General features: G+C 52.7%; 63 protein-coding genes and 1 pseudogene (2 of these 64 cut by a window edge). 24 read left to right on the forward strand and 40 right to left on the reverse strand.

Annotated features, from left to right (window positions below; translation table 11 throughout):
- The 9 genes from clpX to nifV form a co-directional block, all read right to left on the reverse strand.
- Positions 1-786: the 5' portion of an ATP-dependent Clp protease ATP-binding subunit ClpX gene (clpX, locus tag JWZ98_RS18680; protein ID WP_101054171.1), read on the reverse strand. Its footprint begins 516 nt before the window's first position; the window shows 786 of its 1,302 coding nt (coding positions 1-786); the start codon lies at positions 784-786; its stop codon lies off the left edge, out of view.
- Position 787: 1 nt separating this feature from the next.
- On the reverse strand, positions 788-1,642 hold the full coding sequence (nifM, locus tag JWZ98_RS18685; RefSeq protein WP_033159091.1) for a nitrogen fixation protein NifM: 855 nt from the start codon (positions 1,640-1,642) through the stop codon (positions 788-790).
- Positions 1,642-2,118 carry a nitrogen fixation protein NifZ gene (locus JWZ98_RS18690; RefSeq protein ID WP_033159092.1) on the reverse strand — a complete coding sequence of 159 codons (477 nt, stop codon included), beginning with the start codon at positions 2,116-2,118 and terminating at the stop codon, positions 1,642-1,644. The genes nifM and JWZ98_RS18690 overlap by 1 nt, the downstream gene beginning before the upstream one ends.
- Positions 2,115-2,429: a nitrogenase-stabilizing/protective protein NifW gene (locus JWZ98_RS18695; RefSeq protein WP_033159105.1), complete on the reverse strand. Its 315-nt coding sequence runs from the start codon at positions 2,427-2,429 to the stop codon at positions 2,115-2,117. The genes JWZ98_RS18690 and JWZ98_RS18695 overlap by 4 nt, the downstream gene beginning before the upstream one ends.
- Before the next feature lie 5 nt (positions 2,430-2,434).
- Entirely contained in the window at positions 2,435-2,557 is a 123-nt protein-coding gene (locus JWZ98_RS23460; RefSeq protein ID WP_256438917.1) for a hypothetical protein, read from the reverse strand.
- Positions 2,558-2,631: 74 nt separating this feature from the next.
- Positions 2,632-3,171 (reverse strand): hypothetical protein, encoded by a 540-nt coding sequence (locus tag JWZ98_RS18700; protein WP_084153507.1) that lies wholly within the window; start codon positions 3,169-3,171, stop codon positions 2,632-2,634.
- Complete coding sequence (cysE, locus tag JWZ98_RS18705) at positions 3,171-3,947, reverse strand: serine O-acetyltransferase (RefSeq protein WP_205451329.1); 777 nt, start codon at positions 3,945-3,947, stop codon at positions 3,171-3,173. The genes JWZ98_RS18700 and cysE overlap by 1 nt, the downstream gene beginning before the upstream one ends.
- Positions 3,944-4,111: a hypothetical protein gene (locus JWZ98_RS18710; RefSeq protein WP_205451330.1), complete on the reverse strand. Its 168-nt coding sequence runs from the start codon at positions 4,109-4,111 to the stop codon at positions 3,944-3,946. Before JWZ98_RS18710 ends, cysE begins: the two co-directional genes overlap by 4 nt.
- Positions 4,112-4,122: 11 nt before the next feature.
- On the reverse strand, positions 4,123-5,247 hold the full coding sequence (gene nifV, locus JWZ98_RS18715) for a homocitrate synthase (protein ID WP_205451331.1): 1,125 nt from the start codon (positions 5,245-5,247) through the stop codon (positions 4,123-4,125).
- Between the two features lie 410 nt (positions 5,248-5,657).
- On the opposite strand from nifV, the gene JWZ98_RS18720 reads away from it, so the two are divergent.
- Both JWZ98_RS18720 and JWZ98_RS18725 read left to right on the forward strand, forming a co-directional pair.
- Positions 5,658-6,521 (forward strand): hypothetical protein, encoded by an 864-nt coding sequence (locus JWZ98_RS18720; RefSeq protein WP_205451332.1) that lies wholly within the window; start codon positions 5,658-5,660, stop codon positions 6,519-6,521.
- Between the two features lie 149 nt (positions 6,522-6,670).
- A complete protein-coding gene (locus JWZ98_RS18725) occupies positions 6,671-7,297 on the forward strand; it encodes a hypothetical protein (RefSeq protein ID WP_205451333.1) in 627 nt (208 codons plus the stop codon).
- Positions 7,298-7,480: 183 nt separating this feature from the next.
- On the opposite strand, the gene JWZ98_RS18730 is transcribed toward JWZ98_RS18725, so the two are convergent.
- The 4 genes from JWZ98_RS18730 to JWZ98_RS18745 all read right to left on the reverse strand — a co-directional run bounded on the left by JWZ98_RS18730 (position 7,481) and on the right by JWZ98_RS18745 (position 10,369).
- Positions 7,481-7,741: a hypothetical protein gene (locus JWZ98_RS18730; protein ID WP_033159171.1), complete on the reverse strand. Its 261-nt coding sequence runs from the start codon at positions 7,739-7,741 to the stop codon at positions 7,481-7,483.
- Positions 7,742-7,875: 134 nt separating this feature from the next.
- Positions 7,876-9,090: a cysteine desulfurase NifS gene (nifS, locus tag JWZ98_RS18735; RefSeq protein ID WP_033159170.1), complete on the reverse strand. Its 1,215-nt coding sequence runs from the start codon at positions 9,088-9,090 to the stop codon at positions 7,876-7,878.
- Positions 9,083-9,994 (reverse strand): Fe-S cluster assembly protein NifU, encoded by a 912-nt coding sequence (gene nifU, locus JWZ98_RS18740; protein WP_020483356.1) that lies wholly within the window; start codon positions 9,992-9,994, stop codon positions 9,083-9,085. The genes nifS and nifU overlap by 8 nt, the downstream gene beginning before the upstream one ends.
- Positions 9,995-10,012: 18 nt before the next feature.
- Positions 10,013-10,369 (reverse strand): iron-sulfur cluster assembly accessory protein, encoded by a 357-nt coding sequence (locus JWZ98_RS18745; RefSeq protein ID WP_033159169.1) that lies wholly within the window; start codon positions 10,367-10,369, stop codon positions 10,013-10,015.
- A 195-nt stretch (positions 10,370-10,564) separates the two neighbouring features.
- Here JWZ98_RS18745 and JWZ98_RS18750 point away from each other — a divergent pair, with 195 nt between their 5' ends.
- Positions 10,565-10,834, forward strand: a complete 270-nt coding sequence (locus JWZ98_RS18750) for a nitrogen fixation protein NifZ (protein WP_033159168.1) — start codon at positions 10,565-10,567, stop codon at positions 10,832-10,834.
- 53 nt (positions 10,835-10,887) lie between these two features.
- Here the strand turns inward: JWZ98_RS18750 and JWZ98_RS18755 are convergent, their stop codons facing one another.
- Positions 10,888-12,969, reverse strand: coding sequence for a TonB-dependent receptor (locus tag JWZ98_RS18755; protein WP_205451334.1), 2,082 nt, complete (start codon positions 12,967-12,969; stop codon positions 10,888-10,890).
- Positions 12,970-13,084: 115 nt separating this feature from the next.
- On the reverse strand, positions 13,085-13,525 hold the full coding sequence (locus tag JWZ98_RS18760; RefSeq protein ID WP_205451335.1) for a PepSY-associated TM helix domain-containing protein: 441 nt from the start codon (positions 13,523-13,525) through the stop codon (positions 13,085-13,087).
- Between the two features lie 130 nt (positions 13,526-13,655).
- Here JWZ98_RS18760 and JWZ98_RS18765 point away from each other — a divergent pair, with 130 nt between their 5' ends.
- A complete protein-coding gene (locus JWZ98_RS18765) occupies positions 13,656-14,753 on the forward strand; it encodes an IS5 family transposase (protein WP_205451336.1) in 1,098 nt (365 codons plus the stop codon).
- Here JWZ98_RS18765 and JWZ98_RS18770 read toward each other — a convergent pair.
- Positions 14,719-15,681 carry a PepSY-associated TM helix domain-containing protein gene (locus JWZ98_RS18770; protein WP_205451337.1) on the reverse strand — a complete coding sequence of 321 codons (963 nt, stop codon included), beginning with the start codon at positions 15,679-15,681 and terminating at the stop codon, positions 14,719-14,721. The two genes, JWZ98_RS18765 and JWZ98_RS18770, sit on opposite strands and share 35 nt — an antisense overlap.
- 426 nt (positions 15,682-16,107) lie before the next feature.
- Here JWZ98_RS18770 and JWZ98_RS18775 point away from each other — a divergent pair, with 426 nt between their 5' ends.
- Entirely contained in the window at positions 16,108-17,715 is a 1,608-nt protein-coding gene (locus JWZ98_RS18775) for a SagB/ThcOx family dehydrogenase (RefSeq protein WP_205451338.1), read from the forward strand.
- A 110-nt stretch (positions 17,716-17,825) separates the two neighbouring features.
- A complete protein-coding gene (locus tag JWZ98_RS18780) occupies positions 17,826-18,221 on the forward strand; it encodes a hypothetical protein (RefSeq protein ID WP_033159164.1) in 396 nt (131 codons plus the stop codon).
- Between the two features lie 108 nt (positions 18,222-18,329).
- On the opposite strand, the gene JWZ98_RS23465 is transcribed toward JWZ98_RS18780, so the two are convergent.
- From JWZ98_RS23465 to rpmH, 14 genes and pseudogenes are all read right to left on the reverse strand, one after another.
- Complete coding sequence (locus tag JWZ98_RS23465; RefSeq protein WP_275899139.1) at positions 18,330-18,452, reverse strand: hypothetical protein; 123 nt, start codon at positions 18,450-18,452, stop codon at positions 18,330-18,332.
- Positions 18,453-18,457: 5 nt separating this feature from the next.
- Positions 18,458-19,768, reverse strand: coding sequence for a type I restriction endonuclease subunit R (locus tag JWZ98_RS23295; protein WP_240348107.1), 1,311 nt, complete (start codon positions 19,766-19,768; stop codon positions 18,458-18,460).
- A 12-nt stretch (positions 19,769-19,780) separates the two neighbouring features.
- Positions 19,781-20,812 (reverse strand): DEAD/DEAH box helicase family protein, encoded by a 1,032-nt coding sequence (locus JWZ98_RS23300; RefSeq protein WP_240348108.1) that lies wholly within the window; start codon positions 20,810-20,812, stop codon positions 19,781-19,783.
- Positions 20,813-20,981: 169 nt separating this feature from the next.
- Positions 20,982-21,305, reverse strand: coding sequence for a type II toxin-antitoxin system PemK/MazF family toxin (locus tag JWZ98_RS18790; protein ID WP_205451339.1), 324 nt, complete (start codon positions 21,303-21,305; stop codon positions 20,982-20,984).
- Positions 21,302-21,514 carry an antitoxin MazE family protein gene (locus JWZ98_RS18795; RefSeq protein ID WP_205451340.1) on the reverse strand — a complete coding sequence of 71 codons (213 nt, stop codon included), beginning with the start codon at positions 21,512-21,514 and terminating at the stop codon, positions 21,302-21,304. Before JWZ98_RS18795 ends, JWZ98_RS18790 begins: the two co-directional genes overlap by 4 nt.
- Before the next feature lie 74 nt (positions 21,515-21,588).
- Positions 21,589-22,152: a restriction endonuclease subunit S gene (locus tag JWZ98_RS18800; RefSeq protein ID WP_205454495.1), complete on the reverse strand. Its 564-nt coding sequence runs from the start codon at positions 22,150-22,152 to the stop codon at positions 21,589-21,591.
- Positions 22,050-22,787, reverse strand: a complete 738-nt coding sequence (locus JWZ98_RS18805) for a restriction endonuclease subunit S (protein ID WP_205451341.1) — start codon at positions 22,785-22,787, stop codon at positions 22,050-22,052. The genes JWZ98_RS18800 and JWZ98_RS18805 overlap by 103 nt, the downstream gene beginning before the upstream one ends.
- Before the next feature lie 171 nt (positions 22,788-22,958).
- Positions 22,959-23,357 carry a GIY-YIG nuclease family protein gene (locus tag JWZ98_RS18810; protein ID WP_205451342.1) on the reverse strand — a complete coding sequence of 133 codons (399 nt, stop codon included), beginning with the start codon at positions 23,355-23,357 and terminating at the stop codon, positions 22,959-22,961.
- Positions 23,354-24,808 (reverse strand): annotated as a pseudogene (locus JWZ98_RS18815) (N-6 DNA methylase). Before JWZ98_RS18815 ends, JWZ98_RS18810 begins: the two are co-directional and overlap by 4 nt.
- Positions 24,809-24,863: 55 nt before the next feature.
- Positions 24,864-26,204 carry a tRNA uridine-5-carboxymethylaminomethyl(34) synthesis GTPase MnmE gene (gene mnmE, locus JWZ98_RS18820; RefSeq protein WP_205451343.1) on the reverse strand — a complete coding sequence of 447 codons (1,341 nt, stop codon included), beginning with the start codon at positions 26,202-26,204 and terminating at the stop codon, positions 24,864-24,866.
- The gene (gene yidC, locus JWZ98_RS18825) at positions 26,204-27,934 is read right to left on the reverse strand and encodes a membrane protein insertase YidC (protein WP_205451344.1); all 1,731 of its coding nucleotides are present in this window, start codon (positions 27,932-27,934) and stop codon (positions 26,204-26,206) included. The genes mnmE and yidC overlap by 1 nt, the downstream gene beginning before the upstream one ends.
- Before the next feature lie 2 nt (positions 27,935-27,936).
- A complete protein-coding gene (gene yidD / locus JWZ98_RS18830) occupies positions 27,937-28,161 on the reverse strand; it encodes a membrane protein insertion efficiency factor YidD (RefSeq protein WP_081733834.1) in 225 nt (74 codons plus the stop codon).
- Positions 28,143-28,511, reverse strand: a complete 369-nt coding sequence (rnpA, locus tag JWZ98_RS18835; RefSeq protein ID WP_205451345.1) for a ribonuclease P protein component — start codon at positions 28,509-28,511, stop codon at positions 28,143-28,145. Before rnpA ends, yidD begins: the two co-directional genes overlap by 19 nt.
- Entirely contained in the window at positions 28,512-28,646 is a 135-nt protein-coding gene (rpmH, locus tag JWZ98_RS18840) for a 50S ribosomal protein L34 (RefSeq protein WP_020483365.1), read from the reverse strand.
- Between the two features lie 161 nt (positions 28,647-28,807).
- Between rpmH and JWZ98_RS18845 the strand changes: the two genes are divergently transcribed.
- The 11 genes from JWZ98_RS18845 to JWZ98_RS18895 all read left to right on the forward strand — a co-directional run bounded on the left by JWZ98_RS18845 (position 28,808) and on the right by JWZ98_RS18895 (position 38,188).
- Entirely contained in the window at positions 28,808-29,200 is a 393-nt protein-coding gene (locus JWZ98_RS18845; RefSeq protein WP_171697561.1) for a glycine zipper family protein, read from the forward strand.
- A gap of 22 nt (positions 29,201-29,222) precedes the next feature.
- The gene (locus JWZ98_RS18850) at positions 29,223-30,266 is read left to right on the forward strand and encodes an inorganic phosphate transporter (RefSeq protein ID WP_240348109.1); all 1,044 of its coding nucleotides are present in this window, start codon (positions 29,223-29,225) and stop codon (positions 30,264-30,266) included.
- 5 nt (positions 30,267-30,271) lie between these two features.
- Positions 30,272-30,913, forward strand: coding sequence for a DUF47 family protein (locus JWZ98_RS18855; RefSeq protein WP_171697559.1), 642 nt, complete (start codon positions 30,272-30,274; stop codon positions 30,911-30,913).
- 174 nt (positions 30,914-31,087) lie between these two features.
- The gene (locus tag JWZ98_RS18860) at positions 31,088-31,696 is read left to right on the forward strand and encodes a glutathione S-transferase N-terminal domain-containing protein (RefSeq protein ID WP_211555157.1); all 609 of its coding nucleotides are present in this window, start codon (positions 31,088-31,090) and stop codon (positions 31,694-31,696) included.
- On the forward strand, positions 31,693-32,076 hold the full coding sequence (locus JWZ98_RS18865; RefSeq protein ID WP_205451346.1) for a ClpXP protease specificity-enhancing factor: 384 nt from the start codon (positions 31,693-31,695) through the stop codon (positions 32,074-32,076). The genes JWZ98_RS18860 and JWZ98_RS18865 overlap by 4 nt, the downstream gene beginning before the upstream one ends.
- A gap of 191 nt (positions 32,077-32,267) precedes the next feature.
- Positions 32,268-32,645 (forward strand): 4a-hydroxytetrahydrobiopterin dehydratase, encoded by a 378-nt coding sequence (locus tag JWZ98_RS18870; RefSeq protein WP_205451347.1) that lies wholly within the window; start codon positions 32,268-32,270, stop codon positions 32,643-32,645.
- 9 nt (positions 32,646-32,654) lie between these two features.
- Positions 32,655-33,914 (forward strand): formylmethanofuran dehydrogenase subunit B, encoded by a 1,260-nt coding sequence (locus JWZ98_RS18875; RefSeq protein WP_205451348.1) that lies wholly within the window; start codon positions 32,655-32,657, stop codon positions 33,912-33,914.
- Between the two features lie 10 nt (positions 33,915-33,924).
- Positions 33,925-35,589, forward strand: coding sequence for a formylmethanofuran dehydrogenase subunit A (locus tag JWZ98_RS18880; protein ID WP_205451349.1), 1,665 nt, complete (start codon positions 33,925-33,927; stop codon positions 35,587-35,589).
- Complete coding sequence (fhcD, locus tag JWZ98_RS18885; RefSeq protein ID WP_192393120.1) at positions 35,586-36,482, forward strand: formylmethanofuran--tetrahydromethanopterin N-formyltransferase; 897 nt, start codon at positions 35,586-35,588, stop codon at positions 36,480-36,482. Before JWZ98_RS18880 ends, fhcD begins: the two co-directional genes overlap by 4 nt.
- Entirely contained in the window at positions 36,479-37,291 is an 813-nt protein-coding gene (locus JWZ98_RS18890; RefSeq protein WP_205451350.1) for a formylmethanofuran dehydrogenase subunit C, read from the forward strand. Before fhcD ends, JWZ98_RS18890 begins: the two co-directional genes overlap by 4 nt.
- Before the next feature lie 45 nt (positions 37,292-37,336).
- Positions 37,337-38,188, forward strand: coding sequence for a radical SAM protein (locus JWZ98_RS18895; RefSeq protein WP_205451351.1), 852 nt, complete (start codon positions 37,337-37,339; stop codon positions 38,186-38,188).
- Here JWZ98_RS18895 and JWZ98_RS18900 read toward each other — a convergent pair.
- The 3 genes from JWZ98_RS18900 to JWZ98_RS18910 all read right to left on the reverse strand — a co-directional run bounded on the left by JWZ98_RS18900 (position 38,185) and on the right by JWZ98_RS18910 (position 39,815).
- Positions 38,185-38,439 (reverse strand): hypothetical protein, encoded by a 255-nt coding sequence (locus JWZ98_RS18900; protein ID WP_171697552.1) that lies wholly within the window; start codon positions 38,437-38,439, stop codon positions 38,185-38,187. The two genes, JWZ98_RS18895 and JWZ98_RS18900, sit on opposite strands and share 4 nt — an antisense overlap.
- A gap of 112 nt (positions 38,440-38,551) precedes the next feature.
- On the reverse strand, positions 38,552-39,475 hold the full coding sequence (locus JWZ98_RS18905; protein ID WP_205451352.1) for a hypothetical protein: 924 nt from the start codon (positions 39,473-39,475) through the stop codon (positions 38,552-38,554).
- Positions 39,476-39,611: 136 nt separating this feature from the next.
- Entirely contained in the window at positions 39,612-39,815 is a 204-nt protein-coding gene (locus JWZ98_RS18910) for a cold-shock protein (protein ID WP_020483379.1), read from the reverse strand.
- Between the two features lie 292 nt (positions 39,816-40,107).
- Between JWZ98_RS18910 and clpB the strand changes: the two genes are divergently transcribed.
- Both clpB and JWZ98_RS18920 read left to right on the forward strand, forming a co-directional pair.
- Positions 40,108-42,681: an ATP-dependent chaperone ClpB gene (clpB, locus tag JWZ98_RS18915; RefSeq protein WP_205451353.1), complete on the forward strand. Its 2,574-nt coding sequence runs from the start codon at positions 40,108-40,110 to the stop codon at positions 42,679-42,681.
- Between the two features lie 355 nt (positions 42,682-43,036).
- Complete coding sequence (locus JWZ98_RS18920) at positions 43,037-43,954, forward strand: choice-of-anchor A family protein (RefSeq protein ID WP_165385991.1); 918 nt, start codon at positions 43,037-43,039, stop codon at positions 43,952-43,954.
- An 86-nt stretch (positions 43,955-44,040) separates the two neighbouring features.
- Here JWZ98_RS18920 and JWZ98_RS18925 read toward each other — a convergent pair whose 3' ends face one another.
- From JWZ98_RS18925 to rpsT, 3 genes are all read right to left on the reverse strand, one after another.
- Positions 44,041-44,448, reverse strand: a complete 408-nt coding sequence (locus JWZ98_RS18925) for an ankyrin repeat domain-containing protein (RefSeq protein ID WP_033159147.1) — start codon at positions 44,446-44,448, stop codon at positions 44,041-44,043.
- Between the two features lie 114 nt (positions 44,449-44,562).
- On the reverse strand, positions 44,563-45,579 hold the full coding sequence (locus tag JWZ98_RS18930) for a Gfo/Idh/MocA family oxidoreductase (protein ID WP_033159146.1): 1,017 nt from the start codon (positions 45,577-45,579) through the stop codon (positions 44,563-44,565).
- A gap of 229 nt (positions 45,580-45,808) precedes the next feature.
- Complete coding sequence (gene rpsT / locus JWZ98_RS18935; protein WP_020483383.1) at positions 45,809-46,072, reverse strand: 30S ribosomal protein S20; 264 nt, start codon at positions 46,070-46,072, stop codon at positions 45,809-45,811.
- Positions 46,073-46,174: 102 nt separating this feature from the next.
- Here rpsT and murJ point away from each other — a divergent pair, with 102 nt between their 5' ends.
- The 4 genes from murJ (at position 46,175) to JWZ98_RS18955 (ending at position 50,234) form a co-directional block, all read left to right on the forward strand.
- The gene (murJ, locus tag JWZ98_RS18940) at positions 46,175-47,722 is read left to right on the forward strand and encodes a murein biosynthesis integral membrane protein MurJ (RefSeq protein WP_033159145.1); all 1,548 of its coding nucleotides are present in this window, start codon (positions 46,175-46,177) and stop codon (positions 47,720-47,722) included.
- Between the two features lie 85 nt (positions 47,723-47,807).
- Positions 47,808-48,635, forward strand: coding sequence for a pyrroline-5-carboxylate reductase (gene proC, locus JWZ98_RS18945; protein ID WP_033159144.1), 828 nt, complete (start codon positions 47,808-47,810; stop codon positions 48,633-48,635).
- Positions 48,635-49,210: a YggT family protein gene (locus tag JWZ98_RS18950; RefSeq protein ID WP_033159143.1), complete on the forward strand. Its 576-nt coding sequence runs from the start codon at positions 48,635-48,637 to the stop codon at positions 49,208-49,210. Before proC ends, JWZ98_RS18950 begins: the two co-directional genes overlap by 1 nt.
- A 19-nt stretch (positions 49,211-49,229) precedes the next feature.
- On the forward strand, positions 49,230-50,234 hold the full coding sequence (locus tag JWZ98_RS18955) for a DUF4124 domain-containing protein (protein ID WP_225892918.1): 1,005 nt from the start codon (positions 49,230-49,232) through the stop codon (positions 50,232-50,234).
- Here JWZ98_RS18955 and argB read toward each other — a convergent pair.
- The 4 genes from argB to coaBC are packed head-to-tail and all read right to left on the reverse strand — an operon-like array spanning position 50,217 to position 55,314.
- Positions 50,217-51,110: an acetylglutamate kinase gene (gene argB, locus JWZ98_RS18960; RefSeq protein ID WP_033159176.1), complete on the reverse strand. Its 894-nt coding sequence runs from the start codon at positions 51,108-51,110 to the stop codon at positions 50,217-50,219. The genes JWZ98_RS18955 and argB overlap by 18 nt on opposite strands.
- Positions 51,111-51,122: 12 nt before the next feature.
- The gene (locus tag JWZ98_RS23305) at positions 51,123-53,660 is read right to left on the reverse strand and encodes a phosphomannomutase/phosphoglucomutase (protein WP_101054229.1); all 2,538 of its coding nucleotides are present in this window, start codon (positions 53,658-53,660) and stop codon (positions 51,123-51,125) included.
- A 15-nt stretch (positions 53,661-53,675) separates the two neighbouring features.
- Positions 53,676-54,131, reverse strand: coding sequence for a dUTP diphosphatase (dut, locus tag JWZ98_RS18970; RefSeq protein ID WP_101054232.1), 456 nt, complete (start codon positions 54,129-54,131; stop codon positions 53,676-53,678).
- The gene (gene coaBC, locus JWZ98_RS18975) at positions 54,103-55,314 is read right to left on the reverse strand and encodes a bifunctional phosphopantothenoylcysteine decarboxylase/phosphopantothenate--cysteine ligase CoaBC (protein ID WP_205451354.1); all 1,212 of its coding nucleotides are present in this window, start codon (positions 55,312-55,314) and stop codon (positions 54,103-54,105) included. The genes dut and coaBC overlap by 29 nt, the downstream gene beginning before the upstream one ends.
- 285 nt (positions 55,315-55,599) lie before the next feature.
- Between coaBC and JWZ98_RS18980 the strand changes: the two genes are divergently transcribed.
- Positions 55,600-55,891, forward strand: partial view of an NF038132 family protein gene (locus JWZ98_RS18980; protein WP_205451355.1) — the 5' end (the start) only. It continues 596 nt past the right edge of the window; 292 of the gene's 888 nt are visible here — the first part of the coding sequence; it begins with the start codon at positions 55,600-55,602; its stop codon lies beyond the right edge, outside the window.

Genomic DNA, 55,891 nt, shown 5'->3' on the forward strand with positions numbered 1-55,891 from the left:
TTTTTCCACGTGTTTTTCCAGGCCCGGAAACGCGCCGCCGGCTATGAACAGAATATTGCTGGTATCCACCATGACCGAATCATTACCGCTGTGATCCTTGCGCCGGCCCTTGGAAGGAACCTTGACATGCGAGCCCTCGACCAGCCGCAACAAGGCTTGCTGCACGCCTTCGCCGGACACATCGCGGGTACCGAAAGCCTGTTCCGGGCTGCGGGCAATTTTGTCCACTTCGTCGATATACACCATACCCCATTCGGCTTTGCTGATCTGGCCGTCGGCCACATCCAGCAAGCGCACCAGAATATTTTCGACGTCGTCACCAACGTAACCGGCCTGAGTCAACGTGGTGGCATCAGCGACCGCGAACGGCACACCGACGATTTTTGCCAGCGTGCTAGCCAGCAAGGTTTTGCCGGTACCGGAAGGGCCTATCATCAGAATATTGGATTTACCGATTTCCACGCTGTCATCGGACTCGCCCAAACCGCCGACTTTACGGCTGACGTTTTTCAAGCGCTTGTAGTGGTTGTATACCGCGACCGACAGAATTTCCTTGGCCAAATCCTGGCCGATCACATACTGATCGAGCATGGCTTTCATCTCGGCGGGCTTGGGCAAAGGGCCTTGCATATCGGCTAATTCTTTCTTCTTGCCCCAGCTGGATACCACCTGGCTGGCCAACATCACGCAGGCTTCGCAGATGTAGCCTTCCGTGCCGGCAATCATCGGCACGGCCGCCGACGCTTCGATACCGCAAAACGAACAATGTTTGGGTTCTTTTAACATGTTAGGCACTCCTGTTGACTGCGGGCAGACTGGCCAGCCACGTGCGCTGGCAATTTCTGCGGTAACGATCCTGCATGATCTGCTGAATCTTCGGTGTCGCTTTTTTCAGCGACATGGTTTCGGCCGGGATGATTTTCAGGCATTGAATCACATGAAAACCCATCTCGGTTTCCACCACATCGCTAATGGCGTCTTCTTTCAAATTAAACAATACCGCATCCAGTTCCGGAAACAAGGTGCCTTTGGCCACTGTCCCCACTTCGCCGCCCTGCACTGCCGTCGGGCATTCCGAATGCTTCAGCGCCAAATCGGCAAATTTATGCGGCTTACGTTTCAAGGTGCCGAGAATCTCGTTAATCCGCCGCCACGCCGCCTCGCGGGTATTGTCTGGGTAATCCGGATTGATACTGATCAAGATATGTCTGGCCTGGCGCGTCTCGGGTTTATGGAATTTTTCCGGGTGCGAGTGGTAGAAAATGCCGATTTCCACCTCGTTAACCTTGGGTGCGCGGGCGGCCACTCTATCCATCACCGCATCGACTTTGCACTGCCGATACAGAGCCGCTTTCAGCATATCGACATCCAGGCTGTTGGCGTTCAATGCCGCTAAAAAGGCGTCTTCATCTTCAAAGCGGCCGCGCACTTCCTTGTAAGCGCGGTCCAGCTCTGTATCGGAAATCACCACGCCGGTGGCTTCGGCGGAGTTCAGGACTCGGCCTTCGATTTCGTATTCGTTTTTGGCTTGCACTTCCACCTGGCGCAGTTGCAGTTGCTCCAATTCGGCCGGCGCTTTCTGGAACAGGCTCAAGGCGGCGCGCAACAGGGTGTAAGGCTCTATCGACGTCTGGCTCATCATTATGCCTCCGGTTCTTTGAAGGTGGCCGGATCCGCCGGCTCCAATACACTTTCCGGCACCTGCATGGTTTTACCCGGAAAACGCACGTGGTAGAGCAAAGGATCGCTGTCGCGCAACACTTTCAGGATTTCGCCTTGGGTGCCGGCCGGGTAATTACCGTCCTGGGTGGGGATGTCTATCGTACACACCACCTGGTCGCGAAACTCGAAACGGCTTGGATTCCAGGGTGCATCGGCCGGGATCAATTCTTCGGCGCGGCAGCCTACCATGCGTCCCGCATCCAAAAAATGCACGGTGTAAATCACTTGGTCTTGCAGAAAGGTGCCGACTTCGATGACATTGCCGACACTGCCCCGGCGCAGCAAAAAGTCGCCGACATCCATTCCCGGATAGGTGCCATCGTTGCGAACGTTTCGCGTCAGCCTGACCCGTTCGCCGAATTCGAAGCGCTCTTCGTCGTAACGTTCGTCTATCATGTTTTAATATCCGCTAGGGAAACAAACACGGTTTGCGGTTCCATCATCTTAAAGACCTTAAATACTTTTTCGGTCTGTGCGTCGGAGTCCACGAAGTCGCTATAAGCACGCTGCAACAGCTTTTTGTAAACTTCCCGTTGCGCATCTTCGTCTTCCGGCATGTTATCGCCGGCTTGGCTCAGATAATTGTGGAAGCGCTGCAGGATATGCAGCCGGTTGACGTGGACGACGGTGGTATCGTATTCCAGCTCGAAATAGCGCAGAAAGTCTTCCGCAGCTTCCAGCTCTTCCATATCTTCTTCTAAACTCATCGTCATTACCTCATCATCAGGTGATCGAGATTGGCAGGTTGTTCTCCCAATGCGTACACCACTAATAAAACCACCAGCATCACAGCTGTTTGGGCCAAAAATGGATCGGATTTTTGTTTTTTCATCATGGCGATCACCTTTAGGTTAATAGCGCGGAACAACAAACATCACTTATCGTGGGCATCCAATTGTTGGGCGATGCCTACCCGAAAGCTTGCGGCATGCGAAAAATCCCTTCCGCCGCCTCTTGCCGACGCACAACCAGCTCCAAAAGCCCCTGCGCGCCTATCCTGTCTTTGTCATCCAAGGACACCAACTTTTCGAAAATCGCCTTGCTCAGTTCCAGATTTTCCAAGCGCATATTCAAGAAGCCGATGGATTTCAACGTAAACAGATATAGCCTGATCCGAGTCAGCAAGTCCTTTGGCGCCTCGCTGATATGCGTTCTTTCCAGCTGCCGCCAATCTTCCGGAAAATCGATGCCGGGCCGGATCAAGTTCAAGGCCCGCTCGGAGATCAATAAGGCCTCCGGTAAACGATGCTGGTAGTAATAAAACCGATTCAAAGACACCAGCACATTCAAGGATTCCGGTGCCCGCAAATACGCCTGTAATAACGGCAGCTCCGCTTCACCGGTGGCGTACAGTTCGGAAGCGTATTGGATCAAGTCCTCCACTTCCTGGCTGTCGGCTTTCTCGTAGTACAAGTCCTTGGCGTCGAATTGCAACAGATCCATTTCCATCACTTGCCACCTGCTGCTTGCTTCAGTACCACCACGTCTTCGCCGTGGCAGACACCTTCCGCTTCGCAGCTGCCGCAGGTTTCTTCCGCGACCACAAAGCGTTTTTGATTGTTTTCCAATTCGTCCAAACGGTCCACCAAGCAACTCAGCGCTTTGCCCACCGGATCCGGCACTAAATGGTGATCCAGGTCGATACCGCGCGGGTCCTGAATTTTTATACCTTTCTGCTGGATAATTCGGCCGGGAATACCGATGACGGTGCAGCAAGGTGGCACGTCTTTGATTACCACCGAGTTGGCACCGACGCGCACGTTATCGCCCAGATTGATCGCGCCGAGGATCTTGGCACCCGCACCGATCAACACGTTATTGCCTAGCGTCGGATGGCGTTTTTCCTTGTTCCAGGTAGTGCCACCCAACGTCACACCGTGATACATCGTCACGTCGTTGCCGATCTCAGCGGTTTCGCCGATCACCACGCCCGCTCCATGATCGATGAAAAAGCGTTTGCCTATCGTCGCGCCCGGATGAATATCGACGTTGGTCAACCAGCGGGCAAAGGCCGCCAATAACCGCGCCGTCAATTTCCAATCGGCGTGCCACAAGCGATGGGTGACTCGGTGCAGCAACACCGCATGCACGCCGGGGTAAGCCAACAATACTTCCGGTAAGCCGCGTGCTGCCGGATCCCGGGCAAACACGCAAGCCACATCGTCGCGCCAGTCTTGCCAGAGTCCTGATGCAACGCTGGGACGCGACGGCGACAAAAACATCATTTTGCCAAGCTCCAGGTGGTTTTGCCGGGCATCGGCACGCCAGGCACCCGGAAGAACGAACCGGGGTAACGGTCATCAGGCAGATCGTGCTGCGCCGCAGTTTGCTGTGGTACGTCGACTTTGGCGGTGCTGGGCACGGCTGGTTTTTGACGATTGCTACTCATCTGACACCTCGCTATAGGCTGTGTAAAAATTGATTCAAATCGGTCGATTGCGGTGCGCGTTTGTGCAAACTGACAAACTCGCGAATCAGCGGCAGCAGGCGGCCGGCCTGCCAGCGGTTAATTTGGATACCCAATTGTTTGTAGGCATGCATCACGCCTTGACTACCGGAATGTTTGCCCAATACCAGTTGGTGACTGCGGCCGACCAAGGCAGGGTCGACGCCTTGATAATTGTTGGGATCTTTCAGCAGACCGTCGACGTGGATGCCGGCTTCATGGCTGAACACATCGCGGCCGATCAAACTTTTACGGCTGCCTATCGTGTCGCCGGACGCAGTCGCCACCTGATGGGACAGAGCAGGAAAATTGCGCAAATCCACACCGGTTTCAAAACCGTACAACTGCTTCAACCCCACCACCACTTCTTCCAAAGCGGCATTGCCGGCCCGTTCGCCCAAACCGTTGACGGTGGTATTGACGTGGGTAGCGCCGGCATATGCGGCGGCCAGAGTATTGGCGGTGGCCAAGCCCAGATCGTCGTGGGCGTGCATTTCTATTTCCATATCGGTGACGGCGCGCAGCTTGCGTATCGCTTCGAATACGCCGAACGGCTCCATGATGCCGACCGTATCGGCAAAGCGAATTCTTATCGCGCCGGCGCTTTGCGCAGCCTCGGCCATTTGCGCCAGAAAGTCGCTGTCGGCGCGAGACGCATCCTCGGCTCCGACGCAAACCCGCATACCGGCATCGACCGCGGTTTTCACACAGCGCTCAATGGTAGCCAACACCCAAGCCCGGCTTTGTTTCAGTTTATGTTGAATATGTTGATCGGAGGCGGAAATCGATAAATCCACGGTACCGACGCCCAAGCCCAGACAGTGTTGCAAATCTTCTTCACGCATCCTGGACCATACCAATAAATTGCTGGGCAATTTCAATTGAGCAATGGCTTTGATTTCGTCGCGTTCCTGTACACCCATGGCCGGGATACCAATCTCCAATTCCGGCACACCCAGCGCGGACAACTGCTTGGCAATCGCCAACTTTTCCTCCAACGAGAACACCACGCCGGCCGACTGCTCGCCATCGCGGAGCGTGGTATCGTCGATAATGATGGTGCGGGGATCAGAAGTCATCGCCAAGCCTCATACTGCCGGTGTCTAAAACTGAGCAACCAGATTGGCTACTCCTTTGCTAGTGATTAAGCAATTCGCTTGCCAACTGCTAAATCTGCGGAATCCTTGGGCTTTACTGTGTGATTGGCAGACTATCGACAAGACAACCTCGCAACCGCAAAGGCAAATTGTCGCAAACCCGACAATGGTCTGTTCGCAGCCTGCGCCAGTGGTACGCAAATTCCACAACGCCCACCGCACTGGTAGTTAAAGTAAGCCGACATACATTTCTTATATTCAAAAAACCGGCCTCGAAAATATTTTGACTGATTATTTTTACTAGCTTACATTCTTGACTTGGAGGCCCGGCAGGTAGTGCCGGCGCCGCCTGTTCAGCATGTTTCCGGATAAATCACTTAGGAGGAACACGTATGACTTCACGTAAAAATGGCTGGGCTTGCATGTTTGGCCTGTTGGGTATTGTCACATTGGCACAACCGGCAGCAGCCGGCGCCATCTTGTCACCGGTGGCGGTTATCAACAACACCATAGGCAACTATTCAGGTATTGCGGGATTTCCGGCCAAAACCGACGAAAAGCCGATGTTTAACCAATCCGGTCTATCCGCCGGTTTTAGCAGCGGCGCCACCGCGTTTGCCGATTATATGAACTTAAACCCAACACATATTGGTGCCGGCCCGGAAATCGGTAACGGCTGGATCAGCCCGGCGTATTGCCCGTGCACCGGTATTCTGGATTTCGATTTGGGGGCCATTTACAAGATACAGAAAATGGCTTTATGGAATATGGCCTCTAACAGCGGCGCCAACGTCGCGTCGATCAGTTTGTTCACATCGTTGGAAGCCGATTTTTCCACGTCCAATAAAGCCGGCGACTTCACCAACCCCGAAATGCCCAGCGATTTGGACCCCACACCACCCTACCCGGCAACGGTGTTCGACTTGATTGACAGCGAAGCGCGCTATGTGCGCTTACAAATCAACTCTTATTACGAAGCCTATCTGGTTTCGGAAATTGGCGAGATCGCCTTTGACGTAGCCGCACCGGCGGCCGTACCGATTCCGGCAGGTATTTGGTTGTTTGTTTCCGGATTTGCCGGCTGGGTTGGCAGCAGTAAAAAGGCTGGCCTGGCTGCTGCGGTTGCGCGAAACATCCTCTACAGACTAAGGTATATCGAATTTGATGTCTGCGCTTGCGCACTACCGATGTCGGCATTTTTTACATCACTCAACGTTTTAAATGGCATTATCCTAATACCGCTCAATACCTGCTAACTCAACCTATTGAAGTTATTGGCAAAAACAAGCAACATACAAAATGGAACGTATTTTGCCTTTAATCTCGGAATCAGGAACAGCGCCTACTGTTCTTGAGTTTCTGTCAATTGATAGGCGTATTTTTACGCCGTTTGAAGGGGTCGCCGATGTTATCCAAAAAGCTTTATCCGTTAATACTGATTACCGCCGCATTCAACGCACAAGCCGCGACGATTAACTTCGATGCGCTACAGCCGTTTGACAATTACGCCCCGGTTCCAGCAGGTTACGGTTCTACCGCGGACGTGGCGGTATCGTATTCCAGTCTAAACCTCAATGGCACAACGGCTTATAACGATGCCCTATTGTGGAATGCCGGTTATGCCACTTTAAACTCAGCGGCGTTTGCTCATACATCAGGTCTGCTTTTGAGCATTACGCTGACGGCAATCAATCCAAATCAGGGCGTCACCTTGGAAAGCTTCGACGTTGCTGCGTATCCAGGGCCGGGAAATTTCACTCGCAATGCGAGCGACTTGAGAGTGGTTGATGGTACCAACCCCACCAACATCTTTGTCGATTATGCACCTTATCCAGTACCCGGCGACGCACCTCATACTTTCACTCCTGGCGTTACTGCTCATTCGATCAGAATTATCCTGGGCACCGATTGGAACAACGGTATTAACAATATCAACTTCAATGTCGCCGCTGTGCCTGTACCCGGTGCGGTATGGCTTTTCGGCAGTGCGTTGGTTGGTTTGGGCCTTAACCGAAAAACCAGAAAGGTTTGAGCGAACTGCTCTGCCAAAATACAGAAAAGGCGGTTGAACAACCGCCTTTTTTGGTTCTGTGATAGAGACTTAAGCCGACATTGGTGCCCTCCAATGCAATAAACGGCTCAGAACTATCTCAATTTGCTGGGGGTTAAACAGGTCTTCGCTACCGATTTAATCCATGTTGCTGGCTTACAGCGTTCAGCCTTCCGCCTCACAAACTGCTTTAAACTCTGCTATGCCGGCAGTCAAACGCGAGCGCAGAAAATTCAGTTGTCTTTGCAGTTCATCCTCAGCATCGCCAACATTCTTGAAAACCTGGACGACTTTTTGATCGTTCAGCAAACTCGAATAGTGGACATCAACGAACTCTAGCACCTCGGCGTTAAATTCGGTGATGGAACTCAATGCGGCTTCCATCTTGGACAATACCGCGCGTAAATCAGCAAGCGTTTCAGCCATAACAATCCTCAGTGAAAATTTTTGGTGTCAACACCGGCTTAAACCGCGCTGACTCAAAATTCAAAACCAAACTGGCCGGATTGCGCTTGGCATGATTGATCACCAGAGCAAACCCGACCAATTGACGCGCTCAATCAAGCATAAGTGGGTTGGAAAGCCTGTTCCGGATCGGCAACCGGTTCGTTGTTGATGCTGTCCCAATACGGGGACAGTTTCCGCAAAGTGGCGACGATGCTGGGCATCACTTTCAACACTTCATCGACTTCGCTCATGGTGTTGTAGCGCGAGAACGAAAAGCGGATGGTGCCGTGCGCGGCAGTGTACGGAATGTCCATGGCCCGCATCACGTGCGACGGCTCCAGAGAACCCGATGTACAAGCCGAACCACTGGAAGCCGCGATACCGGCTTTATTCAACAGCATCAAAATCGCTTCGCCCTCGATATACTCGAACGCAATGTCTGTGGTATTGGGCAAGCGGTTGTTTAAATCACCGGTGATAAAGCAGTGCGGCACGGCGGCAACGATGCCTTGCTCCAGACGGTCGCGCATCGCTTTGACCTGCACGTTTTCGTATTCCATGTGCTCCATCGCCAGTTCGCAGGCTTTACCCAAGCCGACAATTGACGCGGTGTTTTCAGTACCGGCTCGGCGGCCGCGCTCTTGATGTCCACCGCGCAGAAGCGGGCGAAAGCGTGTGCCACGCTTTAAATACAACACCCCAATACCTTTCGGTGCGTGCAATTTGTGCCCGGAAATCGACAACATATCGATCTTGGTGTCTTGCAGCATCATCGGAATCTTGCCGACCGCCTGCACGGCGTCGGTATGAAACATCACGCCGGCCGCATTGGCCATTTCGGCCATTTCCACCACCGGAAAGATGGTGCCGGTTTCGTTGTTAGCCCACATCACCGAGACAATTGCTACTTCATCGGATAGCAGATTTTTGTAAGCTTCCAGATTCAAGCGACCGCATTTGTCCACCGGCATACGGTGGATGGTGTAGCCCTCTTTCTCCAGGTTTTCGCACAAAGCCAAAATCGCCGGGTGTTCCACCGAGGTGGTGATGATTTCCTTACGATTGGGCTGAGCCTTGATCGCCGACAAGATCGCCGTGGAATCGGATTCCGTGCCACAGGAGGTGAAAATAATCTCGGAATCGTGCTCGGCACCGATCAACTCTTGCACCTGCGAGCGCGCTTTCTTGATAGCCTTGGCCACGCCGTCGGCGAAGCGATGGATAGACGATGGATTACCAAAGTACTCGGTAAAATACGGGATCATCACATCGACCACCGCGCTGTCCACCTTGGTGGTCGCGTTGTTATCCAGATAAATATCAGGCATGACTGGCCTCCTCTATCGTGACCAGTTTCGGCATTTGCGAGGCCGGCACGACTTTAATGAACTCGCCCATCACTTCCATCAGCCGTTGCTGAATACCGGCAATGGTCATGGCGGACATTTGGCAACCGTTGCAAGCGCCGGTCATGTTGACGTAAGCGGTTTTATCCACCACTTCCACCAATTCCACATCGCCGCCGTCGGCCATCAATTGCGGACGGAAGGACATGATCACCTCTTCAATTTTCTTGATGCGTTGCAGATTGGTCAGCGGGCCTTTAGCAACCACAGGCTCGGGTTTGGCGACCGGCGCCGCATTCGGATCGAAGGTTTCGCCACGCTCTTTCAGGACTTTTTCCAAGATGGCTTCGATGTCTTCGTGGCAGGCCGCGCAACCGCCGCCAGCCTTGGTGTAGTTGGTCACGTCTTCAACGGTGCGTAGTTTGTTTGCCCAGACCATTTCTTCGATCATCACCGCATCAATAGCAAAGCATTTGCAGACCAACGCGCCTTCTTCGTGATCGTCTTTCCATTCTTCGCCACGATAATTAGCCACCGCCGCTTGCAAGGCTTCCCTGCCCATCACAGAGCAGTGCATTTTTTCAGGTGGCAAGCCGTCCAATTCGGCGGCGATGTCCTGGTTAGTGACTTTCAACGCTTCGTCTAAAGTCAAGCCTTTAATGATTTCGGTCAGCACTGAAGAAGATGCAATCGCCGAGCCGCAACCGAAGGTTTGAAAGCCTGCATCTTCGATCACTTCAGTGTCGTCGTTGACTTTTAAAGTCAGCCGCAAAGCGTCGCCGCAACTGATGGAACCCACTTCGCCAATCGCATTGGCACCCGCCACCGCGCCGGCATTTTTAGGGTTGAAGAAGTGATCTTTTACTTTATCTGAATAATCCCACATAGCTATTTCCTCGAATGCTTAAGAACAGGTTTTTGGTGTGCCGCCGCTTTCGCCGGTGGTAAATGATGATCCGCAGGCACAGCTTTTCACCGCGTTGGGATTAGTAAATTTGAATCCGGAACCTTCCAGGCTGTCGACGAAATCGATGGACATGCCATTCAGGCTGGGCAAGCTCAGCGGGTCCACAAATACTTTGACCGCGCCGCAGTCGATGACGGTATCGTCCGCATTTTCTTTTGCTTCCAGTTTCATGCCATAAGACAAACCGGAACAACCGCCATCGGTCACTTCGATGCGCAGCCCACCGGTCGGCTTGTCGGAACTGCTGATAAAACGACCCACGGCTTGGATGGCGCTTTCGGTTAATGTAATCATCTTTAAGTCTCCTGAACGGTTTGGCATTGATCTTGTAAACAGTTAAAGCAACCTGCATGCCATACGCGAAAATTTCAGCTAAGACGCTGAAATTACTCAGCCAAAGGCAGCAGGCCAACCTTAATCGGCACGCCGTTTCACAACAAACCCGAGGTTTTTGTCGGCTTTACTACAAAACTCTCACAGGAGCACAGCATGAACGTAGAAGATTTGGATTTGGGCGACGTGGTATATGCCGCGCATACGATTATTGACGATGGCAGTATGCCGGACAGCGAAGAAGGCGAAGTGCTGGCACAAGAAGGCGCCCGCGGCGTGATCGTGATGAAAGGCCATGTCGAGGAGGATCCTGGGCTTACGGTCTTTTTAGTCCGCTTCGAAGACCAGGATCTAAATTTGGGCCGGCCAATTGGATGCTGGACCGAGGACTTGGTCGTTCCGGAAAAAGAGTTGCTTATCCATTAACCGCATTTCGCCCTTATAAGATCGCCCGACAACCTATTCGCGCCGGTTCAATTTTAAAACTTGGCGCTGATACCGCCGGTAATGGTGGCGCCCGGCGCGATATACCCGATACCTTCATACTTATCGTTACCGATATTCATGAAGGTCATCCGGGCGGTAACATCCTTGACTAAGGTCTTGGCCACCCCTAAATCGTAGGTTGCGTAGCTTTTATACACGGCAGAGCCGCCCGGTGCGGTAGGTAAATTGGTCTCGGTAAAGTATCGGTCGCCAACGTAATTAAAAGCACCGAAAACCGAAAAGCCGTAAGGCAGGCTAACATCAGCCCGCAAACTACCTTGATCTTGCGGCACATTGGTAAGTTGCTTGCCGATCAAATTAGGATTCCTATCGTGCTTGGTGACAATCGAATCGTTCTTGGTATAACTCGCGTACAAAGTCAGGAAATCGCCTAGCTTCCACATCCCTTCGACCTCAACACCCTCGGCCCGAATGGCGCCGATATTAATTTTGTCGGTTGTCCCGACCGTCGCGCCGCTTCGTTGCACTGTGGCGATAAAATCCTCCGCGGTGGTGTTATAGATCGTGGTTTTGATATACCCCTGCCGGCCAAAGTAGTAATCCAAGCCAATATCGCCGGAAACGGCTTTTTCGGGAGTCAAATACGGGTTACCGTAAGCCACGGTCGTCCCACCCCGCCTGCTATTACCGTAGAGCTGAGAAACATCCGGGGTGTTAAACGACTGACCTATCGAGCCGCGCAGCACTAAATCATCGGTGAGCTTGTACGAAAACCCACCCTTAGGCGAAAACGAGTCCTCCGCATGCTTACCCCATTGGCCTTGCCCAGGGAAACTGGTTTTGGTATCTCTGAATTGGCCGTCTGTCTGCCACAGATCCCAACGCCCGGCCAAGCTTACGTTCAACGGTCCATAATTGATTTCGTCTTGCAAAAATATGCCGCTCAATTGAATGCCGCCCTCGACAAGCTGCTCTCTGCCACGTTCCGCGGGAAACTGGTTAGTCATGGTCATTTGACTGTCTGCATGTTGTCCGCCCACCGTCAATTTGTGATGGCTGCCTATGTAATGGCTATATTGCGCGCGAATACCGGCTTCCATATCGTCAAAATCGCCGCGATAGGAAATCAGACTGGCAGCCATCGTGCCGGGGCGGGCCACATCCGGACTGGTTGCATTGGCAGCGTTTGCACTGTCGGCATCCATTCGGCCAATCCGGCTGTATAAGACTACCGTGGCTTCAGAACGCTCCCCCAAATAGCGATAACGTGCCGAACCCAGGTATTGCTCTCTATCTTGGGCTATATAATCAGGAATTCGATATAAGCCTGTTGCAACGTCGCTCAAATAGGAAAAACTCAGATCCAGCAGATTAGAGGCATCAAATTCGTGCGTAAATTTGGCGCCTACATTGGTTTTACGTGTGCCGGTTTTATCGCGTTGCGATAAGGGAATGGCAGCCACACTCGTATCCGGACGCCACATGTTATAGCCGTCGCTTTCCAAATAACTGGTTGATACCGAACCGCCGCTGTGCTCGCCGCCGTAAGAGACGATACCTGCTTCACGGATCGTTTCCATGCTGCCGTATTCGCTATCCACTTTGCCTTTCACGCCGGGCGTAATCGCTTTAGAAATAACGTTTATTACACCGCCCATCGCATGGTTGCCGTAAAGGGCCGAACCGGCACCTCTGACAACTTCCACTCGATCCACGTCAATAGTGCCCAGTTGCGACCAATCCACCTGACTGTCGTAGGACACATTCATAGGCACATCGTCGATCAATACCAGGGTGCGACCATTGCCCGGCAGGCCTCGGGTATAGGTCTGGGCAATCCGATTGGGAGACGAGGCATCCATGCGGCTGGCAGACACACCCGGCACGCCCTTGAGTAGTTGATCGACGGTTGTCGCGTTGGATTTTTCGATACGCTCCCTATCGATCACTGTCACCGTAGCCGATACATCGCGAATACTGCGTTCGGTTTTGGTTGCGGTAATCACCATTTCATCCAGCTCATCAGGCGCTTTTTCCACAGCGGCCAAATTCAACGGCATGATCAAAGGTAATACCACAGCAATGTTTTTGGTGGTGGCACGAGTAGGTAACATCGATAACCTCAAAGTCCTTTAAAGTTTACGGAAGGGTCGGGATTGAGCACAAAAGCTCCTCAACGGCGCGCAGGCACGCGCCGGAGTTTGTTAGTTCGTCATCGTGGGAAAAACGTTAGCTAGCGGCGGCTTTCAAACCGGTTCGACGGGCACGATTAGCTTTACGCTTTTTCAACCAATGGATCAGGCCGGTGACCATCATCACTAACGGCGCAAACCCCGCCACTAGTACCGCGATGCGCCCTGGAGTACCGAGAATCTCGCCGTTATGCAAAGGCAGTTGCAAATTGATAAAAGCGTTACCGGCGTTGAATTTTTTCGGGTCGCGCACCGCCAAAATCGCGCCGTCGTATTGATCGACCCAAAAGCTGGTAGAGCCTTTGCTGCGCAGTTCGTCGGACTGCCGAGCAGAGATCATGTAACTGCCGTTTTCACCGACCGGCAGGAAAATCCTTTGAATCTGAATCCCTGGATACGCGGCTTGAATATTGGCCTTGACTATCTCCGGTTGAATTACCTTGCCGCCATTTGCTGTTGATTTGATGCCGCGCGGCATGTCTTCGAGAGGTGAGAAAAAATTAACCGCCGGTTTAACAGGCTGGTGAAAAACTCGAAAAGCCAAGTAAGCTAAGGCATAGATGAGCCGCCAACTGTTAAAATAGGCTACCTAAATTTGGAGCCTTTCAATGCGCGGACACGATGCCATCCAAAACAACTGGTTCAGCTACATCAACCTGGAAGACCGCATTCCCAAGCAGCATCCGTTGCGCCGTTTACGGCTGTTGGTCGATGGCGTACTGGCCTCGATGGATGCCGTCTTTGCCGCGCGTTACTCGCACACTGGCCGTCCCTCGATTGCCCCCGAAAAACTGCTGCGCGCCTTGCTGTTACAAGTCCTGTATACGGTCCGTAGCGAGCGTCAGTTGATGGAACAACTGGACTACAACCTGTTGTTTCGCTGGTTTGTTGGTTTGGGTATCGACGATGCTGTCTGGGAGCGCAGCGTGTTCAGCGCCAACCGCGAACGCCTGCTGTCCGAAGCCCTGAGTCGCGAATTTTTTGAGCGGGTACTGGCCATAGCCGAATGGCAAAATCTGGTGTCCGACGAACACTTCAGCGTCGACGGTAGCCTCATTGAAGCCTGGGCCTCGCATAAAAGCTTCGTTAAAAAAGACGGCAGCGGCCCGGACAAACCCGCCGGCCGCAATCCCGAGGTCGACTTCAGCGGCGAAAAGCGCAGCAACGCCACCCACCACAGTACGACCGATCCCGAAGCCCGGCTTTACAAGAAAGGCGAATACACCGAGGCCAAACTGCGTTACATCACCCATGCCTTGTCCGAGAATCGCAACGGCCTGATTGTCGATGTCGAAACCACTCAAGCCACCGGCACCGCCGAAATCGAAGCCGCGCAAAACATGATCAAACGCCGCGTGCCCCAAGGCGGCAGCGTCGGTGCCGACAAAGGCTACGACCAAGCGGCGTTCGTCAACGGACTCGAGTCCCGTGACATCAAAGCCCATGTGGCCCGCAAAAAGACCGGCAGTGTCGTCGATGGCCGGACCGCTCGCGGCAAAGGTTACGCCCAAAGTCTCAAGCGCCGCAAAATCGTCGAAGAAGCCTTTGGCTGGGTCAAAACGGTCGGCGGCCTGCGCAAAACCCGTCACATCGGCTTAGCCAAAGTCGCGGGTCAGGCCTTGTTTTGCTTTGCCGCCTACAACCTGACGCGCATGCTCAACCTATTGGTGTTCACGCCGAAACCGGCGTGGAGTGCACCCGCCTAGGGTGAAGTTCGCCTGAAAACCGTCCACAGACGGCTTCAGGCGAATAAAAAGCCCTTGAAACCGGGGCAAAACGCTTGAAACTCGATGTCATGACCGATTTCAACTCGAAAAAATCACTTACATCGTGGGTAAGGGGAAATATCGGCGGGTTTTTCACCAGCCTGTTAAACAACTGCGGCAGATTGAAATACACCCCGGAGAGGGCCACTGCCAACATGACTATAGCTGTATAGATGCCGGTGGTTTTATGCAGATCGAAATTAAAGCGCGTGGAGCTGGCGTTACGTTTAATCAGAAAAGCCTGCTTGATTTTGCCAAGTTTCGGCCACCACAAATAGATGCCGGTAACCGTCAATACCAAGGTCAGCAAAGAGGTAATCCCCATGACCAGCTTACCGAAATCACCCGCCAAAAGGCTGAAATGCAGGCGCAAAATAAATGTCATCAAGGCGTCGTTTCTATCCCGGTCGCCAAGCACCTGACCGGTGTACGGATTCACCATAACTTCGTGAAAGTGATGATTGTGGCCCTTGTGGCCCGGCATCGCCGCCGCTTGATAACGCACGATGAGCGCTTCGCTCGGGTCCTCCGGCATCTGTAGATGGGAGGGTGGCTCTGGAATGGGCGAGACGCGGTTCGCGATTGCCACTAAATCCGCAATGGGTAACCAGCGTTCGCCAACGGCCACGCTCATCATGTCGGGATTGAGCCACTTATCCAAAGTATGCTCGTAAACCAAGAGGCTGCCGGTAACCCCGGCAATCACCAATAGCGTACCCAACCACAAGGAAATATACAGATGCAATTTCAACAGACACTTGCGCAGAGTGATTTTCTTGAAAGCGGTTTTGAAATTGCCTAAAAAGGACCCCGAAACTAATTTGTCGGACAATTTTTGTTCCGACACAAAATGATAACTTGTGGACATTGCGACGCTCCCGAACCTTTTAACTGCGCTGAATAAATTAGTGCTGTCTACCCAGCACCCCATCCGGACCAATGCGCAAGCTGGATGCTTGCTAAACTATCGAACCCAACGAAAGCAAAAACAAGACCATCCAAAAAATACCTATAAAAAGCATGGATTTATAAAATTTTCCAGCGCCAACAGCCATCCATTTCTATCGAAACTATGTTAATTAGCCGAGCGTCAGACGGGTATATAGTGGAAATCCACCAACACTTGCTTACCTTGAAGAACGCGAATATTTCTGTTGCGAGCCTGAGACTTTAAACCACCGGAAGGCAGCCCATTTAATCGCGGGAGATCAGGCACGAAACATGCTGAACATTGCTAATTTTCAGAAAATACCCCGCTCCATCCACACAGCATTGAATGTATAGAGAGAACCCAATGAACAACCTTGCAGACGCTGTCATTAGCTACCACAACCGTACCAAACACCAATTAAACGCCTACGCCAAAGGCCCGGAGTCTTTGGATTGGGACGACCAGCCCAATCCGTTTCGGCGTTTTAGCAGTTGTGAAGCGGTAAAACTGCCGCCACCAGGCACCGAACTAAGTTGTTTGTTCGCGGACTTGGATAAACCGGACCGGATAGCGCCGCAGCCGTTAAACCGGACCAATCTGGGCCTGTTATTGGAATTATCGTTCGGCTTGTCGGCCTGGAAGCAGTTTGGTCCGGACCGCTGGGCTTTGCGCTGCAATCCGTCCAGCGGCAATTTGCATCCCACGGAAGCGTATGTGCTTTGTACCGATCCGGAGCTATTGCCACCTGGCGTCTATCACTACGTCAGTCACGATCATCATCTGGAGCGGCGCAGCCGGTTTACTGCGGAAACGGCAGCTAAAGAGGTTTATATTGGCCTTTCCTCAATTCATTGGCGGGAAGCCTGGAAATACGGCGAGCGCGCCTTTCGCTACTGCCAACACGACATCGGTCATGCATTGGCCGCGCTGAGTTATGCCGCTGCCTGCTTGGGTTGGTCGATAGAATTGCTGAGCGAGACTGCCGATGCCGACATCGCCGCCTGGCTGGGGCTGGATCGTAGCGAGGATTTTGTCGCGACCGAACACGAAACGCCGGATTTATTCTGCCGGCTGCATGCCAGTCAAACGGCGGGCGGTGAGTTTTCCACCGCATATTTAGCAGCCCTTAGCCAAAGCGCCGAATGGTTCGGGAAGGCCGAGCGCTTGAGCGGCAGGCATTTTTACCGTTGGCCGATTATAGATGAAGTCTCCACCCAAGCCGTCAAGCTGACGACAGTTGCCGAACGCTTAACCCTGCCGAACCTGGATCTACCCGCGCCCAGCCACAATCTGCCCGCCAGCGCGTTGATTCGCCAACGCCGCAGCGCGCAGCACTTTAACGGCAAATCCCCGGAGCTGCCCTTGGCGGATTTTCACAGAATACTGGCCGCGCTGCTGCCCAACGCCAAACCGCCGTTTACTGCCTGGAATTGGTCGGCGCAAGTCAATATCGTCTTATTTGTGCATCGGGTGGCCGGCCTGGAACCGGGCTTATATGTGCTGCCGCGCACAGCGGATGCGGCGACGGAATTAAAACCGCTTTGTTCCGCGGATTACGAATGGCGAACAGTCGAGGCACCGTTCGAATTTTATCGGCTGACGGCCGGCAGCGTCAGGCAAGCCGCAAAAACCCTGTCCTGCCACCAACCCATCGCCAGCGATAGCGCGTTCAGCTTAGGGATGTTGGCGCGTTTTGCCGACAATGTGGACACCGAAGCCTGGCGCTATCGGCGGCTGTTCTGGGAAAGCGGCCTACTGGGGCAGATTTTATACCTGGAAGCGGAAGCCGCCGGCGTGCGCGGCACCGGCATCGGCTGTTTTTTTGACGATGCGGTACACGGTGTGTTGGGTTTAAAAGATAACGACTGGCAAAGCCTATATCACTTTACCATCGGCGAACCGCTGGACGACAGCCGGCTGCAAACCTTTCCGGCCTATGCGCATTTGAGCGAGTCGGCCGCCAGCACCTGATTCGCTTGAGGTTTGGCACCTGAGTGACAATCGTTGAAATATTTACGCAACAATCCCGCCGACAATGTTTAGAATCATGGTTTTACCCAGCCAACCACTAAAGGCCCGCCATGAGTTTTAAATCCAGCTTAATCCGTTTCGTCATCAAATTAACCCCCAACGCGCTGATCATTTGGGGGGCGAACATCATCATGAAAGGCATCGCCGAGTTGACCCAGTTCAACTTCGATCTCGATGCCAGGAAAGTGTATGTGCAGACCCGGCTATATGGCGAGGAACACACCATAGAAGTGACCCTGGAAGATTTTGCGGTATTCAACGACGGCGAGTCCTACCGTTTCATCATTCACCACGCCAGCTCCGACCGGCCTTGGCTGAACAACATCCTGGCCAAATTCACCGGCAAAGCCTGGAAAATTCCGACCCTGCCGCTGTTTGCCGCGCAATTGGAATTGGTTGCCGAAGTCTTTAGCGCCAAACCGGTGGTATTGGAGCAAATCGATTAATTTGCGCTGGGCCAAACCGAGCTATTAACCCGGCTGTTAACTTAAGAAACTAACCGTTCGTCCTGAGCACGGTCGAAGGGCGAACCATGCGCATTTTGCCGACAATGCTCAGCCCACCGCCTGCCGATACAAAAACTTCTGAAAACCGCTGAACACCTGGCCTATCTGCTCGGGCTTACCCAAACCCGCTACCGCATCGGCGATGGAATTTTGATATTTAAGCTTCAACAATTGCTTTAAATTGGCCTGGTCCAATTCATCGCCCCCACGCTGACATAGTGGCCCAACACAAAATCCAGAAAAGCCTGTTGCCGGTAATTAAAATGTCGGCCGATTTCGACTTTGGCCGTACCGGCGCGTTGTTCTCGGCTGATCGGCGTTAACGCATACGCCACGAAAGCCAGCACATCGAACAAATCGCTGTTTTCGGCGGCTATGATTTTTTGCATTTCCGTCAATTGATCTTTACCGAAACCTTGGTCCGCCAAGCCATCCAGTAATTTCTTGCGGGTGTCCGGCTCGCTCCACAGCCCGCGTAATTCGTCTTCGTCTTTGAAAAACTCCGGCAGTTTGCCGAACAGGGCTTCCAGGAACTGAGCTGCCGACATCGGCGTACCGTCCGGATGCCAGAAGCTGGTGACCAGCATGTGCTGAATGGCCCGCCCTTTGCCATCGGCTAACTTCACTTTGGTTTTGTTTTTCTGACGGCAAACACAAGGCGTTTCGCCACACGTCGCACAGGACGGTTGCGGGCACTGGCAAGGTTGCTGACCACAGGTTTTACAGGGCTGGGGAATGGGCTTTTCGCATTGGCAAGGATAACTGCCGCATTTTGCGCAGGCTTCCGGTTCAAGCGGCTCACCCTCCCATTCCGGATCGCTAAAATGGTGGTGGGCGCGCACGAAGTCGTAGATCGTAAAATAATCCTTGCCGTCGTACAGCCGGGTACCGCGACCGATGATCTGCTTGAATTCGATCATGGAATTGACCGGGCGCAGCAACACGATGTTGCGCACATTGCGGGCATCGACGCCGGTCGACAGTTTTTGCGAGGTGGAGAGAATGGTAGGAATGGATTTTTCGTTGTCCTGAAAATCGCGCAGCCATTGCTCGCCCAAGGCGCCGTCGTTGGCGGTGACCCGATGGCAATAATTCGGATCGTTGACTGTCTTTAATTCGTTAATCAAATCCCGGATCAGCAAGGCATGCACTTGGTTGGCGCAAAACACCAAGGTCTTTTCGCGCGGATTGATTTGCGCCAGAAAGATTTCCACCCGCTTTTTCTCGCGCTCGCGGATTTCGATGATTTTCTTGAAATCCTTCTCTTCGTAACGCTTGCCCATCTCAATTTCACCTTCGACCACGGTGTCGTCGCTGGTGAAGACATAATCGTCCAAGCTAATGGCGATCTGTTTGACGCGAAACGGCGTCAGGTAGCCATCGTTGATACCGTCTTTCAGCGAGTAGATAAACACCGATTCGCCGAAGTAGGCGTAGGTATCGACGTTATCTTTGCGCTTGGGCGTCGCGGTCAAACCCAACTGCACGGCGGGCGCAAACTAATCCAGAATCCCGCGCCAGTTGCTCTCGTCGTTTGCGCCGCCGCGATGGCATTCGTCGATGACTATGAAGTCGAAAAAGTCGGGTGGGTATTCGCCAAAGTACGGGATACCTGAGACTTCATTCTCGCGAATGCGGGAATCCAGTGCGGATACCGTTTGATTGGGCTCCCGCCTGCGCGGGAGCGACGATTCACCATTCGACATAAAAGTTTGAAAAATGGTAAAGAAGATATTGCCGTTCTTCGGCACCTTGCCCTTTTTACGAATCTCGTCGGGGGCAATCCGCACCAGGGCATCTTCCGGAAACGCGGAAAAGGCGTTATAACCCTGGTCGGCGAGAATGTTGCGGTCGGCCAGAAACAGGATGCGCGGCCGGCGACTGGGCTGACCGTTGGCACTGAGTTGGTCGAAGCGCCAATCGTTGAGGTTCCAGCGACTGTGGAATAGCTTCCACGCCAATTGGAACGCAATAAAGGTTTTGCCGGTACCAGTGGCCAGCGTCAGCAACACCCGGTCTTTGCCTTCCGCTATCGCCGCCAACACCTTGTCGATGGCAATGTCCTGATAATAGCGGCCTTGAAAGTAACCGCCCCGATCTTCGAACGGCACCGCCGCGAAACGGTCGCGCCAAGCGTTTTGCAAAGCAAAAGTCGCGTTCCACAACTCGTCTGGCGACGGAAACCCGCTCCGTTCGCCTTCCACCCCGGTGTGCATGTCGATGGCGTACACGCCTTGGCCGTTGCTGGCATAACTGAAACGAATCGCCAGCTTCTGCGCGTAATCCTTGGCCTGACCAACGCCCTCGGTCAGCGGTTTGTCCCAGGCTTTGGCTTCCACCACCGCCAGATTGGTGTTGCGGTATTCCAGAACATAATCGGCGGCCAGTGCTTTGCCGCGCTTGCCGTGACCTTCCAGCCGACCCAACGTGATGGAATACTTGCGACGAATCCAGCTACCTTCCACCACGCCCCAACCGGCCGCCGCCAAAGCAGGATCGATGTATTCGGCGCGGGTTTCGGCTTCGTTCATAGCTATCCTTTAGTTCTACTTTGTCAGATTACTAATTAAGCATCGTCATTCCGGCATGGATTGCCGGAATCCAGACTCCATGAACGGATTTAAGCATACCATCCATGGCACTGGATACCCGCGCTTCCCGGCGGGCATGACAGTCTTGAACAAATCTGACAAAGTAGAATTAGGCAAAGCCAAGAAACACCGCCAGCGCCCGATTGACCGACAACAAGGTTTCATCATCGATGCGGCCGATCACCCCGCCAATTTTATTTCGCGCTACCGATTGCGGTTTGTCCACCATGATTTGTGAGGCCAGGCTCAAGCCGGTGCGCTCGTTTGCGGCCACGGCAATCCGAAACAATGGCGCATCGCGCAGTTCGCTGGTGATCGGCAAAATCGTTACCGACGGATGTGCGTCGAACAGATCGGATTGAATCAACAGCGCCGGGCGCGGTTTTCCCAGGTCACCCTGTAAGGCCACCGTCACCAAATCGCCGCGCCTCACTGCCAGCCGTCATGGTCGGCGACTGTCTCCAGCCAATTCAAGGCATCTTGTTCGGCAGCATCATTTTGTATCGATAAGGACTGCCGCCGGCACTCCTCGGCAAAGCCCTCGCGGCGGGTGTCCGGCACCCAAATTTGCAGCGGCCGCAAACCCGCCTCGCGTAAAGCGATGCGATGTTTCTGAACCCGTGCAGAGGTGACTGTGCGCATAACGAACTCCTGGATTAACGTTACATGAAACATCATAGTCGCCCAGCCTTGTTACACGCAACCTGTATTTGCGCTTACAGATTACCGCTGAAGGCTTGGTGCAGCAGGGATTTTTTCAATTCGTCGAGGGCGGCGATTTTTTGTTGGTAGAGGGATTCTAGGCGCTGGGTGTAGGATTCAATTTCTCGGATTTTCTCTACAACAGCATTTTGCTCAACAAACCCCGGCATTCTCAAAACAAGTTCTTTTGCCTTTTCGATTGGTAGATGCTTAACAGTCGCCCCATTTAGCTCTCCAAGCTGATCGGCAATTGCATTCGATCTAAAAGCGTACAAAATGAAGTGCGGATTGGTAGGTGTTTTCTCCCTCATCGAGATAATGTTGCCGTCTTTGTAATAGAACTTGTCGCCTTCTTTTACGACATATCCCACGCTGATCGTTCCCCTTGCTGTAATCAGTATGTCTCCCTGTTGTGGCATGTCGTACTTTGATGCGTAGTCCTGATATTTCTTTTCAGAGATATATGCATTACTAATCACAGTCCCAGACTTTGCAAGTTTGACAATCTCTTTACCGCCATAGAACGGAACTCCGGCAGCAGTCCATTCCGTTTCCAGAATGCGTTTGCTTGATCCGATGTCAAAAACTTCGCCGAGGCGACGCGCCCCCCCTCACCCCGCTGACTAAACACCGCTTGTAAATGACTCTCAAACAAAGCCCGCGCATTTTGTATGTTTCGTTCGGCGTTGGTATTGGCGGTGGCGATGCCGTCAAGCGCTTCGTCGAGGATGGCGAGGATACGATGCTGTTCGGGGAGTGGTGGGACTGGAAGCAAAACACGACTCGCAAGCTCAATGTTCAGATTCCGGACTGTTGAACCCGCCGCTAACCTATCAAACTGATCAAAAACAACCGGAGAACTCAATAGGTGATAAAGGAAGCTTTGATCAAAGTATTGCTCATAGTCAGACAAGACAAACCAACCGTCGTGGATGCAACCTGTCGATTGCATGATGTATGGTCTACCAAAGCTCATCGAGTTTGAAAGCAAGAAGTCGCCGGGTTTTACAAGTCTTGATCGGGACACACCAGTCGGCTTGATCTTTTCCTTGGTCTCAAAAATGAATTTTCCTCTAGCAGTGGCGTCGCTGATTTTTACCCAATTCACTCCATCAGGGGCATCTGTCAGGAGTTCCTGAATTGGTCTTGGAGAACCTCCTCTCGCAATTTGGCATTTATCTCCTAGAGTTTTGGTCTTCCAGTCCTCCTTCACAACAGCCCCCGAATTCGTTCCAACACCTCCGCACTCCCCAATGCGTCATTCCCGCTAATGCGGGAACGACGGGGTGTAGGGTGTTTGGATGGAATACTGAGGTTGTTAAAGCCTTAATAAAGCCAATGGGCCGGCACGCAAACCACAAATGCATCAACTTAGAATTTTTGTTCATGCGTCATCGTTAACTGATTCGTCATTCCCGCGACTGCGGGAATCCAGGTGATTGCCCAGCCCTCGCTTGGTTCCCGCATGCGCGGGAACGACGGGAAGCGGTGCTTGGCCGTTGATTTGCGACCATAGATCGAGCCAATTGGGATTGAAGGCTTCGATGGTTTTTAGTTTCCACTCGCGTCGCCATTTTTTCAGGGCCTTTTCCCTACTAATCGCAGACTCCATCGTATCGTGTTGTTCATACCAGACTAGCATTTTGACGTTGTACTGTTTGGTAAAGCCCTCAGCCAAGCCTTCACGATGCTCCCAAATACGTTTGATTAAATCTGACGTGACACCAATGTATAAGGTGCCGTTACGTTGACTGGCGAGTATATAGACACAGGGATTTTTCATAGTAACGTTCTGATCCTTTCCAACACCCAGGCACTCTCCGCATCCAGTGCCGCAATCTCGTTCATGATGTCCTCCGGACTGCGGTGGACAACTTCCTCTCCGCCATTGGGATTTTTCACCGACAGGTCGTAGGTTGTCGAGTCGATGGCCGACACGTCCAGCGTCCAGCTTTTCGGCGAGTCGGCCTTGGTTTGTTGCAATTCGATGAACTCAGCCAAGTCGGCATCATTCAGCGGGTTGGTTTTGCCCATATTGCGGCCAGGGTCGAGCTGGTAGTACCAGACTTTCCGTGTGGGCGCGCCTTTCTCGAAGAACAGCACCACGGTTTTGACTCCGGCACCCTGAAACGTGCCGCCGGGGCAATCCAGCACGGTGTGCAGGTTACAGCTTTCCAGCAGCAGTTTGCGTAAAGATACCGAAGCGTTGTCGGTGTTGGACAAAAAGGTGTTTTTGATCACCACGCCGGCCCGGCCACCGGCTTTGAGCATTTTGATGAAGTGTTGCAAGAACAAAAAGGCGGTTTCGCCGGTGCGGATGGCAAAGTTTTGCTGGACTTCCTTGCGGTCCTTGCCGCCGAACGGCGGATTAGCCAGGATGACGTCGACGCGATCCTTGTCCTGAATGTCGGACAGGTTTTCCGCCGGGGTGTTGGTGTGGACAATGTTGCGTGCTTCGATGCCGTGCAGGATCATGTTCATGATTGCAATGACATAGGCCAGCGATTTCTTTTCCTTGCCCTAAAAGCTGCGGGTTTGCAGCGTTTGCAAATCGGCGGTCGTGAGGTTGCCTTGGCTGGTCAGGTAATCGTAAGCTTCGCATAAAAAAACGGCCGAACCGACCGCGCCGTCGTAGATGCGTTCGCCGATTTTGGGCTGGGTGACTTTGACGATGGCCCGAATCAAAGGCCTGGGTGTGTAATATTCGCCGCCGTTGCGCCCGGCGTTGCCCATGTTTTTGATTTTGGCTTCGTAGAGGTGCGACAGCTCGTGTTTTTCGGTTTGCGAGCGGAAACACAGCTCGTCGATGTGGTCGATGATTTCGCGCAAATTGTAGCCGCTGTGAATCTTGTTCTTAATCTCGCCGAAGATTTCGCCGATCTTGTATTCCAGCGTGTTGGGACCGCTGGCGCGTTGCTTGAAGGCGTGCAGATAAGGGAATAGTTTGTGGTCGACAAAGTCGCGCAAGTCGTCACCGGTCAGCGCGGTATTGTGGTCGAGCTTGCCGTCGGCGGTTTTCGGCGCCGCCCAGCTTTCCCAGCGATAAGGTTGGTTGAGAATATAGCGGTAGCCAAGGCCTTCCAGTTCCGCTTCCATGGCTCTGTCTTGTTCCAAGCCGTCCAGGTATTTTAAAAACAGCAGCCAGGAGGTTTGTTCGGTGTAATCCAGTTCGCTGGCACAACCGGCTTCCTTGCGGAGAATGTCGTCGATATTTTTGAAGGCTTGTTCGAACATGGAGTCCTTGTTTCGCTTGGCGGGCAGGCCGCGCTTTGTTGCGTGCTAGCGGCGGCTATTTACCAATGCAAAAACTGGAGAAAATCTCGCCTAGTAGATCGTCGGAGGTAAATTCGCCGGTGATGGCGGATAAGCTGGTTTGCGCCTGGCGCAATTCTTCCGCGACCAGTTCGTGCGCTTGATGCAGCAATTGCTCGGCGGCACGGTCCACGGCTTGCGCGGCAAGTTGCAAGGCCTGGATGTGGCGGGTTCTGGCGACAAATACGTTATCCACGCTTTCCGTAAAACCCATGCTTTGTTTCAGGTGTTGGCGCAGCAAATCCAGACCAAGTTTATGTTTGATGGACAAATGGATTTCGGTGCTTTGCTGAGTTTCTATGACCCTGGGTTGACCGCCGATCAGATCGATTTTATTGAAAACTTTGGTGACCGCAATATTGGCCGGCAGGCTGGCATCCAAGCTGGCACTGTCCGGGTCGGTGCTGTCTATCAACAATAAAATCCGGTCGGCCTTGGCAATTTCCTGGCGGGCACGGCGGATACCTTCCTGCTCGACCGGGTTATCGCTGTCGTGCAAGCCCGCGGTGTCGATGACATGCAAGGGCATGCCATCCAGTTGGATGCGTTCGCGTAATACGTCGCGGGTGGTGCCGGCGATGTCGGTGACAATCGCCGCGTCGTGACCGGCCAAGGCGTTTAGCAAACTGGATTTCCCGGCATTGGGCTTGCCGGCCAATACCACGGTCATACCGTCGTGTAACAGTCGGCCTTGCTGGGCGGTTTTGCCAATGTCGGTAAGCTTGCCTTGCAAGCGTGCTATGCGCCCCGCCACCACACCGTCGCCCAGGAAGTCGATTTCTTCATCGACAAAATCGATGGCCGCTTCGATAAACACCCGCAGCTCGATCAGTTCGTCGATCAGTTCGTTGATTTGTTCGGAAAACACGCCCTGCATGGATTGCTGCGCAGAGCGCACGGCTTGTTCGGTGCCGCTACTGATCAGGTCGGCTATCGCTTCGGCTTGCGCCAGATCAATTTTGTTGTTTAGGAAAGCTCTTTGACTAAATTCACCGGGGTTAGCCAAGCGCGCGCCCAATTCCAACACCCGCCGCAACAGCATATCCAGCACCACGCTGCCGCCGTGGCCTTGCAGTTCGATAACCTGTTCGCCGGTAAATGAAGCCGGTGCGGCAAAATACAGCAGCAAGCCGCTGTCGATTACTCGGCCATCGGTATCAAGGAAGCTAGCAAATTGGGCGTAGCGGGGTTTGGGTAGGGTTTTGCCGGTGAGGCTTTGGGCGATGCCGGGCGCGGATGGCCCGGAGATGCGAATGACGCCGACGCCGCCGTTACCGGGCGGCGTGGCAATGGCGGCTATGGTGTCGCCGCCCAGCATTAAGGTACTACGCTATGCTTGTGCGCATCCTCTTCAAGCACGTGTTTAGTGATATACCACTGCTGGATGATCGACAAGCTGTTGTTGCAGATCCAGTACAGTACCAAACCGGACGGGAAGAACAGGAAGAACACGGTGAACACGATAGGGAACATTTTCATCACCTGGGCTTGCAGCGGATCGATAGGCGCCGGATTCAAGCTTTGCTGAATCTTCATGGTGATGCCGTACAAAATCGGCAGCAGATAGAACGGGTCTTGCGCCGACAAGTCCTGAATCCACAAGGCGAAATCGGCCTGACGCACTTCGACGGTCTCAATCAATACCCAGTACAAAGAGATGAATACCGGAATCTGCACCATAATCGGCAAGCAACCGCCCAAAGGATTGACCTTTTCTTTTTTGTACATCGCCATCATTTCGGTGTTGAATTTCTGGCGGTCTTCACCATAACGCTCTTGCAGTTCTTTCAGGCGCGGCTGAATCTTGCGCATTTTGGCCATCGACTGAAAGCTGGCTTTCGACAGTTTAAAGAACAAGGCCTTGATGACAAAGGTGACGCCCAGAATCGCCACGCCCCAATTTTCGACATAACCGTAGATTTGGTTAAGTAGCCAATAAATACCTTTGGCGATTGGCGTCAACCAGCTGTAATCGACGGCGAGTTCCAGACCTGGCGCCAAAGCTTCCATGATTGGCTGAATTTTCGGACCTGCAAACAACTGACTGCTAAACACGGCTTCGCCATTGGCTGGAACCGTCAAATCGGGGGATAAGGAACCGACCTGGAAACGGGCATCCTTCAGATCGTTGGTGTAAAACTGGGCGTCCTGATCGGCTGGTGGAATCCAGGCCGCGGCAAAATAATGTTGGATCATGCCACTCCAACCGCCTTTGCTGTGCACATTTTCCTTGGCTTTGACGTCGTACTTGTCATCCGCCATATCTTCAAATTTGATTTTTTGGAATTTGTCTTTTTCGGTGTAAACCACGCCGCCGGAGAATGTCCGAATAAAGCTGTTGTTGCTTTTGTCGCTGTACTGGGTTCTCACCAGTTGGTTGTACTGCTTGCCGGACCAGTCCTGTGCGGAATGGTTGCTGACCTTTTGCTCCAGACCCACGGCATAATTGCCGCGTTTGAAGGTGTATGTTTTGGTAACCGTCAATCCCTGCGGATTAGTCCAGGTCAGGGGGATTCTCAGCTCGTCCTGCCCATCAAGCAACTGATATTCGGTTTTTTCGGCGGTGAACAGACTTTTATGATCGGGGGCAGCCAAGGAATTGGCATTGGCAATCAGGCCGCTTTGGGCAAGGTACAGGCTGTCGGGATTGCTGTCGAACAACCGAATCGGATTTAGGTTTTTCTCCGGAGGCGTCATGCCGATCAGGGCATAAGCTTTGTCGACTACGGTGTTGATTTTCTCGTGCGGGTATTTCAACAAATCCAGATTGCGTAATGTGCCGCCCTGAGGATCAATTTCCAGCTCGAACACATCGGTTTTGACTTTGATAACATTTTCAGCAGCTACTTGGGCGACAGTCGGCACCGCAGCAGCTCGGGCATCTCCAGCCGTTTGTCCGGGGGACACTGTTGCTGCATCACCAGCCAATACGGGTTTATCAGAAACCAGGGCCTGCGGCTTGGGGCCGTAATCGATCTGCCACGATTCCCACAGCATGTAGGAGATCATCAACATCGCCATGACCAGTACAAATCTTATGTTATCCATTGTTATTTACTCAATTTTTCCGGAACAGGATCAATGCCACCCTCATGAAACGGGTGGCATTTTAATAAGCGTCGAAGCGTGAGGTAAGAGCCTTTGAAAGCACCATGAATCTGGATTGCCTCTAAGCCATAACTTGAACAGCTGGGATAAAAACGACATCTGGGTCCCAGCAAAGGACTTATGAAGTATTTGTAAACCTTGATCAGGGTTATGAGCAGGAATCGCATCGATCTACCAGTTTATGCCAATGCCTTTCCAATGACTTCCTCAATATCGGCGAGGCTGCATTTGCTGCATCACCTCTTGCCAAAACAACAATATCAATGCCGACGATATGTTGACGCTGTAATCTAAAACTTTCCCTGACAGCCCTTTTTATGCGGTTCCTTGCGACTGCTTTTTTTATAGTTTTTTTTGCGATCGCCAAACCCAGCCGCGGATGCGGCAGGATATTGTTCGTCGCCAACACCGTAAAATATTTATCTGTGGACTTTACGGGATTGGTAAATACTTTTTTATACTCAGCGGGCGTCCCTAGCCGATACTGATCGGGAAAGCCGAAATCTTCCGCCGACAATTAAACCGTCAGCGATGCGCGGCCTTTAGCTCTGCGCGCATTGATCACTTTGCGACCGCCCACAGTAGCCATTCTGGCACGAAAGCCGTGAGTTCTAGCGCGTTTGATTTTGCTGGGTTGATAAGTTCTTTTCATGTGCTACTGCCTTTGGTGATAAAAACGGATAAAAAAGGCTGCGAATCATACGTGACAGGCTTGCCAGTGTCAATTTGACTTGTAAATTTCCAAAACAGTGCAAAATGGACTACTCTCTGGAACACTAACAATGCATTCAGCATTAATGAAGGAGACTTGTCATGCATAAATTACCGCTTAAATCGATTTTAGCAACCAGCCTGTTAGTCGCAGGTTGCGCCACCACCACCGGCTGGACTCCCACGGTGGACACCTATAACGATCCCAATGCGTTCCGTTTGAATCAAGACATGCAGGAATGCGAACAACTGGCTTCGCAGTCGTCCAGCACCGTTAAAGACACTGCCACCGGCGCAGCAGTTGGCGGCTTGATAGGCGCTGCGGGCGGCGCGGCCATTGGCGCGGTAGTCGGCAACCCCGGCACCGGTGCAGCCATTGGTGCAGCGGCCGGCGGTATCGGCGGCGGCGCTCAGCAAGGCATACAAGCCAACGACCGCTACAAAAATGCCTACCGCAACTGCCTGAGACAGCGCGGCCATAACGTCGTCAATTAATCTGCATTAAGCCGTCACTATTTTGGAGGCATTGGTTTCGTTTATCGGTGTTGCGATCATCATTGTGCTGGTATTCGATTACACCAACGGTTTTCATGATGCCTCCAATATCATTGCCAGCGTCATCGCCTCCCGCGCGATGACGCCGGTGCAGGCGGTTTTGGTGGTGGCAATCTTCGAATTCCTGGGGCCGCTGCTAGGCGGAACCGCCGTCGCCAATACAGTCGGCACCCTGCTGGATCTATCCTCCATTCCCAAAGCGGATGCGTTATTAATTGTAGTCTCCGGACTTTTCGCCGCAGTATTCTGGAATTTGTTTACTTGGTGGCGCGGCTTACCATCGTCGTCCTCTCACGCGCTGATGGGCGGTTTGATCGGCGCCACGCTAATCGGCATAGGCAACAAACCCATAGATTGGGGATTCAACGCTTTAAGTGAAGGCCGAATACATGGCTTCAGCAAAATTCTACTAGCTTTATTACTCTCGCCCGTCCTGGGCTTTCTGGTGGGCTTTATCATTCAGCGGCTGACGATGTTCTTATTGCGGTCCGCATCGCCAAGCATTAATCGCCAGCTTCGTAACGCCCAGTGGCTGACCACCGCCGCACTGGCCTTTTCGCACGGCGCCAACGACGCGCAAAAAAGTATGGGCGTATTGACCTTGATTTTGTTACTCAGCGGCGAAATCGACAGCTTTAAAGTGCCCGGCTGGGTCATGCTGTTTTGCGCCAGCGCAATGACAGCAGGCGTGCTGACCGGCGGCTGGCGTATCGTGCGGACCTTAGGTTTTGCCATTTACAAAATCCGCCCAATCCACGCGCTAAACGCACAGATGAGCGCATGCCTAACTATTTTCGGCAGCTCACTACTTGGCGCCCCGGTGTCCACGACGCATGTTGTAGCATCGGCCATCATGGGTATTGGTGCATCTGATCGCCCCAGAGCGGTACGCTGGGGAAAAGCCTTGGAAATTTTGCGAACCTGGCTGATCACCATCCCCGGCGCGGCCATGATCGCCTGCGTCAGTTTTCTGATATTCGACTACTTTCTCAAATACCCGCTGTAATCTTCATGTCATCTCCCAAGCTTTCACTGGCCTCCCGGCTGTTTCAGAGAATATTCCCGAAAACCGCCGACTTCTATCTATTGCTGCACCAACAGTGCCAGCAGGTGTGCGTCACCGTCGATAATCTGGTCCGTTTCATGGCCAGCGAATCAGTCGAAGCCGGCAAGATGTTGAAAGAAGACGAGCACGAAGCCGACCGAATCCGCATGCACAATCTGCACGAACTTAACAGCTCGTTTGCCACACCGATTGATCGCGAAGACATTTATCGCGCCATTGCATCTATGGACAGCATCGTTACCTATTGCAAAAGCACGTATAACGAGATGGAAGCCCTGGAACTGAACCCCGACAGCCATTCGCAAGCGATGGTCATTGAGTTGCAAGTGGGGATCAAAGCACTGGAGCGCGGCTTCGCCGTATTAGGCAAAGCCCCTGCCGAGGCCGAGCAACACGCCTTTGCCGCCCGCCACTCGGAGCGCCGCATCGAGAAGATGTACCGCAAGGCCATCGCCGATTTATTCCAAGGCGATGACTACTTGAATATGTTTAAACAACGCGAACTTTACCGGCATTTGTCCAATGCCGCCGACAAGGTTCATGCCACCGCGAATGTACTGGAAGACATCATCGTCAAACTGGGCTGAATAGTGCGGCAAGCCGTTTAAAATAGCCGGGTGCAGCCCGTTATTTTCAAGGGCAGAATGCGTCCGGCATCGCCCCCAAAAGCCCCAACATCCATGCTACAATCTGCCCCGGTTTAAATCCTGTTACTCAAAGAGGTTCACTTCGTGGCAAACATCACCAGCCGAAAATCCGCAATGACTCTTTTTTCATCACCAGCCTGCATAATGAGCCACTGCGCCAGGCTAGTTGTATACGAAAAAGGCGTGCCAGCGGAAGTTGAGTTTTTCGACCCGAATGACCCGCCGGAAGATCTGCTGGAACTGAACCCCAACGGTAATGCCCCGACTTTCGTGGAACGCGACTTAGTGCTGTACGACGCCCGCATCATCATGGAATATCTGGATGAACGCTTCCCGCACCCCGCCTTGCATCAAATGGACCCGGTCTCCCGCGCCAACGCCCGGATGCTGATCAAACGCATCGATCAGGAGTGGTATCCGCTGCTGGATGACGTGCTGGTCAACGGTGACAAAAAAGCCGCCAAGGCTAAAAAACAACTCCGGGAAAGCTTACTGGCTGCCGCACCGGTATTTGAAGCGACACCGTATTTTATGAGCGACGAGTATTCTTTGATCGATTGTGCGATGGCGCCATTCTTGTGGCGACTTCCCAGCATCGGCATTGATATTGCCGGCCTAGGCAAAGGCATCACCGCCTACGCCAACCGACTTTTCTCCAGACGGGCTTTTCAAGAAAGCCTGAGCCGCGAAGAAAAAGACATGATGCAAGCCCCAAGCAAATGACCCCACTTAAACCCTATCTGATTCGCTCCATCTACGAATGGATCGTCGACAACAGCCTGACCCCCCATCTTTTGGTCAACGCCGACTACCCTGGCGTGACGCTGCCGGGCGACTTCGTGGAAGATGGCCGAATCGTACTGAATATGCGCCCGGAAGCCATTCAAGGTTTGGTGCTCGGCAATGAAGAAATCCAATTCAACGCCCGGTTTGCCGGCAAACCCATGCGCATTATCGCGCCGTGCAAAGCGGTGTTGGCCATCTATGCCAAGGAAAATGGCAAAGGTATGATTTTCGACCCGGAAGAGAATGAGGACGATACCCCGCCGACACCGACAGAACCCAAACCTCCGCAAAAACCGCAACTAAGAGTGGTCAAATAACAAACGCATGCCGAAAAGAATGCCTCTGCGCCGAGGCATTCCCTCAACCCGCCTAAGCAAGCCAGTTAAAAAAAGCCCCCTCCAGTCGCCGACAATTGGCACTGAAATCCAGCCAAACACCTGTACACCTTAAAGACACCGACTAAACTGTGCGATAGAATGCCGAGTCACTTCAATCCCGGGGATAAACGATGTCGCACGATACTGCCAAGGTCTATAGCGAGACCGAAATCGCCGAACGTTTAGCACAGGAACTGCCGCACTGGTATTACGAAAACGGCTGGATCCGCCGCAAAATCAAGACCAGCGGCTGGAAAGCGACTTTAATGGTGGTCAACACCGTCGGCCACTTGGCGGAAAAAGCCTGGCACCACCCGGATTTAACTGTTTCCTACGCATTCGTGATCGTCAAGTTGGTCACGCATTCGGCAAAAGGCATCACCGATAAAGATTTTCTGTTAGCCCAAAAAATTGAGGACGTGTTGATGTGGGATGCGGCAGAAACTTCCGCCGGCATCCTGGAAGGCACGCCCGACGATCCACGATTCAAATATATTAAAAAAGATTGAGGACTTTCCATGACTGAAATAACCGAGGTACCCAGCCCTTTTTGCGGCATGGGTACCGACGACCTGAGCATACAAGTGGACGGCACAACCTTGAAAGTGACCGCAAACGGTTGCTCGGTTAATACACCGGCATTCGAACAAGCCATAGCGGACACCGTGCCGCGCATTGCCGGGCAGGCAGCGAGTTTGGAAGCGGCGACCACTAAAGCTGCGGAATTGCTACGAAACACCCATCAACCTGTGATCGGCGGCTGCGCCACCGACGTCAACGGCATGCGCGCATTGCTGGCTTTAGCCGACAAAAGCGGCGCGGTGGTCGATAACCTCAATTTTAATAACGCACGCCGCAATTTACTGGCTTTGCAAGACTCCGGCTGGATGAATACCACATTAGCCGAACTGAAAAACCGCTGCGATTTATTGCTGATAGTCGGCACCGATCTGGAAGCTTTTGCCCCGCGTTTTTTCGAGAAGTATGTGTGGAATGAGGAAGCCATGTTCCTCGACAACACGGCAAACCGGGAAATTATTTATCTGGGCAAAGCCCCCTCCGGAAACGCCTCGACATCGCCGTCCGGCCAAAAAGCCACCGTTCTAACTTGCGCGGACGCCGATTTACCAGAAGTAACAGCCGCATTGTCGGCCCTGGTTAAAGGCCACTTGTTACACGCACAAAGTGTCGCCGGCATCGCCATTAGCGAGCTACAGCTTATCGCCGACAAACTGAAGGCCGCACAGTATGGTGTCATTCTATGGGGTGCGGCGGCATTGGCATTCGATCAAGCTGAGCTAACCGTGCAAACGCTGTGCAATATCGTTAAAGACCTTAACCAAGCCGGCACCCGCTGCTCCGGTTTTCCGTTGGGCGGCAAGGAAGGCGACCAAACCGCCAACCAAGTCTGCGGCTGGACTACCGGCTACCCCGCGCGCGTCAATTTTGCCCGTGGCTACCCCGAGTACGATCCTTATCTTTACGACAGCCAAACACTGCTAAGTAACGGCGAAGCCGATGCCTTGCTGTGGGTTCAGGCGTTTAACAGCAGTGCACTGCCCCCAAAAACCCACTTACCGACTATCGTCATCGCCCGCTCCGGCATGAAGTTTGAGAAAGAACCGGATGTGTTTATTCCCGTGGGCACGCCCGGCATCGACCACTCCGGCCACGCTTACCGCCTGGACAATGTGGTGGCGATCCGCCTGAAAAAATTGCGCGACTCCGGCCTGCCCAGTACCGCCGAAGTCCTGTCCGCTATCGAACAAGCCCTTTAGGACCAAACACATGTTGATAAAACTTACAGGTGGAACCGTTTACGATCCGGCCAGCGGCATCGACGGACAACAGCAAGACATTTACGTGCAGGACGGCCGCATTATCGATGCGCCTAAAGACGGCAGACCGGTTGACAAAGAATACGATTTGCGCGGCAAAGTAGTGATGTCGGGCGCCATCGACATGCACACCCACATCGGTGGCGGCAAAGGCAACATCGCCCGCACTCTATTGCCGGAAGACCATCGCCAGGACCCGGTGCACCGCACGCCGATTACCCGCTCCGGTAACGGTCACGCGATGCCCAGCACTTACGTGGCCGGCTACCGCTACGCGGAAATGGGTTACACCGCCTGTTTCGAACCTGCGGTATTACCAATCAACGCCCGCCAGGCGCATATGGAAATGGGCGATACGCCGATTGTGGATAAAGGCGGCTATGTCATGTTGGGTAGCGACGACTTCCTATTACGCATGCTGACCGCCAACAAAGATCAAAAAGCCATCAATGATTATGTCGCCTGGACGCTGAACGCCGCCAAAGGCATCGGCATTAAGGTGGTCAACGCCGGCGGCATCAATGCGTTTAAATTCAACCAGCGCAAACTGGATTTGGACGAGAAGAACAGCCATTACGACGTCACGCCCCGACAAATCTTGCAAACCTTAGCTAAAGCGGTGCAAGAACTCGGCATCACTCATCCTTTACATGTGCATGGCTGCAATTTAGGCGTACCGGGCAATCTGGAAACCACCTTAAATACCATCGAAGGCATCGACGGCTTGCCGATGCACTTGACCCATATCCAGTTCCACAGCTACGGTAAAGAAGGCGATTTCAAATTCTCCTCCGGTGCCGCGCAGATCGCCGAGGCAATCAATAGCAATCCGAACATCACCGCCGATGTCGGCCAAATCCTGTTCGGCCAGACCGTCACCGCCTCCGGCGACAACATGCGCCAACACGCCAACCATCGCTTCGCCAGCCCCAATAAATGGGTATGCATGGACATCGAATGCGATGCCGGCTGCGGCGTGGTGCCGTTTAAATACAAGGACCAAAACTTCGTCAACGCCTTGCAATGGGCCATCGGTTTGGAAATCTTCCTGTTGGTCGAAGACCCTTGGCGAATCTTCCTGACCACCGACCACCCGAACGGCGCGCCGTTCACCAGCTATCCGCATTTGATCCGCCTGCTGATGGACCGCAGCTTCCGGAACGACATGCTGGCGACCATCCATCCGGAAGCGCAAAAAATGACCACGCTAGCCTCGATCGAGCGCGAATACACGTTAAACGAAATCGCCATCATGACCCGCGCCGGCGCGGCCCGCATCATCGGCCTAAAAGATCGTGGCGCCTTGAGTGCAGGCAACTGGGCCGACATCACCGTTTACACTGAAAACTCGGACCGCCAGACCATGTTCACCAAACCCGATTACGTGTTCAAGGACGGCGAACTGGTCGTTAAAGACGGCGAGGTGGTGAAAGTCACCTGGGGCACGACCCATATCGTCAAACCGGACTACGATCTATCCATCGAAAAAGACCTCAAACCTTATTTCGACAAATACCTGACCATGAAACTCGGCAACTTTAAAATCAGCGACGACGAAATTAGCGAAGACGGACGCGGCAGCTTGACGGCACATCCGTTGAGAGGTGCAGCATGATCATAAATGGCGTAACCATAGACAAAACCTTCGCCGAAGCCTTCCCGATGAAGGCGACGCGGGCCATCATCACCGCGCAAAACGAAAAATGGGCGATGATTTCCGCGCAAGCGATGACCGGCTTTGCCACTTCGGTAATTGCCTGCGGTTGCGAGGCGGGCATCGAACGAGTGTTGAGTCCGAACGAAACGCCCGACGGACGGCCCGGCGTCGCCATCATGATTTACGCGATGGGCGGCAAAGGTCTGGCCAAACAATTAGAAACCCGCGCCGGCCAATGCGTATTGACCTCGCCAACCTCGGCACTATTTGCCGGCATCGAAGGCGGCAAGCCAATTCCCTTGGGTAAAAACCTGCGTTACTTCGGCGATGGCTTTCAAATTGCAAAAAAGATCGGCGGCAAGCGCTACTGGCGAGTGCCGGTAATGGACGGTGAGTTTCTTACAGAAGCTACCACAGGCATGGTAGATGCGGTCGGCGGCGGCAACTTTCTGGTGTTGGCAGAATCGCAACCACAAGCTTTGGCGGCCTGCGAGGCGGCGATCGAGGAAATGCGCAAAATTCCGAATGTGATTATGCCCTTCCCCGGCGGCGTGGTGCGCTCGGGCTCCAAGGTTGGCTCAAAATACGCCTCATTGGGCGCATCAACAAACGATGCTTTTTGCCCGACTTTAAAAGGTGTGACCAAAACCGATTTGTCGCCGGAAATCGAATCGGTGATGGAGATCGTCATCGACGGCTTGAGCAAAGAAGACATCGACAAGGCTATGCGCGTGGGTATTCAAGCGGTTTGCGATCTGGGCGCGGCTAACGGCATCAAGCGTATCAGCGCCGGCAACTACGGCGGCAAATTGGGACCGTTCCACTTTCATTTGCAGGAGATCATGGCATGAGCGCGTTAACCTTTACCCTGAAACAGCCAACTGACCAGCGTATCGACATGTCGCCGCTGGTTTGTCAAAAGCTGCAAGGTTTGGACGTCGATGCGATTGCCGCCATCGAACTACAGAACGGCAAACGCCGGTTACGGGTTGATGAACTGTTCTACATCACCGGCATGAACACCCAAGAAATCATTATCGCCTATAGCAATAACAAGCTGGACTTCATTGGGAAGGAATTGGACGGCGGCAGCATCAGCGTACAAGGTGATGCCGGTGCATATCTGGGCATGCAAATGAAATCAGGCACTATCAACGTCAGCGGTGACGCGGGTTTGTATGCTGCATGTGAAATGAAAAACGGCTTAATTCAAATCGAAGGCGATGCCGGCGATTTTCTGGGTGGAGCCCTACCAGGTAACAAACAAGGTATGAAAGGCGGCACGGTGCTGGTGAAAGGCAATGTCGGCCAGCGCGCCGGCGACCATATGCGCCGAGGCCAGATTTTGATCGAAGGCAATGCCGGCGATTATTGCGGCTCTCGGATGCTGGCAGGCACTATCGCGGTGATGGGTAACACCGGCCGCTATCTGGGCTATGCGATGCGGCGCGGCACTTTGTTGCTATGGAATCAGCCGCAATTATCAGCGACCTTTAACGACTGCGGCTCCCACACACTGGCCTTCCTGCCCATACTGTTCGCATCGTTCAAATCCTTCAACTCCCGTTTTGCCGACAGTAGTGCGGCGTTTAACCGCGTACAGCGTTACGGCGGCGATATGGCGGAAACCGGACGCGGCGAAGTGCTGGTCCGAATCTAACTCATGGCCGCGTAAACCAGTTACGGTTTGCGCGGCGCATTTCAAGTGAAACCGATACTCACCACCACCAATCACAACCGTAATGTCGCTGGCCTGAAATATGTTTACCCGGTCATCTCCCGCCGTGCGGGTGGTTTATCGATAGGTGTCAATTTCAATCCGAACAATGCCTGCAACTGGCGCTGTATTTACTGCCAAGTACCGCAGTTACAGCGCGGTAATGCGCCGAAAATGGATTTTGCCTTACTGGAGCAGGAACTGCGCTTCTTTTTAAATTACGTGCAACGCGGCGATTTTTTTGAGCAATTTAACGTCGAAATCGATCACCGCGTTATCAAGGATATCGCCATTTCCGGCAACGGCGAACCGACCAGCTTGATAGATTTTGATAAAGCCGTGCATCTGATCGGCAAGATCGCCACGGAATCCGGCGTATTTCCAGCCAGCAAATTTGTATTGATCAGCAATGGCAGCTTGATACACCAATCGACAGTACAAGCGGGCTTGGCGGAATTGAGCAGACACAACGGCGAATTATGGTTCAAGCTGGATAGTGCGACCGAACAGGGCCGCAAGTTGATCAACAGCACGGGCCAAAGTCAGCAAAAGTTATTGGAACGTCTAGAAATTGCCACCAGACTTTGTCCAACCAAACTACAAACCTGCATGTTGCATTATCGGCAAGCGTGGTCTGACAGCGAAAAACAGGCCTATTTAGGGCTTTTGCAGGAATTACGGTTTGGCCAGATTAAACTGCAAGAAATTATGCTTTACAGCGTGGCCAGGCAATCGTTTCAAATGGAAGCGGACGAACTGGAAAGAATGAGTGTTGAAGAAATGAATGCGTTTGCCGCTGACATCAAAGCGCTGGGCTATGATGTCAGCGTTAGCCATTAGGCTGTCACGTCGAGAAGAGAGCCGAGCGTTTTTTCATGAACCTTGATCATTTTTGCGCCAGCCGAGGTTTCCAACTCAGCCTCTTTCAAGCTCAGCACCGGCTTGAATAAGTCAGCCGAACCGACATCTTTTGAACCGCCGACTTCCTGAGCTTGCACCGGCAAATTTGCAATCGTTTGCGCGGCGGTACTGGCTTTTTGCTGAGCATTACTGATCAGACTGGTTGCGCTATTCATTACATTGCTAATCATGGTACACCTCCTGCAAATCGAGATTGCATCATACCGCTCCGGTTATCGGCTTGCCAAGCACGGAACTTTAACTTCCCGACAGTGTTTTGCATACCTAGTCACACTTACGTAACTATTTGTCTTTCTTGACTATTTTTACGTAGATATCTTTCAGAAATGGCAGGCCTTGGCTCTGAAATTTCGACCAGCCGTAAACACCGACTTGCTTCAGTAACTCAGCTAATTTTTTCGCCGCAGCCTCTCCGCCAACCTGCTTAAACTTGGCTTCTACTATTGCGCTCCACTGCACTCTGGGCTGACCGTCAGCGTCCAGAAACACCCTATCAAACAACCACATTTCCGCAACGGACACCGTCCACATAAACGCAAACGACACCGCCATACCGCCGCCCGCCACAATCACCAGCCAGGCGAACATCGGGTTCAGCTTCGTCAACCACCACGACAAAATATCCACCAGCAAAAACATATAGGGCATACCGATCGCAATACATTTGTACTTGATGGTACTGGTTTCCGAAAAACTGAAAATCAAGCCGACAAACATGAAAATAAAACTGATGCCGAACAAGTGAATATGTGACACCCGCGTCAGCGAACTGAAGGTCGCGCCTTCGTCTTCCTTGGTCAATTCCTTCAACACTTTAAAATCGCTCAAATCCGGGACCGGTGCGTCTTTGTTGTGACACATCACACACCGTTCCTGAATGATTTTTTCGATACCATCGTCGATAAAATCGTCCTTGTCGGCACCATCGCGTACCCATTGGATAATGGCGAACCGTTCATGTTCGGATGCATTCTCCTTCATGGACCCGTTCAGCTTGGTTTCCAGCACGGTTCCCGAACGATTGCCGTAATAACTGTAAACAATGTCGTCTATCGACAGGCCAAACTTGCCGTCAGCCATACCATGAGTAAACAGAATTTGGATCAAAGCCATCAGATAGCCAACCGCCACGGTAGTCAAATAGCCGGTAAACAGCACTTTGACCGGGGTATCCATTTGTTTTAAAGAAGAAAATTCGCGTGCCATAGTCAGTTACGCCGGTTTGGAAGGGATGGCTGCATTATAGCTTGGTTATATTGTCCTCGACCGAAAAATCCATTTTGTAACAGGCATAAAAAAGGCCCTTGCAAGCAAGAGCCTTTTTACCCGTAACCGTTAACGCTTATCTGGGCAGGACGTTCGCGGCAGTCAAACCTTTAGGACCGGATTCGATATCGAACTGAACCGACTGGCCTGGAGACAAGGTTTTAAAACCTTCGCCCTTAATTACGGAATGATGCACAAACACATCTTCCTTGCCTTCGGAAGGCTCGATAAATCCAAACCCTTTGGTGTTGTTGAACCACTTTACAGTGCCTGTTGCCATTTCTAAAACTCCTACAAAATAAAACTAATGGTTACGCAGACCGACAATATTGACAACCGGACCTGCTGACTAGCAAAGGCCATAATCCCTCAACATCTGTTATCTGAGCGCGAGCATTGTACTTTGAATCATTTATCAAGGCTACCAACGATGTCCATCTCAAGCCACCAATCAGTAGTAATAATTTCACCCGAAAAATAGTGGAATTATCCACCAGCCCTCGCTTGAAAAGCGTTACGTAGCGCCCCATCTCTGCGGCAACACAATTTATATCCCAAATGAGGTACGCAGCATGCGAATGGATAAATTAACCAGTAAATTTCAACAGGCGCTCAGCGACGCGCAAAGCATGGCCTTGGGCAAGGACCACCAGTTCATCGAGCCGGTGCACGTGATGTTGGCGCTGATCGATCAGGAAGGCGGCAGTATCAAACCTTTACTGATGCAAGTTGGCATTCAGGTCAACGCCTTGCGCAATGAGTTAAGCAAGGAGATTGATCGTCTGGCCAGCGTCTCCGGCGCCGGCGGCGATGTGCAGATTTCCAACGAATTGTCGCGGATGTTGAATCTGACCGACAAACTGGCGCAAAAACGTAAAGATGCGTTCATCTCCAGCGAATTATTTTTGCTGGCAGCCCTGGAGGCCAGCGGCTCCTTACAAAAAATCCTCAAGCAAGCAGGCGTCACTGCTTCAGCCGTGGAAAAAGCCATCGAAAACATGCGCGGCGGCCAGAACGTCAACGATGCCAACGCCGAAGATCAACGCCAGGCCTTGAAAAAATACACCATCAACCTGACCGAACGTGCCGAACAAGGCAAACTCGACCCGGTGATCGGTCGTGACGACGAAATCCGCCGCACCATCCAGGTCTTGCAACGCCGCACCAAAAACAACCCGGTATTGATCGGTGAGCCCGGCGTCGGCAAAACCGCGATTGTGGAGGGTCTGGCGCAGCGCATCGTTAACGGCGAAGTGCCGGAAGGTATCAAAGGCAAGCAACTATTGTCGCTGGACATGGCGGCATTAATCGCCGGCGCCAAGTTTCGCGGCGAGTTTGAGGAGCGTCTGAAAGCCGTACTTAATGACGTTGCCAAACAGGAAGGCCAGATCATCCTGTTCATCGACGAGCTGCACACCATGGTCGGCGCCGGCAAGGCCGAAGGCGCGATGGACGCCGGCAATATGCTGAAACCCGCTCTAGCTCGCGGCGAACTGCATTGCGTCGGCGCCACGACGCTGGACGAATATAGGCAATACATCGAAAAAGACGCCGCGTTGGAACGCCGCTTTCAAAAAGTACTTGTCGACGAGCCCAGCGTTGAAGACACCATCGCTATCTTGCGCGGTTTGAAAGAACGTTACGAAATCCACCACAGCGTCGACATCACCGACCCGGCCATCGTTGCCGCCGCCATGCTGTCGCACCGCTATATTTCTGATCGGCAATTGCCGGACAAAGCCATCGACTTGATCGACGAAGCCGCCAGCCGGATCCGGATGGAAATGGACTCCAAACCGGAATCGATGGATAAACTTGACAGGCGTTTGATTCAATTGAAAATCGAACGCGAGGCCATGAAAAACGAAAGCGACGCGGCCTCAAAAAAACGCCTGGAAATCCTGCAAGTGGAAATCGCCGACTTGGAAAAAGAATATTCCGATTTGGAAGAAATCTGGAAAGCCGAGAAAGCGGCATTGCAAGGCACTGCAACGATCAAGGAACGCCTGGAACATGCCCGCCTGGAACTGGAAGCGGCCCGCCGCAGCCAGGATTACGCGCGGATGTCCGAGCTGCAATACGGCGACATACCCAAACTGGAGAAAGAACTGGACTTGGCTTCGCAAGCAGAAATGCAGGAAACCACCCTGCTGCGCAGCAAGGTCACGGAAGAAGAAATCGCCGAAGTGGTTTCGAAATGGACCGGCATTCCGGTCTCGAAAATGATGGAAGGTGAGCGCGAAAAATTGCTGCGCATGGAAGAAGAGCTGGGCAAACGGGTAATCGGCCAAACCGAAGCCCTGAAAGCCGTCAGCAACGCGATCCGCCGCTCCCGCGCCGGCCTGTCGGACCCGAACCGCCCCAACGGGTCGTTCCTATTCTTGGGGCCAACAGGAGTCGGTAAGACCGAGCTGTGCAAGGCTTTGGCCGAATTCATGTTCGATACCGAGGAAGCAATGGTGCGCATCGACATGTCGGAGTTCATGGAGAAACATTCCGTGGCCCGTTTGATCGGCGCACCTCCCGGCTATGTCGGTTATGAAGAAGGCGGCTATCTAACTGAGGCCGTGCGCCGGAAACCCTACTCGGTCATCCTGCTTGACGAAATCGAGAAAGCCCATAACGACGTGTTTAATGTATTGCTGCAAGTGCTTGACGACGGCCGTTTGACGGATGGACAGGGTCGCACCGTCGACTTTAAAAACACGGTGGTGGTAATGACGTCGAACCTGGGCTCCAGCGTGATCCAGGAACTCGCGGGCGAAGACAACTATGTCGAAATGAAAGATGCGGTGATGGAGATTGTAGCTCAGCATTTCCGGCCGGAATTCATCAATCGGGTCGATGAAGCAGTGGTCTTCCATCCGCTCGGCCAGGGCCAAATCCGCGCCATCTGTAAAATTCAGATCGAATTGTTGCGCCGTCGTCTCCAGGAAAAAGACATTGGTCTGGAAGTCAGCGAAACCGCACTGGATTTACTCGGCGAAGCCGGTTTCGATCCGGTTTACGGCGCGCGGCCTTTGAAACGGGCGATACAACGGCAATTGGAAAATCCGCTGGCTAATGAGATTTTGTCAGGACGCTTCATCCCTGGGGACTCGATCAAAATCGATGTCGCAATTGACGGATTGACATTTAGCCAATAAAAACGGCTTCGAATAAGCTGCCGGGTTAGCAGTTTGCTAACCCGGCAGTCACCTGTACCAACGGCCGTATCGCCCGAAATTCAAATCAGATAGAATGGACGCCGGAAGCGCATGGTTTATCGCCGCAATCCGGGATAACCGACTATTAACGGCTCGTCACTTAATATAGGTCTCGAATCGGCAAAAGCCAACTTCCCCGGTCGATCAACGGCGTGGTCAGGTATTTATCGCCACGCTCTTATTTGAACCGTCGGTTTTGCTTACGACATTTCCGCATGGGAACGGATATTGTCGACACATTATCAATTTAAGGCATCCCGCCATCATACTTATTCAAGGTTAAAGGAAAATGCGTTTGTCACACACTATAGCAACTACCAGTTTATTATTGGCTGCCGCCATCTCTCCAGCCCATGCAGCCTTGGTAGGGCCGGCCAGCGACTACAATGTTTTCGTATTCGGCAACTTCATCAGCTCAAATTCCGATACCGAGGGCAACTTGGCTGCCGGCGGCAATATTACATTGACCAACTATTCGGTGGCCTCGCAAATCAGTGGCAACGCAGCCCGTTTGGTCGTAAACGGCACGCTAACCGCCAACAACGGTGGCGTAGGCAATGGTCAGAACGGCAGCATCTATGCAGGCGGCACCCTGCTAAGCAGCTTTACCGCCAATGGCGGCGTCTTCGCGCAAACATTGGTGGATTTTTCCGGTGCGCAAACCCAATATCAAAACATCTCGAACGCCTGGAACGCTTTGACCGCCAACGGCAGTGTCGGCAACAATTACGGCACGCTGAATTTGACCGGCAACAATAGCGAACTCAACGTGTTTGACATAGACGGCGCCGAACTGACCGCCAGCAATACGATCAACATCAGCGCTCCCAGCAACTCCACCGTGTTGATCAATGTCAGCGGCACCGGCCAGATATTTCAAAACGGCCAAGTCAATCTTAACGGTATCGACGCCACACACGTCATCTACAATTTCTATGACGCAATGTCGTTAACGTTAGCGGGCAGCAAGAACCCTCAGGGCTCGATTCTAGCGCCCTGGGCCAACGTATTTGGCGGTTACGGACAATTGAACGGCCAATTGGTTGCTCAGTCGTTTAACGGCAATATCGAATTCCACAACCAGCTGTTCGCCAGCAATATTGCCGCAGTGCCCGTACCAGCGGCGATTTGGTTGTTCGGCTCAGCCTTAGGTATTTTGGGAATCAACGGCCAAAAAAACTCGCGCGTTAAGTCTCATCGTGACTCCCTCTAGCTATTTCGAGGGAGTCGCACCTTTCCGTTCTTGTCGAAAAATCGTGGCATGCCCATCAATCGCTCAAATCTGAGCGTACATGGCCGCTATTCCTTCGCCCCGGCTCGAAGCAGCATATTCGCAATTTCCCGATGACCTCGGGTTCTCGCAAACTGTAGCGCATTGGCTGTCGGCTTGGCGCCGTTCGCCAATAGCAGTTCCACCATTTCCGTCCGCCCTCTACCGGCCGCCAACCCCAAAGCGGCACTATCGCCAGCGTTGATATCCATTCCCGCATCCAGAAATAATCGCACCGCCGCCATATCGCCCGCTCCAGCGGAGGTCGCGAATTGCTGTTCCGTGTATTCAACACCCATTTGCTGCAAATCTTTCCGGGCTTGTACCACGTCAGCAGCGCATGCAGAACCCACCTGAAGAATACTCAATGTCGCTAACATCGCAACGATGCGCAAGGCATCGCTCCGAACAATTTTGGATAATATTTTCTCGTTCATCGACAAGCTCCTGAGGCCGCAAACTCATATGAATTAAACGCGAACGAGGCTCAAAGACATGGCCTTTTTGCAGAGTTTGACAGCACTCGCTCAGACGTCCTCGCGTTGTTGCCATTAAATTTCGACGACCCGACCTTCCGCCGCCGATTGCAATGCGGCCACTATCGTTCTGCAATTGTCGCGGGCGTCGGCTAGGGACAACTGCGCCCCCTGACCACTCAACACGCAATTGCTGAAATGTTCAATCTCCAGACGGAAGTGATTGGAAGCCGGCAAACGCTCTTCGGACTGGCGACCGTCCTCGGTCCACCAAGAAATCACCGGCACATCGCCAGGCAATTGCCAAACCACATGACATTTTATACCCCCTTGGGTACCGATGATTTCGTATTCGCAGCGCCGAGCCCGTTCAAAGCTGAAATCGAAATGTGCGAATTTGCCTTCGCCGAAATCCAGCACGCCGCTAGTGGCGATGTCGGCGCCGCTTTCCACGTATTTGGACAACGCCATTACCCGGCAAGGGGATTGCTGAAAAAACATTCGCAGCGAATGAATTGCATAGCAGCCAATATCCCACATCGCACCACCACCATGCGAAACATCGTCGGCTAAACGATACATCCGGGCCGGACGCATCATGAACGAATAGCTGGCACGTACCGATCGAATTTCGCCTATCAGTCCGGAGCCGATCAACTCCAATACACGGGCATGTTGCGGATGGAAACGATACATAAAGCCTTCCATCACGGTCACCCCGTAACGGCGAGCCGCTGTTTCTATCGCATCAATATCGGCAACCGTCAGCGCCATCGGTTTTTCGCATAACACATGCTTGCGATGCTCGATGGCACGTAAAGTCCATTCAGCGTGTTCATGATTCGCCATTGGCAAATAAATGGCTTGTACGTCATCGTCGTTGAGCAGAGAATCCAAATTGTCGTAACTCTGTATCTCAGGATGGCAGGGGGCATATTTAGCCAACGTTTGCGCCGCAGCCCCGGGACGGCGGCTGGCGATACCAATCAGTTCGGCATTAGATGCTTCGACTATTGCCGGCAATAAGCGTTCGTTGATGCGGGCCGCGCCGAGAATGCCCCAACGCAGTTTGGCTTGGTCTTGGTTATTCATGACAGTACCTTAGACTGATGAGCTGAAAGCTATCAGATTAGCAGCATGTCCACGCGCCGCAAGCAACTTATTCCAAATAAGTTGCTTGAAAGCTAACAACCTTTGATTATCGGAAAGATTAGGAGCCAGAGCATCTGGTATCTGCGCGAGATAAAACCGCCGCGCATAAAAAAGGCCCAAGCAACATCTGTTGCATAGGCCTTGTTGATCTATCGACTTTGCGTCGAGATCAAGCCATTGCGCGCAGTCTGTCGTTTAGTCTGCTTTTGCTGCGAGCCGCTTTATTTTTGTGGATAAGGCCTTTGTTAACAGCCGAATCGATTACAGGAACAGCGGTTTTAAACGCGGCTTGAGCTTGCTCTTTATCGCCTGCTCTAACAGCGGCGATCACTTTTTTAACGAAAGTGCGTAAGTTGCTGCGCTGTCCGGCATTGCGAATACGGCTTTTCTCAGCCTGACGCGCTCTTTTTCTAGCTTGTGGTGAATTAGCCATAGTCTATCAGTTCTTTTGAGTTAATCTGGAACCGCGTATTATCATTTTGGATGCTATGATTGTCAAATTTTTAGTGTTCCCAAACTCAATCTGAGGCCTGCAGTGAGTAAGCAGCTGTTTAAATCCACCGCAATCGTTAGCAGTATGACCATGATTTCGCGGATCATGGGTTTTGTAAGAGACATGCTATTTGCCAACATTTTTGGCGTTAACGCGGCAACCGATGCGTTTTTCGTGGCCTTCAGGATTCCGAACTTCCTGCGCCGCTTGTTCATGGAAGGCGCGTTCGCCCAAGCTTTTGTACCAGCTCTGTCCGATTATAACGAAAAAGACAGCGAGGAAGGTTTGCGACTGTTTATCGACCGCACCGCCGGCACCTTGGCAGTCTTGTTGGTGTTATTCACAGTGGCGGGCGTCATTGCAGCGCCGTTGCTGATCCTGCTTTTTGCGCCCGGTTTTCTGTGGGAAGGCGACCAGTACGAACTGGCTGTGCAAATGCTGCGCATCACCTTCCCATATTTGTTCTTCGTTACGCTGGTTGCATTCTCCGGCGCGATTTTGAACGCACGCGGCAAATTCGCCATTCCGGCACTGACTCCGGTATTTCTGAATATTTGCATGATAGGCGCTGCAATCTGGATTTCGCCGTTAATGGCCAAACCCATTATGGCTTTAGCGTGGGGCGTATTTGGCGCCGGCGTAGTGCAACTGTTATTTCAAATCCCTGCACTGATAAGGCTCGGCTTGCTGCCCAGGCCGCGCTGGGGCTACCAAGACCCAGCGGTGCAACGCATGCTCAAGCAGATGCTCCCCGCCATTTTTGGAGTCTCCGTGGTGCAAGTCAATTTACTGTTCGGCACTTTGGTAGCTTCATTTTTAACGTCGGGCAGCGTTTCTTGGCTTTACTACTCCGATAGGCTGGTGGAGTTTCCGCTCGGAATTTTGGGTGTAGCGCTGGCGACAGTCATTTTGCCGAGATTGTCCGAGAACCATGCCGCTGAAGATGCCCTGGCCTTTTCCAAAGCGTTGGACTGGGGCTTGAAACTGGTGTTACTGATCGGCCTGCCTGCTACCCTGGGTTTAACACTGCTGGCTGAGCCCTTGTTATCAACGCTGTTTCAATATAATGAATTCGGCAGCGACGATGTGCGGATGGCAGGCAAGAGCCTGATGGCTTATGCGCTAGGCTTACTGGCCTTTATGTTGATCAAGATATTGGTTCCAGGCTTCACTTCCCGCCAGGATACACAAACGCCAATGCGTTTTGGTATGCATTCCATCGTCGCGAATATCATATTGAGTGTGCTGCTGGCATTTCCCTTCGCTCATCTTGGCATCGCCCTGGCAACTACCTTGTCTGCATACCTAAACGCGCTCCTTCTTTTGTTGACGTTGTTAAAAACCCGAATTTACCAGCCTTGCGAGCAATGGCTAATATTCATAATGCGGGTTGTGGTGGCCAACGCAGTGATGTCGGCGTTTTTATATTATTTTGTCGACGTGACGCTTTGGCTCGATTGGAGCGCGTCGCAACGAGGCCTGCACCTGGGGATAACAATCGGCTCGGCAATCTTGATTTATAGTTCGGCGCTGATACTGTTAGGTATCCGCCCCCGGCATATCGGCTTGCAAAAATCCGTAACGACTTGAGATTCTCTGCGACGCCACCATTGTCATGTAGAATGCATCGCGAAAAGCGGTTTCCGTAACAATTCAACAGACTAATCAGTAAGCTATGAAAACAAAAACAATCGGTTTTATTGGTGGCGGTAATATGGCGACCAGTCTAATCAGCGGCTTGATTGCCAGCGGCCATTCACCGCAGCAGATCTGGGTGTCGGATACCGCGCCCGCCACGTTGCAGGCTCACACCGATCAACTTCATGTCAATACTACCGCCAACAACGAGACAGTCATTAACGAAGTCGAAGTCGTGGTGCTGGCAGTTAAACCGCAAATATTGCGCGATGTTGCTTTGCAAATCGCTCCCAGCCTGAAACAAAAGAATGTGCTGGTCGTATCGATTGCCGCCGGCATTTCCCAACAAAGCCTGTCTAAGTGGCTAGGTAGCGAGGCCGCTATCGTGCGCTGCATGCCAAACACACCGGCACTGGTGCAAACCGGTGCAACCGCATTGCACGCCAACGCCAATGTTGATGACGAACAAAAAGATCTGGCCGAAAATATTTTACGCGCTGTCGGTTTGGCCCTGTGGGTCAACGACGAAAACCAACTTGACGCGGTAACCGCCGTCTCCGGCAGCGGACCAGCCTATTTCTTCCTGCTGATGGAAGCGATGGAAAAAGCCGCCCTGGAATTGGGCCTGGACGAACGTTCCGCCAGACTGCTGATACAACAAACCGCGCTGGGCGCCGCCAAAATTGCTTTGGAATCGGCCGAATCGCCCGCACAATTGCGCGCCAGAGTTACCTCGCCGGGCGGCACCACTCAGCAAGCCATAGAGACATTTATGCAAAACGGTTTTGTCGAACTGGTTGCCAAAGCCTTGCATGCCGCCAATGACCGTTCCATTGAAATGTCAAAACAACTAGGAGCCGACTAATGGGCAGCAATTACATGACCGACCCGATAGTGTTCCTGATAGACACCCTGTTTTCTTTATACATTTTAGCGGTGGCATTGCGCTTCTTATTGCAGTGGACCCAGGCCGATTTTTACAACCCGGTATCGCAATTTCTGGTGAAAATCACCCATCCGCCGCTAAGGATCATGCGCCGTTTCATCCCGTCTATCGGCCGCATCGATAGCTCTTCTCTGGTATTGGCCTTGTTGCTGCAAATAGTAGCCAACTTCTCGATACTGGCTATTAAAGGCTTGTCCGTGAGTTTTGTGGCATTGACGTTATTGTCGTTTACCGACTTGCTGAAAATGCTGATCGATATTTTCGTTTACGCCATTTTTGCCGGCGCCATCCTCAGTTGGTTCGCCCCCGGCAGCTACGGCTCCGCCTCATCGATTTTGTACAGTTTGACTGATCCGCTGCTGAACGTGTGTCGCAAGGTTTTACCCGACCTGGGCGGGATAGATTTATCGCCGCTGGTGGCGCTGGTATTGTTGCAACTGGCAAAAATGATGATTTTGCCGCCCTTGCATCAATTGGTCAGCCTACTGGGCTAGGCCTCTAGCCAGTATTGCCATGCGACATGCCCCCTTCAAACGAACCTCATTTGTCGCTCTAGCTTTGCTATGTGCATTGGGTCAGCCGGCATATGCCAAAAAAATGTATCGTTGGGTGGATGAAAACGGTAACGTCTATTTCTCCGACCAAGTACCGCCGGATCAGGTAAAGCACAAACGGGAAACATTAAGCGAGAAAGCCCGCGTGCTCGATGTGCTTGAAAAAGCCAAAACCGCCGAACAAATAGCCCAGCAAAAGCGGCTGGATGCGCTACGCAAGGAACAGGAAAAGATCATTGCCAGGCAAAACGCCAACGACAAAGTCCTGCTGAGCACTTTTCGTAACATTGATGATATGAATAAAGCCTTGAGCAATAAAATGGCATCCTTCGATGCCGGGCAAAAAGTGATTGAAGGCAATATCGAACGCATTCAACTGCAATTGCAGCAGCAACAGCAACAAGCCGCCAATCTTGAGCGCGGCGGCAGCAAGATACCGCCGAAATTACTGGCGGATATTGCCGCCAGCAAACAACAGATAGAAGCGGGCAAACAAGAGCTTTTGCGTCACCAACAAGACAGACAAAACAGCGAAAAAGAATTCAAAGCCGACATAGCCCGCTTTCAATTCCTCACCCAAGCCAACAACAACGACGGAAAACCGGTCAACGGCGATAGTTTAGCGGCCAGTAACGCTAGCAACGAGTTAGGCCTGTTTGTTTGCCAGGACGCCGGGCAATGCGAAAAAGCCTGGAAAGTCGCCGGCGAGTTTGTCGCGACTCACTCCACCACCGGCCAAGACGTGGAAAGCGAGAAACTGATCATGCGCGCAGCCCCGCAGAAAGACGACGATTTAAGCTTGTCGGTATCACTGCTGGAGCGCAACAATACTTTGCAGATATTTCTGGACATCCGCTGCCGCCAATCCAGTATCGGCAACGAATTATGCTCAGGCGCCAAGGCTCAGAGCATTCGCCAAGCCTTTGCGCCTTTTATTCAATCCAGCTTAGCGGCGCAACAATAAGGTACCGACACCCTGATCGGTGAACAGCTCCAGCAACACCGCGTGCTCGACCCGCCCGTCGATGATATGCACACTGGTCACACCGCCCTTCAACGCATCAGTGCCGCAGCGGGTTTTCGGAATCATCCCCCCGGAAATCGTGCCATCGGCAATCAGATTATCAATATCAGTCAAGGTCAGGCCGGTCAGCAAATTGCCCTGTCTGTCCATAATGCCGGGGATGTTGGTCAATAGCATCAGCTTTTCGGCTTTTAACACTTCGGCTACTTTGCCAGCCACCAAATCCGCATTGATATTATAGGAATGTCCGTCCTTACCCACGCCAATCGGCGCGATCACCGGAATAAAATCGCTGTTACCCAACATTTCCACCACCGCCGGATCGATACTGCTGACTTCGCCGACATGGCCCAGATCAATGATCTCCGGTGCGTCGTCCAGCGTCGCGCCGGCCTTGGTCATGTTGATTTTGCGGGCGTGGATGAAATTGCCGTCCTTACCGGTCAGACCTACCGCCTTGCCGCCCTGCATATTGATCATATTCACGATCTCTTTATTCACCAAGCCGCCCAGCACCATTTCCACCACATCCATGGTTTCGCTGTCGGTCACGCGCATACCGTCGATAAACTCGGAGGTTTTACCCAGGCGTTTTAACAAGTCGCCGATTTGCGGCCCGCCGCCATGCACGACGATAGGATTAATACCTACCAGCTTCATCAACACGATGTCGCGGGCGAAGCTGTGTTTCAACGCATCATCGACCATCGCGTTGCCGCCGAATTTAATGACAACGGTTTTGCCCTTGAATTTTTGAATATACGGCAAGGCTTCGATAAGAACGTGGGCAATCTGGTGCGCGGTTTTTTCTTTCATAATCACTAACAATTAAAAAGGTAGTTTGATATCGGGTTTGATTTGCAGCATCAGCTGCCTGAATTGAGCTTGAATACGTTGCATCGCGTCCTGGCTATCCGCTTCAAAACGCAGAGTTAGAACCGGTGTGGTATTAGAGGCTCTGACCAGGCCCCAGCCGTCAGCAAATTCGACGCGCATGCCGTCGATATTGATGATCTTGCCGTCTTTAAACTTGGCCTGGCTGAATAGCTGTTCCACGAAGCGGACGCCTTCGCCTTCAGCCAGAGGCACATGCAGCTCCGGTGTATTGATACTATCCGGCAGTTCGGCAAATACGTCGCTACTGCTACGCATATCAGCAGACAGAATTTCAATCAGCCGCGCCGCCGCATATAAGGCGTCGTCGAAACCAAACCAACGGTCGTTAAAGAAAATATGTCCACTCATCTCACCGGCCAGCGCCGCCGTGGTTTCCTTGAGTTTGGCTTTCATCAGCGAATGGCCACTTTTCCACATCAACGGCCGACCGCCGCGTTTGACGATTTGATCGTGCAAATGCCGGGAGCATTTCACGTCGTAAATAATTTCCGCACCCGGTTTATTGGCCAAGACATCGCGGGCATACAGCATCATTTGCCGATCCGGCCAAATAATTTTGCCGCCGGAATCGACCACGCCAATTCGGTCGCCGTCGCCGTCGAACGCTACGCCTATATCGGCCTCGTAATGCTTCACAGCCTTAATCAGATCGCCCAGATTTTCCGGCTTGCTGGGATCGGGATGATGATTGGGAAAATTGCCGTCAATCTCGCAATACAACTCGATCACTTCGCAACCCATCGTGCGCAACAGAATCGGTGCCAGTTGTCCGGCCGCACCGTTGCCGCAATCGACAGCCACTTTCATCGGTCTAACCAAATGCACATCGTCAGAAATCATGCCGATATATTCGTTGCTGAATAGACTATTCAGCTCGATGGAACCCGGCGTGCCTTCGCTGAAATCACCGGCCTCAATGCGTTTTTTTAATTGTTGAATCTTGTCGCCGGATAAAGTTTCACCGTTCAAAACCAGTTTCAGGCCGTTATAGTCAGCCGGATTGTGGCTACCGGTGATCATCACACCGCTACGGCCTTCGCTGTGCTGGGTGACAAAATACAGCAGCGGCGTCGGTACCAAGCCAATGTTTAATACATCGCAACCTGCTTCGGTAATGCCTTTTGCCAACGCATCCGCCAAGCCGGGGCTGGATAGCCGGCCGTCCCTGCCCATCACAATAGTCTTGATATTTAGCTGCCTGGCTTCGCTGCCCAAAGCCCGGCCGATCTTGTGCACCGTTTCCGGCGTCAAGCCGCGCCCGACAATGCCGCGAATATCATAAGTACGGAAAATATCGGCAAAAGACTCGCCTGCCGTCGGCGCAACGTTTGGCATCGCCACGGGTGCCGATTTCTCGGCGGGAGCAACCGCACTCAGCGGCGCCTGCTCGGCCACGCTGATAGGCGCCGTGCCCAAGCTGACCGGCACACTGGCATAGTGTTCGGCGGTTTTAGGCGACTCTTCGATAAAATCAATATCGAACGACTCGTCGAAAAAATCGTACTCGCCCAATTCGTCAGGGACTTTACTCGGGCTTTTTTCTTGCTCCAGGATGCGTTTAAACTGCGCCAAAGTCGAAATAATCGGCCGCATTTCATCGAGTTGCACCGGATAGTGGCCAACTTGCTTGCCGGTCATCATGTCCTTGGCGGCCTTTAAAATACTGCTTTGGTCATGATGCAGATAATCGGCCAATTTACGATAACCGATAAAAAACGCCAAACAACCCAACAAAGCGGGGATCAAGATAATGCAGGAAAATAAAATGATGTCGTCGGTACTGGTGCCGCCACCTATGGAAAGCTCCAACGACCAGCGGCTGTTAGTCAGCGGCATCACTTGCGGCTCCTCCGCCTTCAATTCCTGCATGCCGACACTAGCCAATACCGCCTGCTCTTGCTTGATCTCCACATAACCGTTGCCGACAGTAGTCTTGCTAATCAGCTGTTGCAATAAATCCGGCTTTAAACTAACCAAAATCACGCCGATTACCTGCTGGTTTTGACTGACCGCAGCCGTCATTGCCAAATGCCGATGCTCGCCCTCGCCTTGCACGAAGGGCTTTTGCTTGGCGGTCAGCGTGGCGCGCACCATTTCCAAATCGGCAAAGCCCATATTCGGCACTTGGCTAAGATCCGGCTCGCTGACCGTCGCCGGCAACAAGCGCACACGCAGCGCTTGTGGAATCGTATTCTGTAGCCTGGCAGCGACATTATCCAAGGTCGCTGGATTATGGCTATCGCTGGCAAGTGCCGCCACCACATCCGGCGCCTGCGCCAGACCGTCGATGACCCGCTGCAAGGTCTCAATCTGGCTGACAATGCTGACTGTCATGCCGCTGGCGATTGCAGTGGTACTGGTTTGCTGGGTTTCCCTGACCTGGGCCGCGGAAAACCAATAGGCGCCGCCACCGGCCAATAACACCATCAGCGCCGCGATGCCCGCTACTATGCTAAATATGCGTCCCATCCGTCGCGACTCCGCTTAGTGCCGGCCGCTGTGTCCAAAACCGCCGCTGCCGCGATGGCTTTCGTCGAAATCGGCGACGCACTCAAACTCGGCCTGCACCACCGGCACAAACACCATTTGCGCGATGCGTTCACCTATCTCGACGGTAAATGCGCTATTGCCACGATTCCAGCAGGAGATAAACACCTGCCCCTGGTAATCAGAATCGATCAAACCCACCAAATTACCCAGCACGATGCCGTGCTTGTGCCCCAGGCCCGAGCGCGGCAGCAATACCGCCGCAAAATGCGGATCGTCGATATGAATGGCTAGGCCGGTAGGTATCAGGGCCGTTTCGCCCGGCTGCAAGGTCAAGGCCTGATCCAGACAGGCGCGCAAATCCAGCCCCGCAGAGCCTTGGGTAGCGTAGGCGGGCAAAGCAATCTCCCGGCCCAGACGCGGATCAAGAATTTTTAACTGGATTTTTTTCATGCAATTTCTCGGCTATCAGTTTAAGCAGCTGTGCGGCTAAGGTATGTTTATCGGTCATCGGCAGGATTTGTTGACCACCCGACCAAAATACATGCAAGGCGTTGCGATCACTCTCGAAACCGCCTTCAACCTGCCCGACCCAATTCGCGGCGATCAGGTCCAGGTGTTTGCTTTGCAGCTTGTGTTTGGCGTAATTTTCCAGATCGTCGGTTTCCGCGGCGAATCCCACAACCAAAGGTTTTGGTTGTAGTTCAGCCACCGCGGCAATGATGTCCGGATTTTTTACCAAGGCTATATTGCTGGTGTCGCCAGCCTTTTTTATCTTGCTGTCAGCCAGCTGTTGCGGCCGGTAATCCGCTACCGCCGCCGCACCAATGTAAATATCTGCAATCCGGCTATGCATCATCACTGCATCATACATTTGCAAGGCGGTTTCCACTGGAATAAGTTTGGCGCCGGCCGGCACGGCTAAGCTGACCGGGCCACTGACCAGTGTCACGTTGGCACCGGCTGAGAGGGCGGCGACGGCCAAGGCATAACCCATTTTGCCCGAACTGCGGTTAGTGATGTACCGCACCGGATCAAGCGGCTCTCGCGTCGGTCCGGCACTGATGACTATGTTAATGCCCGACAGAAAACCGGGCTGTTCAGGCGTCAGCAGTTGCCGACAAATATCGGCCGGCTCGACCATGCGTCCCAAACCTTGCTCGCCGCAAGCCTGCTCACCAGCCGCCGGGCCGATGCATTGCACACCATGGCTTTGCAGCCTGGCAACATTCTCTTGGGTTACCGATTTACGCCACATTGCCTGGTTCATCGCCGGCGCGACCCATACTGGGCACTCGGCCGCAAGATACAAGGTAGACAGCAAATCATCCGCCAAACCATGCGCCATTTTCGCCAAGGTATCGGCGGTCGCCGGCGCAATCAGCAATAGGTCTGCCCAGCGTGCCAAATGGATATGGCTCATGGCCTGTTCCTGCTCGACATCCAGCAAATCGCTATGTACGGCATGACCGCTCAAGGCCTGAAAGGTCAGCGGCGTAACAAACTGGCGGGCTGCTGCGGTCATCACTACGCGAACTTCATGGCCTTGCTTCCGCAACAAGCGCACCAGTTCTGCCGCTTTATAAGCCGCGATACCGCCGCAAACCCCCAACAAAATTCGCTTGTTAATGTCCATACCCCCAGAAGATCAGTTCTTGGAATTATGGCAAACTCGACCTTTGATGTATAGGAACAGCTCATTTTGCAATCAGTCCGCACCGCCACCGCTTAAACCTTAGATTTTACAGTTGCCTTGCTGAAAACCGGCCTACTGTATTGAACCTTTTTACCGCCACCTGGAATACACCGCGAAATAAGTTTCGCCGATTAACCAAGCAAACAGCACGGTCTAATGAGATTGGTGCGGCTTATTCATTAAAACCCTGAGCCTTATCCATAGACAGATTAAAAAGGTAAAACCATGAAAATTACGCGCACTCCCCTCATCGCCCTCAGTTTAAGCGGAGCGCTTGTGCTACCTACCGCGCAAGCTGCCAATATTTCCTTAAGCAATAACACCTGGACGGCAAGCGGCGCAGCTGGGCTGATTTACGGGGACAATACGGTCAATAACTCACCGACTGGAAACGCTCAGTTCGGTTACGTGTCGACATCTGGTGGCGTCTATGGTGTTTCGCCTTTGGTTCTGAGGGATGAAGGACGCGGCACCGAGAACCAAACCAATGGCTCGAAAATTCAATCGAATGCTTTCA

It is taken from the genome of Methylomonas sp. EFPC1 (assembly GCF_016925515.1).
Classification (GTDB): domain Bacteria; phylum Pseudomonadota; class Gammaproteobacteria; order Methylococcales; family Methylomonadaceae; genus Methylomonas; species Methylomonas defluvii.

Excerpts from the sequence above, each read along its gene's own strand:
- argB (WP_033159176.1), bottom strand. The coding sequence starts at position 51,110 with ATGAAAGAAAAAACCGCGCACCAGATTGCCCACGTTCTTATCGAAGCC.
- JWZ98_RS23300 (WP_240348108.1), bottom strand. The coding sequence starts at position 20,812 with ATGAACGAAGCCGAAACCCGCGCCGAATACATCGATCCTGCTTTGGCG.
- JWZ98_RS18930 (WP_033159146.1), bottom strand. The coding sequence starts at position 45,579 with ATGAATAACCAAGACCAAGCCAAACTGCGTTGGGGCATTCTCGGCGCG.
- JWZ98_RS18780 (WP_033159164.1), top strand. The coding sequence starts at position 17,826 with ATGAGTTTTAAATCCAGCTTAATCCGTTTCGTCATCAAATTAACCCCC.
- JWZ98_RS18900 (WP_171697552.1), bottom strand. The coding sequence starts at position 38,439 with ATGATTAGCAATGTAATGAATAGCGCAACCAGTCTGATCAGTAATGCT.
- dut (WP_101054232.1), bottom strand. The coding sequence starts at position 54,131 with ATGAAAAAAATCCAGTTAAAAATTCTTGATCCGCGTCTGGGCCGGGAG.
- JWZ98_RS18925 (WP_033159147.1), bottom strand. The coding sequence starts at position 44,448 with ATGAACGAGAAAATATTATCCAAAATTGTTCGGAGCGATGCCTTGCGC.
- JWZ98_RS18875 (WP_205451348.1), top strand. The coding sequence starts at position 32,655 with ATGACTGAAATAACCGAGGTACCCAGCCCTTTTTGCGGCATGGGTACC.
- JWZ98_RS18950 (WP_033159143.1), top strand. The coding sequence starts at position 48,635 with ATGGGCAGCAATTACATGACCGACCCGATAGTGTTCCTGATAGACACC.
- JWZ98_RS23305 (WP_101054229.1), bottom strand. The coding sequence starts at position 53,660 with ATGGGACGCATATTTAGCATAGTAGCGGGCATCGCGGCGCTGATGGTG.
- JWZ98_RS18710 (WP_205451330.1), bottom strand. The coding sequence starts at position 4,111 with ATGAGTAGCAATCGTCAAAAACCAGCCGTGCCCAGCACCGCCAAAGTC.
- rpsT (WP_020483383.1), bottom strand. The coding sequence starts at position 46,072 with ATGGCTAATTCACCACAAGCTAGAAAAAGAGCGCGTCAGGCTGAGAAA.
- JWZ98_RS18755 (WP_205451334.1), bottom strand. The coding sequence starts at position 12,969 with ATGTTACCTACTCGTGCCACCACCAAAAACATTGCTGTGGTATTACCT.
- proC (WP_033159144.1), top strand. The coding sequence starts at position 47,808 with ATGAAAACAAAAACAATCGGTTTTATTGGTGGCGGTAATATGGCGACC.
- nifS (WP_033159170.1), bottom strand. The coding sequence starts at position 9,090 with ATGCCTGATATTTATCTGGATAACAACGCGACCACCAAGGTGGACAGC.
- nifU (WP_020483356.1), bottom strand. The coding sequence starts at position 9,994 with ATGTGGGATTATTCAGATAAAGTAAAAGATCACTTCTTCAACCCTAAA.
- JWZ98_RS18855 (WP_171697559.1), top strand. The coding sequence starts at position 30,272 with ATGTCATCTCCCAAGCTTTCACTGGCCTCCCGGCTGTTTCAGAGAATA.
- JWZ98_RS18905 (WP_205451352.1), bottom strand. The coding sequence starts at position 39,475 with ATGGCACGCGAATTTTCTTCTTTAAAACAAATGGATACCCCGGTCAAA.
- JWZ98_RS18770 (WP_205451337.1), bottom strand. The coding sequence starts at position 15,681 with ATGTCCACAAGTTATCATTTTGTGTCGGAACAAAAATTGTCCGACAAA.
- rpmH (WP_020483365.1), bottom strand. The coding sequence starts at position 28,646 with ATGAAAAGAACTTATCAACCCAGCAAAATCAAACGCGCTAGAACTCAC.
- coaBC (WP_205451354.1), bottom strand. The coding sequence starts at position 55,314 with ATGGACATTAACAAGCGAATTTTGTTGGGGGTTTGCGGCGGTATCGCG.
- JWZ98_RS18730 (WP_033159171.1), bottom strand. The coding sequence starts at position 7,741 with ATGGCTGAAACGCTTGCTGATTTACGCGCGGTATTGTCCAAGATGGAA.
- JWZ98_RS18775 (WP_205451338.1), top strand. The coding sequence starts at position 16,108 with ATGAACAACCTTGCAGACGCTGTCATTAGCTACCACAACCGTACCAAA.
- JWZ98_RS18690 (WP_033159092.1), bottom strand. The coding sequence starts at position 2,118 with ATGATAGACGAACGTTACGACGAAGAGCGCTTCGAATTCGGCGAACGG.
- JWZ98_RS18700 (WP_084153507.1), bottom strand. The coding sequence starts at position 3,171 with ATGGAAATGGATCTGTTGCAATTCGACGCCAAGGACTTGTACTACGAG.
- yidC (WP_205451344.1), bottom strand. The coding sequence starts at position 27,934 with ATGGATAACATAAGATTTGTACTGGTCATGGCGATGTTGATGATCTCC.
- nifM (WP_033159091.1), bottom strand. The coding sequence starts at position 1,642 with ATGATGAGCCAGACGTCGATAGAGCCTTACACCCTGTTGCGCGCCGCC.
- JWZ98_RS18750 (WP_033159168.1), top strand. The coding sequence starts at position 10,565 with ATGAACGTAGAAGATTTGGATTTGGGCGACGTGGTATATGCCGCGCAT.
- JWZ98_RS18720 (WP_205451332.1), top strand. The coding sequence starts at position 5,658 with ATGACTTCACGTAAAAATGGCTGGGCTTGCATGTTTGGCCTGTTGGGT.
- mnmE (WP_205451343.1), bottom strand. The coding sequence starts at position 26,204 with ATGCTGGGCGGCGACACCATAGCCGCCATTGCCACGCCGCCCGGTAAC.
- JWZ98_RS18860 (WP_211555157.1), top strand. The coding sequence starts at position 31,088 with ATGACTCTTTTTTCATCACCAGCCTGCATAATGAGCCACTGCGCCAGG.
- JWZ98_RS18745 (WP_033159169.1), bottom strand. The coding sequence starts at position 10,369 with ATGATTACATTAACCGAAAGCGCCATCCAAGCCGTGGGTCGTTTTATC.
- JWZ98_RS18765 (WP_205451336.1), top strand. The coding sequence starts at position 13,656 with ATGCGCGGACACGATGCCATCCAAAACAACTGGTTCAGCTACATCAAC.
- nifV (WP_205451331.1), bottom strand. The coding sequence starts at position 5,247 with ATGACTTCTGATCCCCGCACCATCATTATCGACGATACCACGCTCCGC.
- clpB (WP_205451353.1), top strand. The coding sequence starts at position 40,108 with ATGCGAATGGATAAATTAACCAGTAAATTTCAACAGGCGCTCAGCGAC.
- JWZ98_RS18695 (WP_033159105.1), bottom strand. The coding sequence starts at position 2,429 with ATGAGTTTAGAAGAAGATATGGAAGAGCTGGAAGCTGCGGAAGACTTT.
- JWZ98_RS18760 (WP_205451335.1), bottom strand. The coding sequence starts at position 13,525 with ATGCCGCGCGGCATCAAATCAACAGCAAATGGCGGCAAGGTAATTCAA.
- JWZ98_RS18725 (WP_205451333.1), top strand. The coding sequence starts at position 6,671 with ATGTTATCCAAAAAGCTTTATCCGTTAATACTGATTACCGCCGCATTC.
- JWZ98_RS23460 (WP_256438917.1), bottom strand. The coding sequence starts at position 2,557 with ATGATGAAAAAACAAAAATCCGATCCATTTTTGGCCCAAACAGCTGTG.
- JWZ98_RS18810 (WP_205451342.1), bottom strand. The coding sequence starts at position 23,357 with ATGAAAAATCCCTGTGTCTATATACTCGCCAGTCAACGTAACGGCACC.
- JWZ98_RS18910 (WP_020483379.1), bottom strand. The coding sequence starts at position 39,815 with ATGGCAACAGGCACTGTAAAGTGGTTCAACAACACCAAAGGGTTTGGA.
- fhcD (WP_192393120.1), top strand. The coding sequence starts at position 35,586 with ATGATCATAAATGGCGTAACCATAGACAAAACCTTCGCCGAAGCCTTC.
- cysE (WP_205451329.1), bottom strand. The coding sequence starts at position 3,947 with ATGATGTTTTTGTCGCCGTCGCGTCCCAGCGTTGCATCAGGACTCTGG.
- yidD (WP_081733834.1), bottom strand. The coding sequence starts at position 28,161 with ATGCGATTCCTGCTCATAACCCTGATCAAGGTTTACAAATACTTCATA.
- JWZ98_RS18870 (WP_205451347.1), top strand. The coding sequence starts at position 32,268 with ATGTCGCACGATACTGCCAAGGTCTATAGCGAGACCGAAATCGCCGAA.
- JWZ98_RS18880 (WP_205451349.1), top strand. The coding sequence starts at position 33,925 with ATGTTGATAAAACTTACAGGTGGAACCGTTTACGATCCGGCCAGCGGC.
- JWZ98_RS18845 (WP_171697561.1), top strand. The coding sequence starts at position 28,808 with ATGCATAAATTACCGCTTAAATCGATTTTAGCAACCAGCCTGTTAGTC.
- JWZ98_RS18890 (WP_205451350.1), top strand. The coding sequence starts at position 36,479 with ATGAGCGCGTTAACCTTTACCCTGAAACAGCCAACTGACCAGCGTATC.
- JWZ98_RS18955 (WP_225892918.1), top strand. The coding sequence starts at position 49,230 with ATGCGACATGCCCCCTTCAAACGAACCTCATTTGTCGCTCTAGCTTTG.
- JWZ98_RS18795 (WP_205451340.1), bottom strand. The coding sequence starts at position 21,514 with ATGCGCACAGTCACCTCTGCACGGGTTCAGAAACATCGCATCGCTTTA.
- JWZ98_RS18865 (WP_205451346.1), top strand. The coding sequence starts at position 31,693 with ATGACCCCACTTAAACCCTATCTGATTCGCTCCATCTACGAATGGATC.